Annotated in this window: 58 protein-coding genes and 2 pseudogenes (1 of these 60 running past the window's edge); 41 read left to right on the top strand and 19 right to left on the bottom strand. The window is 63.9% G+C overall.

Features of this window, described 5'->3' with window-relative positions:
- Both QM996_RS18850 and QM996_RS18845 read right to left on the bottom strand, forming a co-directional pair.
- Positions 1–801, bottom strand: partial view of a CmpA/NrtA family ABC transporter substrate-binding protein gene (locus QM996_RS18850; RefSeq protein ID WP_500268729.1) — the 5' portion only. The gene continues 501 nt to the left of window position 1, outside the view; only the first 801 of its 1,302 coding nucleotides appear in the window; it begins with the start codon at positions 799–801; its stop codon lies beyond the left edge, outside the window.
- Between the two features lie 38 nt (positions 802–839).
- The gene (locus tag QM996_RS18845) at positions 840–1,427 is read right to left on the bottom strand and encodes an ANTAR domain-containing response regulator (RefSeq protein ID WP_429810912.1); all 588 of its coding nucleotides are present in this window, start codon (positions 1,425–1,427) and stop codon (positions 840–842) included.
- 174 nt (positions 1,428–1,601) lie between these two features.
- Between QM996_RS18845 and QM996_RS18840 the strand changes: the two genes are divergently transcribed.
- The 3 genes from QM996_RS18840 to QM996_RS18830 all read left to right on the top strand — a co-directional run bounded on the left by QM996_RS18840 (position 1,602) and on the right by QM996_RS18830 (position 4,152).
- On the top strand, positions 1,602–2,408 hold the full coding sequence (locus QM996_RS18840; RefSeq protein WP_500268728.1) for an AraC family transcriptional regulator: 807 nt from the start codon (positions 1,602–1,604) through the stop codon (positions 2,406–2,408).
- Between the two features lie 94 nt (positions 2,409–2,502).
- Complete coding sequence (locus tag QM996_RS18835; protein WP_500268727.1) at positions 2,503–3,420, top strand: DMT family transporter; 918 nt, start codon at positions 2,503–2,505, stop codon at positions 3,418–3,420.
- A 33-nt stretch (positions 3,421–3,453) separates the two neighbouring features.
- Complete coding sequence (locus tag QM996_RS18830) at positions 3,454–4,152, top strand: B3/B4 domain-containing protein (protein WP_500268726.1); 699 nt, start codon at positions 3,454–3,456, stop codon at positions 4,150–4,152.
- A gap of 69 nt (positions 4,153–4,221) precedes the next feature.
- Here QM996_RS18830 and QM996_RS18825 read toward each other — a convergent pair whose 3' ends face one another.
- Positions 4,222–5,805, bottom strand: a complete 1,584-nt coding sequence (locus QM996_RS18825; RefSeq protein ID WP_500268725.1) for a peptide chain release factor 3 — start codon at positions 5,803–5,805, stop codon at positions 4,222–4,224.
- Between the two features lie 91 nt (positions 5,806–5,896).
- Here QM996_RS18825 and dut point away from each other — a divergent pair, with 91 nt between their 5' ends.
- A complete protein-coding gene (dut, locus tag QM996_RS18820; RefSeq protein ID WP_500268724.1) occupies positions 5,897–6,370 on the top strand; it encodes a dUTP diphosphatase in 474 nt (157 codons plus the stop codon).
- A gap of 12 nt (positions 6,371–6,382) precedes the next feature.
- Here dut and QM996_RS18815 read toward each other — a convergent pair whose 3' ends face one another.
- Positions 6,383–6,820 carry an Lrp/AsnC family transcriptional regulator gene (locus QM996_RS18815; RefSeq protein WP_173515286.1) on the bottom strand — a complete coding sequence of 146 codons (438 nt, stop codon included), beginning with the start codon at positions 6,818–6,820 and terminating at the stop codon, positions 6,383–6,385.
- Between the two features lie 131 nt (positions 6,821–6,951).
- On the opposite strand from QM996_RS18815, the gene QM996_RS18810 reads away from it, so the two are divergent.
- Positions 6,952–7,866, top strand: coding sequence for a DMT family transporter (locus tag QM996_RS18810; RefSeq protein WP_500268723.1), 915 nt, complete (start codon positions 6,952–6,954; stop codon positions 7,864–7,866).
- Positions 7,863–8,168, top strand: coding sequence for an NIPSNAP family protein (locus tag QM996_RS18805; protein ID WP_500268722.1), 306 nt, complete (start codon positions 7,863–7,865; stop codon positions 8,166–8,168). The genes QM996_RS18810 and QM996_RS18805 overlap by 4 nt, the downstream gene beginning before the upstream one ends.
- 27 nt (positions 8,169–8,195) lie before the next feature.
- Here QM996_RS18805 and QM996_RS18800 read toward each other — a convergent pair whose 3' ends face one another.
- Positions 8,196–8,828 (bottom strand): LysE family translocator, encoded by a 633-nt coding sequence (locus QM996_RS18800; protein ID WP_500268721.1) that lies wholly within the window; start codon positions 8,826–8,828, stop codon positions 8,196–8,198.
- A 178-nt stretch (positions 8,829–9,006) separates the two neighbouring features.
- On the opposite strand from QM996_RS18800, the gene QM996_RS18795 reads away from it, so the two are divergent.
- On the top strand, positions 9,007–9,624 hold the full coding sequence (locus QM996_RS18795; protein WP_500268720.1) for a LysE family translocator: 618 nt from the start codon (positions 9,007–9,009) through the stop codon (positions 9,622–9,624).
- A gap of 137 nt (positions 9,625–9,761) precedes the next feature.
- Positions 9,762–10,730: a PLP-dependent cysteine synthase family protein gene (gene cysK, locus QM996_RS18790; RefSeq protein ID WP_500268719.1), complete on the top strand. Its 969-nt coding sequence runs from the start codon at positions 9,762–9,764 to the stop codon at positions 10,728–10,730.
- A gap of 167 nt (positions 10,731–10,897) precedes the next feature.
- Here the strand turns inward: cysK and QM996_RS18785 are convergent, their stop codons facing one another.
- The 5 genes and pseudogenes from QM996_RS18785 to rsmI form a co-directional block, all read right to left on the bottom strand.
- Entirely contained in the window at positions 10,898–12,430 is a 1,533-nt protein-coding gene (locus QM996_RS18785; protein ID WP_500268718.1) for a YifB family Mg chelatase-like AAA ATPase, read from the bottom strand.
- A gap of 269 nt (positions 12,431–12,699) precedes the next feature.
- Positions 12,700–13,647 carry a glutathione synthase gene (gene gshB / locus QM996_RS18780; protein WP_429810885.1) on the bottom strand — a complete coding sequence of 316 codons (948 nt, stop codon included), beginning with the start codon at positions 13,645–13,647 and terminating at the stop codon, positions 12,700–12,702.
- 145 nt (positions 13,648–13,792) lie between these two features.
- A pseudogene (locus QM996_RS18775) lies at positions 13,793–14,096 on the bottom strand (endonuclease); the annotation flags it as partial.
- A gap of 90 nt (positions 14,097–14,186) precedes the next feature.
- Positions 14,187–14,555 carry a YraN family protein gene (locus QM996_RS18770; protein ID WP_500268717.1) on the bottom strand — a complete coding sequence of 123 codons (369 nt, stop codon included), beginning with the start codon at positions 14,553–14,555 and terminating at the stop codon, positions 14,187–14,189.
- Complete coding sequence (gene rsmI, locus QM996_RS18765) at positions 14,545–15,474, bottom strand: 16S rRNA (cytidine(1402)-2'-O)-methyltransferase (RefSeq protein WP_500268716.1); 930 nt, start codon at positions 15,472–15,474, stop codon at positions 14,545–14,547. Before rsmI ends, QM996_RS18770 begins: the two co-directional genes overlap by 11 nt.
- 369 nt (positions 15,475–15,843) lie before the next feature.
- On the opposite strand from rsmI, the gene dnaN reads away from it, so the two are divergent.
- From dnaN to QM996_RS18730, 7 genes and pseudogenes are all read left to right on the top strand, one after another.
- A complete protein-coding gene (gene dnaN / locus QM996_RS18760) occupies positions 15,844–16,962 on the top strand; it encodes a DNA polymerase III subunit beta (RefSeq protein ID WP_500268715.1) in 1,119 nt (372 codons plus the stop codon).
- Positions 16,963–17,196: 234 nt separating this feature from the next.
- Positions 17,197–17,799 (top strand): phospholipid N-methyltransferase PmtA, encoded by a 603-nt coding sequence (gene pmtA, locus QM996_RS18755; protein WP_429810876.1) that lies wholly within the window; start codon positions 17,197–17,199, stop codon positions 17,797–17,799.
- A gap of 44 nt (positions 17,800–17,843) precedes the next feature.
- A pseudogene (locus QM996_RS18750) lies at positions 17,844–18,038 on the top strand (histidine phosphatase family protein); the annotation flags it as partial.
- A gap of 3 nt (positions 18,039–18,041) precedes the next feature.
- A complete protein-coding gene (pyrF, locus tag QM996_RS18745; protein ID WP_500268714.1) occupies positions 18,042–18,746 on the top strand; it encodes an orotidine 5'-phosphate decarboxylase in 705 nt (234 codons plus the stop codon).
- 114 nt (positions 18,747–18,860) lie between these two features.
- A complete protein-coding gene (locus QM996_RS18740) occupies positions 18,861–19,148 on the top strand; it encodes a DUF1330 domain-containing protein (protein ID WP_500268713.1) in 288 nt (95 codons plus the stop codon).
- 122 nt (positions 19,149–19,270) lie between these two features.
- Complete coding sequence (locus QM996_RS18735; RefSeq protein WP_500268712.1) at positions 19,271–20,251, top strand: complex I NDUFA9 subunit family protein; 981 nt, start codon at positions 19,271–19,273, stop codon at positions 20,249–20,251.
- A gap of 236 nt (positions 20,252–20,487) precedes the next feature.
- On the top strand, positions 20,488–20,649 hold the full coding sequence (locus tag QM996_RS18730) for a hypothetical protein (RefSeq protein ID WP_173515271.1): 162 nt from the start codon (positions 20,488–20,490) through the stop codon (positions 20,647–20,649).
- A 234-nt stretch (positions 20,650–20,883) separates the two neighbouring features.
- Here QM996_RS18730 and QM996_RS18725 read toward each other — a convergent pair whose 3' ends face one another.
- On the bottom strand, positions 20,884–21,690 hold the full coding sequence (locus QM996_RS18725) for an undecaprenyl-diphosphate phosphatase (protein WP_500268711.1): 807 nt from the start codon (positions 21,688–21,690) through the stop codon (positions 20,884–20,886).
- Positions 21,691–21,872: 182 nt separating this feature from the next.
- Between QM996_RS18725 and QM996_RS18720 the strand changes: the two genes are divergently transcribed.
- The 10 genes from QM996_RS18720 (at position 21,873) to QM996_RS18675 (ending at position 33,396) form a co-directional block, all read left to right on the top strand.
- Positions 21,873–22,565 (top strand): glutathione S-transferase family protein, encoded by a 693-nt coding sequence (locus QM996_RS18720; protein WP_173515269.1) that lies wholly within the window; start codon positions 21,873–21,875, stop codon positions 22,563–22,565.
- Positions 22,546–23,748, top strand: a complete 1,203-nt coding sequence (gene queG / locus QM996_RS18715) for a tRNA epoxyqueuosine(34) reductase QueG (protein WP_500268710.1) — start codon at positions 22,546–22,548, stop codon at positions 23,746–23,748. Before QM996_RS18720 ends, queG begins: the two co-directional genes overlap by 20 nt.
- Positions 23,736–24,611 carry an SDR family oxidoreductase gene (locus QM996_RS18710; protein ID WP_500268709.1) on the top strand — a complete coding sequence of 292 codons (876 nt, stop codon included), beginning with the start codon at positions 23,736–23,738 and terminating at the stop codon, positions 24,609–24,611. The genes queG and QM996_RS18710 overlap by 13 nt, the downstream gene beginning before the upstream one ends.
- 461 nt (positions 24,612–25,072) lie before the next feature.
- On the top strand, positions 25,073–25,447 hold the full coding sequence (locus QM996_RS18705) for a septal ring lytic transglycosylase RlpA family protein (protein ID WP_500268708.1): 375 nt from the start codon (positions 25,073–25,075) through the stop codon (positions 25,445–25,447).
- A 135-nt stretch (positions 25,448–25,582) separates the two neighbouring features.
- Positions 25,583–26,872, top strand: coding sequence for an RsmB/NOP family class I SAM-dependent RNA methyltransferase (locus QM996_RS18700; protein WP_429810859.1), 1,290 nt, complete (start codon positions 25,583–25,585; stop codon positions 26,870–26,872).
- 188 nt (positions 26,873–27,060) lie between these two features.
- Positions 27,061–28,341 (top strand): imelysin family protein, encoded by a 1,281-nt coding sequence (locus QM996_RS18695; RefSeq protein ID WP_500268707.1) that lies wholly within the window; start codon positions 27,061–27,063, stop codon positions 28,339–28,341.
- Between the two features lie 48 nt (positions 28,342–28,389).
- Positions 28,390–29,919: a di-heme oxidoreductase family protein gene (locus QM996_RS18690; RefSeq protein ID WP_500268706.1), complete on the top strand. Its 1,530-nt coding sequence runs from the start codon at positions 28,390–28,392 to the stop codon at positions 29,917–29,919.
- Positions 29,919–31,034, top strand: a complete 1,116-nt coding sequence (locus QM996_RS18685) for an imelysin family protein (protein WP_500268705.1) — start codon at positions 29,919–29,921, stop codon at positions 31,032–31,034. Before QM996_RS18690 ends, QM996_RS18685 begins: the two co-directional genes overlap by 1 nt.
- Positions 31,035–31,242: 208 nt before the next feature.
- A complete protein-coding gene (locus QM996_RS18680; RefSeq protein ID WP_173515261.1) occupies positions 31,243–32,232 on the top strand; it encodes a magnesium transporter CorA family protein in 990 nt (329 codons plus the stop codon).
- Positions 32,233–32,295: 63 nt separating this feature from the next.
- Positions 32,296–33,396, top strand: coding sequence for a DUF1513 domain-containing protein (locus QM996_RS18675; RefSeq protein WP_500268704.1), 1,101 nt, complete (start codon positions 32,296–32,298; stop codon positions 33,394–33,396).
- Between the two features lie 105 nt (positions 33,397–33,501).
- On the opposite strand, the gene QM996_RS18670 is transcribed toward QM996_RS18675, so the two are convergent.
- Positions 33,502–34,056 carry a GNAT family N-acetyltransferase gene (locus QM996_RS18670; RefSeq protein WP_500268703.1) on the bottom strand — a complete coding sequence of 185 codons (555 nt, stop codon included), beginning with the start codon at positions 34,054–34,056 and terminating at the stop codon, positions 33,502–33,504.
- A 198-nt stretch (positions 34,057–34,254) separates the two neighbouring features.
- On the opposite strand from QM996_RS18670, the gene QM996_RS18665 reads away from it, so the two are divergent.
- The 6 genes from QM996_RS18665 to QM996_RS18640 all read left to right on the top strand — a co-directional run bounded on the left by QM996_RS18665 (position 34,255) and on the right by QM996_RS18640 (position 38,604).
- Positions 34,255–34,707 (top strand): PaaI family thioesterase, encoded by a 453-nt coding sequence (locus tag QM996_RS18665; protein ID WP_247960846.1) that lies wholly within the window; start codon positions 34,255–34,257, stop codon positions 34,705–34,707.
- Positions 34,704–35,342 (top strand): 5'-methylthioadenosine/S-adenosylhomocysteine nucleosidase, encoded by a 639-nt coding sequence (locus QM996_RS18660; protein WP_500268702.1) that lies wholly within the window; start codon positions 34,704–34,706, stop codon positions 35,340–35,342. Before QM996_RS18665 ends, QM996_RS18660 begins: the two co-directional genes overlap by 4 nt.
- 112 nt (positions 35,343–35,454) lie before the next feature.
- Positions 35,455–37,017 (top strand): glutamine-hydrolyzing GMP synthase, encoded by a 1,563-nt coding sequence (guaA, locus tag QM996_RS18655; RefSeq protein WP_500268701.1) that lies wholly within the window; start codon positions 35,455–35,457, stop codon positions 37,015–37,017.
- A gap of 253 nt (positions 37,018–37,270) precedes the next feature.
- Complete coding sequence (locus tag QM996_RS18650) at positions 37,271–37,600, top strand: ArsR/SmtB family transcription factor (protein ID WP_247960876.1); 330 nt, start codon at positions 37,271–37,273, stop codon at positions 37,598–37,600.
- Positions 37,597–38,064, top strand: a complete 468-nt coding sequence (locus tag QM996_RS18645; RefSeq protein ID WP_500268700.1) for an SRPBCC family protein — start codon at positions 37,597–37,599, stop codon at positions 38,062–38,064. The genes QM996_RS18650 and QM996_RS18645 overlap by 4 nt, the downstream gene beginning before the upstream one ends.
- Positions 38,065–38,190: 126 nt before the next feature.
- Entirely contained in the window at positions 38,191–38,604 is a 414-nt protein-coding gene (locus QM996_RS18640; RefSeq protein ID WP_500268699.1) for a GFA family protein, read from the top strand.
- Between the two features lie 78 nt (positions 38,605–38,682).
- On the opposite strand, the gene QM996_RS18635 is transcribed toward QM996_RS18640, so the two are convergent.
- Positions 38,683–39,312, bottom strand: a complete 630-nt coding sequence (locus QM996_RS18635) for a glutathione S-transferase family protein (protein WP_500268698.1) — start codon at positions 39,310–39,312, stop codon at positions 38,683–38,685.
- Between the two features lie 170 nt (positions 39,313–39,482).
- On the opposite strand from QM996_RS18635, the gene QM996_RS18630 reads away from it, so the two are divergent.
- Entirely contained in the window at positions 39,483–40,541 is a 1,059-nt protein-coding gene (locus QM996_RS18630) for a M14 family metallopeptidase (protein WP_500268697.1), read from the top strand.
- 43 nt (positions 40,542–40,584) lie between these two features.
- Here QM996_RS18630 and QM996_RS18625 read toward each other — a convergent pair whose 3' ends face one another.
- Entirely contained in the window at positions 40,585–41,049 is a 465-nt protein-coding gene (locus QM996_RS18625; RefSeq protein ID WP_500268696.1) for an Lrp/AsnC family transcriptional regulator, read from the bottom strand.
- 226 nt (positions 41,050–41,275) lie between these two features.
- Here QM996_RS18625 and tatA point away from each other — a divergent pair, with 226 nt between their 5' ends.
- The 5 genes from tatA to QM996_RS18600 all read left to right on the top strand — a co-directional run bounded on the left by tatA (position 41,276) and on the right by QM996_RS18600 (position 44,754).
- The gene (tatA, locus tag QM996_RS18620) at positions 41,276–42,445 is read left to right on the top strand and encodes an amino acid aminotransferase (RefSeq protein WP_500268695.1); all 1,170 of its coding nucleotides are present in this window, start codon (positions 41,276–41,278) and stop codon (positions 42,443–42,445) included.
- 7 nt (positions 42,446–42,452) lie between these two features.
- Entirely contained in the window at positions 42,453–43,085 is a 633-nt protein-coding gene (locus QM996_RS18615; protein ID WP_500268694.1) for a YitT family protein, read from the top strand.
- Between the two features lie 116 nt (positions 43,086–43,201).
- Positions 43,202–43,546: an arsenate reductase gene (locus QM996_RS18610; protein ID WP_500268693.1), complete on the top strand. Its 345-nt coding sequence runs from the start codon at positions 43,202–43,204 to the stop codon at positions 43,544–43,546.
- Between the two features lie 21 nt (positions 43,547–43,567).
- Positions 43,568–44,041: an aminoacyl-tRNA deacylase gene (gene ybaK, locus QM996_RS18605; protein WP_500268692.1), complete on the top strand. Its 474-nt coding sequence runs from the start codon at positions 43,568–43,570 to the stop codon at positions 44,039–44,041.
- 125 nt (positions 44,042–44,166) lie between these two features.
- Positions 44,167–44,754 carry a dual specificity protein phosphatase family protein gene (locus QM996_RS18600; RefSeq protein WP_500268691.1) on the top strand — a complete coding sequence of 196 codons (588 nt, stop codon included), beginning with the start codon at positions 44,167–44,169 and terminating at the stop codon, positions 44,752–44,754.
- Between the two features lie 283 nt (positions 44,755–45,037).
- Here QM996_RS18600 and QM996_RS18595 read toward each other — a convergent pair whose 3' ends face one another.
- Positions 45,038–45,493 carry a MarR family winged helix-turn-helix transcriptional regulator gene (locus QM996_RS18595; protein ID WP_500268690.1) on the bottom strand — a complete coding sequence of 152 codons (456 nt, stop codon included), beginning with the start codon at positions 45,491–45,493 and terminating at the stop codon, positions 45,038–45,040.
- Positions 45,494–45,577: 84 nt separating this feature from the next.
- Here QM996_RS18595 and QM996_RS18590 point away from each other — a divergent pair, with 84 nt between their 5' ends.
- The 3 genes from QM996_RS18590 (at position 45,578) to QM996_RS18580 (ending at position 48,566) form a co-directional block, all read left to right on the top strand.
- Entirely contained in the window at positions 45,578–46,249 is a 672-nt protein-coding gene (locus tag QM996_RS18590) for a glutathione S-transferase family protein (RefSeq protein WP_500268689.1), read from the top strand.
- An 88-nt stretch (positions 46,250–46,337) separates the two neighbouring features.
- Positions 46,338–47,225: an MBL fold metallo-hydrolase gene (locus QM996_RS18585; RefSeq protein WP_500268688.1), complete on the top strand. Its 888-nt coding sequence runs from the start codon at positions 46,338–46,340 to the stop codon at positions 47,223–47,225.
- Positions 47,226–47,312: 87 nt separating this feature from the next.
- Positions 47,313–48,566: an aminopeptidase gene (locus QM996_RS18580; protein ID WP_500268687.1), complete on the top strand. Its 1,254-nt coding sequence runs from the start codon at positions 47,313–47,315 to the stop codon at positions 48,564–48,566.
- Between the two features lie 131 nt (positions 48,567–48,697).
- Here QM996_RS18580 and QM996_RS18575 read toward each other — a convergent pair whose 3' ends face one another.
- Positions 48,698–49,576 carry an EamA/DMT transporter family protein gene (locus tag QM996_RS18575; RefSeq protein WP_500268686.1) on the bottom strand — a complete coding sequence of 293 codons (879 nt, stop codon included), beginning with the start codon at positions 49,574–49,576 and terminating at the stop codon, positions 48,698–48,700.
- Between the two features lie 101 nt (positions 49,577–49,677).
- Here QM996_RS18575 and QM996_RS18570 point away from each other — a divergent pair, with 101 nt between their 5' ends.
- Positions 49,678–50,160 carry a MarR family winged helix-turn-helix transcriptional regulator gene (locus QM996_RS18570; protein WP_500268685.1) on the top strand — a complete coding sequence of 161 codons (483 nt, stop codon included), beginning with the start codon at positions 49,678–49,680 and terminating at the stop codon, positions 50,158–50,160.
- A 108-nt stretch (positions 50,161–50,268) separates the two neighbouring features.
- Here QM996_RS18570 and QM996_RS18565 read toward each other — a convergent pair whose 3' ends face one another.
- The 3 genes from QM996_RS18565 to QM996_RS18555 form a co-directional block, all read right to left on the bottom strand.
- On the bottom strand, positions 50,269–50,859 hold the full coding sequence (locus tag QM996_RS18565; RefSeq protein ID WP_500268684.1) for an NAD(P)H-dependent oxidoreductase: 591 nt from the start codon (positions 50,857–50,859) through the stop codon (positions 50,269–50,271).
- Between the two features lie 70 nt (positions 50,860–50,929).
- Positions 50,930–52,534, bottom strand: a complete 1,605-nt coding sequence (gene xseA, locus QM996_RS18560) for an exodeoxyribonuclease VII large subunit (protein ID WP_500268683.1) — start codon at positions 52,532–52,534, stop codon at positions 50,930–50,932.
- Between the two features lie 74 nt (positions 52,535–52,608).
- On the bottom strand, positions 52,609–54,429 hold the full coding sequence (locus QM996_RS18555; protein WP_500268682.1) for a hypothetical protein: 1,821 nt from the start codon (positions 54,427–54,429) through the stop codon (positions 52,609–52,611).
- Positions 54,430–54,490 lie beyond the last annotated feature (61 nt).

Raw genomic sequence — 54,490 nt, 5'->3', positions numbered from 1 at the left:
CAGGCGCGACACGGTCTCGGCGTTGCTCTCCGCCCACTCCGGCCGCATTCCGATCACCTTTTCCGGGGCCGACGGCCAGATGTCCTGCTTGGCGGCGACGATGCGCCCGAGACCGCGTTCGGATGCCACCATGTTCCAGGGCGCGCCGACGCAGAAACCGTCGATGGCGCCGGCGGCCAGCGCATCGGAGGTCAAGGGTGGCGGCACGACCACGAGCTTGACATCGCGATCCGGATCGATACCGCCTGCCGCCAGCCAGTAACGGACCTCGTAATTGTGCGAGGAGAACGGATAGGTGACGCCGAGCCTCGGCGCCGGCTCGCCGCTCTTGCGCATTCGGCTGAGCACCGCAGCGAGTGCGCGCGCATGGGCGAGCGCATCCTCCACCTCGCCGAGACCACCCTCCTTCTGCATGCGGGCGAAGAGCCGGTTCGAAAGCGTGATCGCATTGCCGCCGCGCCCGAGCGAGAAAGGGGCGATCGTCGGCGAGGGATTGGAACCGAGGCCGAGCATGGCCGCGACCGGCATCGGCGAGAGCATGTGGGCGATATCGAACTGACGAAAGGCGAGCCGGTCGCGCACATTGGCCCAGGAGACATCCTTGACGAGATCGAGCGTCAGCCCCTCCTTGCGGGCGAAGCCGAGCTCTGCCGCCGCGATCAGCACGGCGGCATCGACCAGCGGAATGAAGCCGGCGCGGATCGTTCGTGCCCCCTCGCCGCCCAGTCTCACCGGCGCGGGCAGGCCCTCGCCCATCGCCGCGCCGGATCGCGAATTATCGATGGTGGTCATGACGTTCACTCCGGTGTCTCCTTCCGACAGCATCGGAAACCGCGCCCTCACATCAGCAGGCCTGCGGCCGTCACCACGCTTTGCGCGATCTCCGACATCTTCTTCTTTTCGTTCATCGCCGTCTGGCGCAGCAGTGCGAAGGCCTCATCCTCGGAGAGGCCCCGCATCTTCATCAGGATGCCCTTGGCGCGCTCGATCACCTTGCGCTCTTCCAGCGCCGATTTCGCATCGGCAAGCTCGCGCTGCAGCCGGCTGAAGGCGTTGAAGCGGCTGACGGCCATGTCGAGGATCGGCTTGACGCGTTCCTTCTTCAGCCCGTCAACCACATAGGCGGAGACGCCCGCCTCCACCGCGGCCTCGATCGAGGCCGTATCGGAGCGATCGACGAACATCGCGATCGGCCGCCCGACGGTGCGGGTAAGCTGGAACAGATGCTCCATCATGTCGCGGTTGGGGTTTTCGATATCGATGACGATGACATCGGGCCTCAGCGTCTCGATGGTGCGGACCATGCCCTGGACCTCATGGATCACCGTGACCTTGCGATGGCCGGCCTCATGCAGCCCCTCCTCGATGATCGAGGCGCGGATGGCGTTCTCGTCGATCACGAGAATGGTGAGATCCCGATGCGTCATGAGCTAATCATGATGCAGCGCAGCATTTTTCGCAACAGGATTTGCCTAATATTTTGACATCTATTTCATTGCATAAATATTATGCAAAACGCCGATTGATTGGGCGGCGCCGCGACGATAGCGGGATGCGCCGGGACGATGTAGAAGACTGGGAGCAAAGGGATCGGCGCACGGATGGCAAAGGGTCAGTTCAGGATGCTGCACAGCGCGAGCGCGGGCATAGACGCGGTCGAGGCGCAAACGCGCCAATCCTTCGCTCGCCATACCCATGACCAATTCGGCATCGGCCTCATCTACCAGGGCGCCCAGAAATCGCTCAGCGGCCGCGGCATGGTCGAGGCAGGCGCCGGCGACATGATCACCGTCAATCCCGGCGAGGTGCATGATGGCGCGCCGATCGGCGACGCCGGGCGCTCCTGGCGCATGCTTTATTTCGATCCTGCCGTCATCTCCGCCGCCGCCGAGGATATCGGCCAGGGCCGTTCGGGCTCCGGCGAGTTCGCCTCACCCGCTTTCAGGGACGCGGACACGGCAAACGCGTTCCGGGCGCTGTTCGCCGCGATCACAGACCCCACGGCACCGGACGAAGCGATCCGGCTGGAGGAACGGCTTCTGTTGCTGCTTGCGAGCGTTCTTGCCACCGGCAGGGCACGGCGCGTCGAAAGACCGGCAACCGTCACCGCCGCCAAGATGATGATCGACGATGATCCGACGGCGGCGATCACCCTTGCCGACCTCGCCGCGGAGGCAAGGCTCAGCCGCTTTCAACTGATACGCAACTTCGCCAAATCGGTCGGCCTGACGCCGCACGCCTATATCGTCCAGCGCCGCATCGATCTCGCCCGCCGCCTGATCGGCGAGGGCATGCCGCTGGCAGAGGCCGCATTCGCCGCCGGCTTCGCCGACCAGAGCCACATGACTCGCATCTTCGTCAGCAAATACGGACTCTCGCCGGGCGCTTACGCCGAGGCAAGGAAGTAGCACCCGCAATTCTATTCAAGACCCGAAATCCTCTCCGGCGCATTGCTGCACCCACTGCGCATCGAAAAGCGCGGCACTGCAACGGAGAATGGACATGTCGGAAAAATTTCGGGGCTATTTCTACCTGTCGCTGGCGATGATCCTCGTCGGCAGCACGGTGATCGCCAGCAAGATCATTGCTGCCGGTCTGGCCCCTTTCACTGCGACAGCCCTGCGCTTCGCCGTCGCCTTCCCGCTCTTCCTTTTGTTGATGTGGTTCACGGGGACGTCATGGCCGAAACTGAAAAGTCGCGACTGGCTGATCCTCATCGCCCAGGCCGGTGCCGGCAGCGTCGGCTACACCACCCTGCTGATCGCCGGCCTGAGCCTGACGTCGGCAACCGATGCCGGCGTGGTGATTGGCACCCTGCCGGTCGTTTCCGCCGCCATCGCCATCCTCGTTCTCGGCGAGCGCCCCGACCGACGGCTGCTTGCGGCGATCGCGCTTGCCGCCATCGGTGTGCTGACCATCGTCTTCAAGTCCGGCGAAGGCGGCGCCCATTCGCCACTCGGCATCGCGCTCATCTTCGGCGCCGTCGTCTGCGAGGGCCTGTTCATCCTTCTCAACAAGCGCGTGAAGGCAGAGATCTCGCCGCTTGCGCTTTCGACGATGATGACCGGCCTCGGCTTCGCCGTCGCTCTCATCCCCGCGCTCTTCGAACCACATGCAACTGCGGTGATCGACAAGAATGCGATCGTCGCGGTTCTCTATTATGCGCTCGTTCCGACCGTTGCGGGCTTCGTGCTCTGGTATGCCGGCGCCGCGCGGGTGAGCGGCACCGAGGCTTCCGTCTTTACGGCATTGGCGCCGGTTTCGGCCGTGCTCTTCGCCTTCCTGCTGTTCGGCGAACCGGTCGGTCTCCACCAGCTTCTGGGCATCGGCTGCGTGCTCGGCGCCGTTCTTGGACTGACCGTGCCTCAGATCCGCTCCAGCCGAAGGGCGTTAGGCGCCTTTCCCGCAAAGGAGGCTTGAGCCAGAATGTACCCACAGGCTTCGAGGATCTCCATGCACTTCCAACACGCGGACGATATCTGGCGCGACTTCTCGGAGCTCAGCGCCGGCGCACTCTTCATCGACGGCGTATGCAGCGATATCTCGGTCGAGGACGATGTTCGCCGCTTCCACGCGATCGCAAACGAGCGCCTCGGTACGGGCTCGGAAAGCGACCTGCCGCAAATCCAGGCGTGGCGCCGGACCTTTGCCAAGATGGGGCTGAAACCGACACAGTATCGTTCGGCCTCCGAGGCATTGTTGCGACGGTTCAGGAAGGAAGGCAGCCTGCCGGCGATCCACCCGCTGATCGATCTCTGCAACGCCGCGTCGCTCGCCTTCGCGATCCCGATTGCGGTTTTCGATCTGTCACGCATCACCGATTTTCTGCAGGTCCGCCGGGCGCTCGGTAATGAAACCTACCTGACCTTCTCGGGAGAGGTGGAAAGCCCCGAACCCGGCGAGGTGATCTTTGCGGATGGCGAAGGGCGGGCGCACGCCCGACGCTGGACCAACCGGCAGAGCGGCCATTCGGCGATCCGGCCGCAGACCACACGTACACTGATCGTTGCCGAAGCCCTGCACGAGACGGCGCGCGACGATGTCGAGCGTTTGATGATCGCGCTTTCGGGGGCGATCGCGGCAGCCTGGGATGTTCGCCCGAGCATGGCCGTTCTCGACCGCTCGTCACCGCGTTTCGATTTTTCGATGTAGGGGAGACGTCTCGTCAAGACAGGCGTCGGAAGCCGGCCGATGCTTCAGGCACCGGCCGGTGACATCAGGTCAGGCCGCCTTGGCGACGTGATATTCCTTGATCGCGACCATCTTGATCGCCGGGTAGCGCTCTGCCTCGTAACGCAGCGAGAAGCTGTCCTGCGCGAGGAAGACCGGGTCGCCGTCGAGATCGCGAGCGATGTCGCCGCGCCGCGCCGTGATGAACTTGTCGAGATCGGCGGCCTGGTCGGCCGAAATCCAGCGGCAGACGGAGAAGCGCGACATTTCGAAGGAGACCGGCAGGCCGTATTCGGCGCTGAGGCGTTCCTTCAACACATCGAGCTGCAGCGCGCCGACGACGCCGACGATCGCCGGCGAGCCGTCTTCCGGCGAGAAGAGCTGGACGACGCCCTCTTCCGCCATCTGCTGCAGCGCTTCCTTCAGCTTCTTCGCCTTCATCGCATCCTCCAGCCGCACGCGGCGCAGGATTTCCGGAGAGAAATTCGGCACGCCCTGGAACACCAGGGGCTCACCCTCGGTCAGCGTGTCGCCGATGCGGAGCGTGCCGTGGTTCGGAATGCCGACGACGTCGCCCGCATAAGCGGTGTCGGCAAGCTGGCGCTGCGAAGCGAAGAAGAACTGCGGAGCGCTGAGGCCCAGTTGCTTCCCGGTGCGCGACAGGCGCGCCTTCATGCCGCGCTCGAGTTTGCCGGAGCAGACGCGAGCGAAGGCAATGCGGTCGCGATGGTTCGGATCCATGTTGGCCTGGATCTTGAAGACGAAGGCCGTCATCTTGTCGTCGGTAGCGTGCACCGTGCGGATATCCGCCACCTGGTCACGCGGCGGCGGGGCCATGTCGCCGAGCGCATTGATGAGATCGCGCACACCGAAGTTGCGCAGCGCCGAGCCGAAGAAGACCGGTGTCAGGTGACCTTCGAGGAAGGCCTTCTTGTCGAAGGGCTTGCAGGCCTCGATCGCCAGCGTCAGTTCGTCGGTGAAGGCGTCGCGCTCGTTTTCCGGCAGGCGATGGGAGGCCATTTCCGGACCGTTGACCTTGGTCGGGATCTCCTGCGTATCGGAGCCGCGTACGGTGTTGTCGGCCAGATGATAGGAACCGCAGAAGGTCTTGGACCGGCCGATCGGCCAGGTGACCGGCGCGCAATCGAGCGCCAGCTTTTCCTCGACTTCATCCAGGATCTCGAAGGGATCGCGGCTCTCGCGGTCCATCTTGTTGACGAAGGTGATGATCGGGATATCGCGCATGCGGCAGACTTCGAAGAGCTTCAGCGTGCGCGGCTCGATACCCTTGGCGGCGTCGATGACCATGACTGCGGCGTCCACCGCCGTCAGCGTGCGGTAGGTATCATCGGCGAAGTCTTCGTGGCCGGGCGTATCGAGAATGTTGAAGACATTGCCGTGATATTCGAAGGTCATCACCGAGGTGACGACCGAGATGCCGCGCTCACGCTCGATCTTCATCCAGTCCGAACGGGTCTGGATGCGATCCTTCTTGGCCTTGACCTCGCCGGCGAGCTGGATGGCGCCGCCGAACAGCAGCAGCTTTTCGGTGAGCGTGGTCTTACCGGCGTCCGGGTGCGCAATGATCGCAAATGTGCGGCGGCGGGAGACCGCCTCGGCGAGAGTTTCAGCCATGTCGTAGAATCCTGTGAGTTGCCGCGTCCTTTACAGGCTCGGCCCCGATTATGCAATTGACCGAGGCATCCACGCGCCGGCTTATGCGACCATGAGCACGCACCCCTCCGAATCCCGCCCGACCCTCAACCTCGTTCGCCTGTCGCACGGCGAAGGTCTTGAGCTGCCCGCCTATGAAACGGCAGGTGCCGCCGGCATGGATTTGCGCGCCGCCGTTCCCGCCGATCGCCCGCTGATGCTCACTCCGGGCAAGCGGGCGCTGGTGCCGACAGGCTTCATCTTCGAGATTCCGGTGGGCTATGAGGCGCAGATCCGCCCGCGCTCAGGGCTCGCCTTCAAGCACGGCATCACCTGCCTCAACACGCCCGGCACGATCGACAGCGACTATCGCGGCGAAGTGAAGGTGCTGCTTGTCAATCTCGGCGACGAAGATTTCCTCATCGAGCGCGGCATGCGCATTGCCCAGATGGTGATCGCACCGGTCACGCAGGTCACGGTCCGCGAGGCTGACGGGGCGAGCGAGACGGCCCGCGGCGCCGGCGGCTTCGGCTCGACGGGCGTTTAAACGAGATTTTTCCTAAATCAGAGGCGGCAGGCGGCGCTTTACCGGCGACGACTTGACGATCGAAGTGTTCGTCTGCGCCTTCTCGGCGATCCGGTCGAGGATCGTGTCGAGCTGCGCCATGTCGCGAACGAAGAGCTTGGCGATGAAACAATCGTCGCCGGTGACCTTGTCGCATTCGACGATTTCGGGCGTGTCCTGGATCAGCCGCTCGACGATGTGCAGCATGCCCGGCATTGGCCGCACCCGGATGACCGCCTGCAGCGGATAGCCGACTTTCACCGGGTTGAGGGCAATCGTGAAACCATCGAGAATGCCGCGCTCTTCCAGCTTGCGGAGACGATCCGCAGCGCTCGGAGAGGATAGCCCCGCCTCCTGCGCCAGTTCCTTCAGCGAGACCCGGGCATTGGCTGCCAGAATGTCGAGGATTCGTCGGTCAATCTCGTCCAGCATCACGGCACCATAAGTCATAACAACGAACAGAACTTCGATAATTAGGCAATGTAGCACAATTGCCTTAGTTCATCCATGGGAAAGGCCGCAAGCACCGGCTATTCTCCGATCACCAAAATGGAGCAGTGATCATGAACATCGAACTCAAACGCGGCAGCATCGAGATGACGGCGGCCATGCTGATCTCCGGAACCATCGGCTGGTTCGTGCTGATGTCGGGGCAGCCGGTGACGAGCGTGGTGTTCTGGCGCTGCGTCTTCGGGGCCTTCACTCTCGTGGCCATCGCCTGGGCGCTCGGGCTCCTCGAGCGTCGTCACTTCAGCCGCCGGATGCTGCTGCTTTCGGTTGCCGGCGGCATCGCGATCGTCGTCAACTGGCTGCTGCTCTTCGCCGCCTATTCCCATGCGTCGATCTCGATCGCCACCATGGTCTACAACACGCAACCCTTCATGCTGCTTGGCCTCGGGGCGCTGTTCCTCGGCGAGAAGATCACCACCACCAAGATCTTCTGGCTTACCGTCTCCTTCGCCGGCATGCTGGCGATCGTCGCGGCCAAGCCCGGCCACGGCTTCGCCCCGGAAAGCTATCTGACCGGCATAGCGCTCGCGGTCGGTGCCGCCTTCTTCTATGCGATCGCAGCGATCACAACGAAGCTGCTCAAGGGCACGCCGCCGCATCTGATCGCACTGGTGCAGGTGGTCACCGGGACCGTGATGCTCGCGCCGATGGCGCTCGCCGCCGCCGCACCGTCGGGGGCCGCGCAGTGGTCGATCCTCCTCACTCTCGGTATCATCCACACTGGGCTGATGTATGTGCTGCTCTATGGCGCGATCCAGCGGCTGCCGACGCATATGACCGGCGCGCTCTCCTTTATCTACCCGATCGCCGCCATCGTGGTGGACCGCGTCGCTTTCGGCCACCAATTGCAGCCGGTCCAGATCCTCGGCTCCATCGCGATCCTCGTTGCCGCCGCCGGCATGAATCTCGGCTGGAAACTTCGCCTTCCCTCTTCTATCAAGCGGCAACGCGAAGGGAGAGCCGCATGATTACCTGCTACCTGAAATACGTCATCGATCCCTACAAGGCCGCCGAGTTCGAGCACTACGCCAAGCTCTGGATTCCGCTCGTCAATCGGCTGGGCGGCACGCATCACGGCTATTTCATGCCACACGAGGGCGCAAACAACATCGCGCTCGCGCTCTTCAGCTTCCCGAGCCTTGCTGCCTATGAAAGCTACCGCAAGGAAATGGCCGCGGATGCGGAGTGTCAGGAAGCCTTTGCGTACGCCGAAAAGACCCGCTGCATCCTGAGCTACGAGCGCAGCTTCATGCGGCCGGTTTTCGAGTAGCTCTCCGAGGATAGGGCAGGCGCTGGCTCAACGCCGCGCCTCCGACGCCATGCTAAGCGCAAAGCCGAAGAGCGCCGTGCCCATCGCCCAGCGCTGCGCCGCCATGAACAGCGGCCGCCCCGCGAGGAAAGCGGCAATGCCGCTGGCGGCAAGTGCGATCATCGCGTTGACAGAGACGCTGGTCACAATCTGAATCGAGCCGAAGACCAGCGACTGGCCGAGCACATTGCCGAGCTCCGGCCGGATGAACTGGGGCAGAAGCGAAAGATAGAGCACCGCCACCTTGGGATTGAGCAGGCTCGTCAGAAACCCCATGACGAAAAGCTTCTTCGGACCGTCCTTCGGCAGTTGGTGGACCTGAAAAGGGGACCGACCGCCCGGCTTGACCGCCTGCCAGGCGAGATAGAGAAGGTAGCCGGCGCCGGCGAGACGCAGCGCGTCATAGGCGAAGGGCACGGCGAGCAGCAGCGCGGTGATGCCGAGCGCGGCCGAGACCATGTAGACGACAAAACCGAGCGCGACGCCGCCGAGCGAGATCAATCCGGCACCCGGTCCCTGGCTGATCGAGCGCGAGACCAGGTAGATCATGTTCGGCCCCGGGGTCAGCACCATGCCGAGTGCCAGCAGGGCAAAGCCGATAAGATCCTTCAATTCGGGCATGGAAGCGCGCCTTTCGCTCGGTTTTTCAGCAAGCTCTACTGATCCGGCGACCGCGGGCAATGCCAGACTTGTCACCCGGGCAATTTTGGCGCCAGGCGCGCCCATTGGCGGTCGTTCCGTGATTTCCCTTTTTAGCGGTTTGCGTTAAAAGCCTGCACCACCATTCGAAGGAATGTCCATGACGCTCGCGGCCCTCATCGCCTATAGCGGTGCCCTGTTCATCGCGGCGGCCATCCCCGGTCCCGGCGTGACCGCGCTGGTCGCGCGGGCCCTCGGCTCCGGCTTTCGTGAAACCTTCTTCATGGGCCTCGGCGTGATCCTCGGCGACATGATCTATCTCACGGCTGTCGTGCTCGGGCTGGCGCTGATTGCGCAGACCTTCACTACCATCTTCCTGGTGGTGAAGTTCGCCGGCGTCCTCTATCTCGGCTATATCGCCTGGAAGCTCTGGACCGCAGGGCTGCTGCCTGAGGATATCAAGGCGAAGCCATCGACGAATGCGGCAATGTCGTTCCTCTCCGGCCTGCTCGTCACCCTCGGCAACCCGAAGACGATGCTGTTCTACGTGGCGCTGGTGCCGACGCTGGTCGACATTGCCGCGATCGGCCCGCGCGACTATGGCCTGCTGCTGACGGCAACCTTCCTGGTGCTCTTGACGGTACTGGTTCCCTACATGCTGCTCGCCGCGCGGGCGCGCTTGCTGCTCAAGCAACCCAAGGCGCTGAAGGCGCTGAACCGTGTCGCAGCCAGCGTGCTTGCGGGAACGGCCGCCTATATCGCCGTTCGCGCGGGCTGAAAGAACTTTTCCCGAACAACGACTTCGCCGGTGATTTTTCCTTCGGCAGGTCATCCTGTCGCGTTCGCCGTTCTGGCATTGGACGGCGGTTGTTCCTATTCTCAGAGACGAACAGTCTACGCCCAAGGGAGAGCCTCATGTCCGACACACGCAAGCCCGGCCGCGGCCGCGTCTATTCCTCGATCACGGAGACGATCGGCGATACGCCCATCGTGCGGCTGGACAAGCTTGCCAAGGAGAAGGGCGTGAAGGCGAACCTGCTCGCCAAGCTCGAATTCTTCAATCCGATCGCCTCGGTCAAGGACCGCATCGGCGTGGCGATGGTCGAGAGCCTGGAAGCCCAGGGCAAGATCGTCCCCGGCCGCACGACCCTGATCGAACCGACCTCGGGCAATACCGGTATCGCGCTCGCCTTCGTCGCCGCTGCCAAGGGCTACAAGCTGATCCTCACCATGCCGGAGACCATGTCGGTCGAGCGGCGCAAGATGCTGGCGCTGCTCGGCGCAGAACTGGTGCTGACGGAAGGCGCCAAGGGCATGAAGGGCGCGATCGCCAAGGCACAGGAACTGGTCGAGACCCTGCCCGACGCGATCATTCCGCAGCAGTTCGAAAATCCGGCCAACCCGGAAATCCACCGCAAGACCACGGCAGAGGAGATCTGGAACGATACCGACGGCGCGGTCGACATCTTCGTTTCCGGCATCGGCACCGGCGGCACGATCACCGGCGCCGGCCAGGTGCTGAAGGCACGCAAGCCTTCGATCCAGGTGATCGCGGTCGAGCCGGAGGAATCGCCCGTTCTCTCCGGTGGAGCGCCCGGCCCGCACAAGATCCAGGGCATCGGCGCAGGCTTCGCCCCGGCGATCCTCGACACCTCGATCTATGACGAGATCGTCACGGTCAATAGCGGCGAAGCCATCGAGGCCGCCCGCCTCGTCGCCAGGCTCGAAGGCGTGCCGGTGGGCATCTCCGCCGGCGCGGCACTGACGGCCGCGATCGAGGTCGGCCAGCGTGAGGAAAATGCCGGCAAGACCATCGTCGTCATCATCCCGTCCTTCGCCGAACGCTATCTCTCGACGGCGCTGTTCGAGGGCCTCGGCGGCTGATCGGCCTACTGGTCAACGGGCGCCGCGGGCGCCCTTTCTTTGTTCCCGATCGATCGGCGATGTCGCGTCAGGCTCCTTGCTCCGTAAAGCCTGCAAGGTTGGCGAGTGTCGAGCGCAGGACGGCGTCGTGAAACACATGGATCGGGTATCGCAGAGCTAATCGTCTGCTATGCCGCCGCCTGCAACCTTTCGCCGGCGATGCGATAGGAAATCGCTTCGGCCAGATGAATGCGCCCGACCGTTACGGCACCGTCGAGATCGGCGAGCGTGCGCGCAACCTTCAGCACACGGTGGTAGCCGCGTGCGGAAAACTTCATCTTTTCGGCGGCGTCCCTGAGGAGCTGCAGACCGGCCGCGTCGGGCTCGGCGATTTTCTCGATCATCGATGTCGATGAGCGGGCATTGCTCGTCAATTCCGGATGGCCGAGCGTGGCGAAGCGGTCGATCTGCAAGGCCCGGGCGCGGGCGACGCGACGGGCCACGACCTCGCTGCTTTCGGCGGCCGCCGGCTTCAATAGATCGGCGGCGCTGACGGCCGGGACGTCGATACGGATGTCGATGCGATCCATCAGCGGGCCGGAGATGCGCGCCTGGTAATCGGCCATGCAGCGGGGTCCACGCGCGCAGCTGCGGCCAGGCTCACCGGCCATGCCGCAGCGGCAGGGATTCATGGCAGCGACGAGCTGGATCGCGGCGGGATAGCTGACGCGGTGATTGGCGCGGGCGATGATGCATTCTGCCGTTTCGAGCGGCTGGCGCAATGCATCCAGCACCTGCGGCGAGAACTCCGGAAACTCGTCGAGGAACAGCACGCCATGATGGGCGAGCGACGCCTCGCCCGGTTTGGCGCGGATACCGCCGCCGACCATGGCGGCCATGGTGGCGGAATGGTGCGGCGTGCGGAACGGCCGCCGGTCCGAGAGCTTGCCGCCCGGCAATTGCCCGGCGATCGAATGGATCATCGACACTTCGAGAAGCTCCGCCGGACTGAGCGGCGGCAGGATCGACGGCAGGCGTGCCGCGAGCATCGACTTTCCCGATCCGGGTGGGCCGACCATCAGCAGATTGTGGTTGCCGGCGGCCGCCACCTCGAGCGCCCGCTTGGCGCTCTCCTGGCCCTTGATGTCGGCGAGGTCGGGCAAGTCCGCTGCACCGGAGCGGATCGCCGCTTGTGGCCGCGAAAGCACCTGCGTGCCGCGGAAATGGTTGGCGATGGCGATCAGGCTGCGCGGCGCGAGAATATCGATCTCGGCCCCGGCCCAGGCGGCCTCCGCCCCGCTTTCGGCCGGGCAGATCAGCCCCTTGCCGAGCGCATTGGCGCCGATCGCCGCCGGCAGCGCGCCGGCGACCGCGGCAATGGTGCCATCGAGATTGAGCTCGCCGATCACGACATAAGGTGTCAGCGCGTCGCCGGGAATGGCGCCGAGTGCTGCCATCAGGCCAAGCGCGATCGCCAGATCGAAGTGGCTGCCTTCCTTGGGGAGATCGGCGGGCGCGAGATTGACGGTGACGCGCTTGGCCGGCAACGCCAGACCGGAAGCATGAAGCGCCGCCTGCACCCGCTCGCGGCTTTCGGCCACAGCCTTGTCCGGCAGGCCGACGATCTGCATGCCGACCTTGCCCGGCGCAACCATCACCTGAACGTCGACCGGCAGACCCTCGATACCTTGAAATGCGACCGTGCTGACACGCGCGACCATGATTATCCCCTCGCCCGGGCAGCCCATACTCATGGGCGCCGCAACCGCCTTGAGTTGCAAGACGGAGCCTTGCACGGTTCACGCACAAAAACAAGAACAATTACAGAACATCTGACGACGGGAGGCCGCATGGTGCCATCGACAAGGATGCTCAAGCGAGCGGCCGCGGGCGGAGCCGCGGCGATCTCTATTGCCCGGAAGCCCCTCGACAGCGCCGCGCATCTCAGCAGACGCGCAAAGATCGAGATCGTTTTAAGGAGAGAGTCGGATCAGGCGCGCTTGCGCTCGATTGCGTCCCAGAGCAGGCTGGCGATGTCGGCTCCGCCGAATTTCTTCACTTCGCGGATGCCGGTCGGCGAGGTGACGTTGATCTCGGTCATATAGTCGCCGATGACGTCGATGCCGACGAAGAGGAAGCCGCGGGCCTTCAGCGCCGGGGCGATACGGGCGCAGATTTCCTTTTCGCGGGCCGTCAGTTCAGTCGGCTCGGGGCGGCCGCCGGCATGCATGTTGGAGCGGGCGTCGTGCTCGGCCGGAACGCGGTTGATGGCGCCGACCGGCTCGCCGTCGACGAGCAGGATGCGCTTGTCGCCCTTGCGCACCGCCGGCAGGTATTCCTGGGCAATGAAGGGCTCGCGGAACATCTGGCCGAACATTTCGAGCAGCGACGACAGGTTGCGGTCGTCACGGGTCGAGTGGAAAACGCCAGCGCCGCCATTGCCGTAGAGCGGCTTCAGGATGATGTCGCCCATCTCCTGGCGGAAGCTTGCGATCTCAGCGGGATCGCGGGTGATCAGCGTCTTCGGCATCAGGTCGGCGAATTCGGTGACGAAGATCTTCTCCGGCGAGTTGCGCACCCAGGCCGGATCGTTGACCACCAGCGTCTTCGGATGCAGGCGCTCCAGAAGGTGGGTCGAGGTGATATAGGCCATGTCGAAGGGCGGGTCCTGACGGAGCAGGATGACGTCCATGGTCGAAAGATCGACGCGTTCGGCTTCGCCAAGCGTGAAGTGGTCGCCCTTGACGTCGCGCAACGTCATCTGCTGCACGCTTGCATAGACCTTGCCATCGCGCAGCGACAGTTTTTCGGGCGTGTAGTGGAAGAGGCGATAGCCGCGCGACTGTGCCTCGAGGCTCATCGCGAAGGTGGAATCACCCGCAATGTTGATGCCCGACACATGGTCCATCTGGACCCCGACATTGACGATTTTCGCCATCTTCCCGTCCCCATTGCATCACGGAAACCCGCGATCGATTTCAAACCGCCAGAGCGGAGTGACCGCGGAAATCGCGCGCCATTCTACTCTGGAAAAGCCCGCAACATGTAGAATGTGGGCGGGCCTTAGGCAAGGCGAGGTGAGGCTATTCGAAGCCTTCGACGACGCAGGTGATGAGATCGTGATCCGAGAGCGGCCGGCCGGACTGATCGAGCGAGGGAATGATCCTGGTTTCGCCGATCTTCAGCCCCCGCGAAAGGAACCAATCCCTTCATCGCGCGCTCCGGCCAACGGGTAATCAGGCTCGGTCGGGTGGTCATCACCTCGAGCGGGCCACCGTGGCGGGTGAAGCCACGGGCTGCACTCATGGCAAAGAGCCCTTCCGCCTCGAAGTCGCCGCCGGCATGGTTGCCGGTGTCGCCACCGATCAACACGGGCAGGCCCGGGAAGTTACGCTTTTGTGTTACAAATTCGAGAATATGTTCCAAGACGGGATGCCGCTGGAACGCCACAATCATTTTCCCTGATCCCGCCCCGGTTCAGAAGGCATCCGGCAGATGCCGCGGCCAGCCCCACGGCGTCACCGTGATGATGTCGTAACGCACTGAAAGCCTGTTGTAATCCGGTTGCTTCGCCAGCCAGAGATCGCTCGCGGCGCGAATGCGCCTTTGCGCCGTGGCGGTCACCGCGAAGACGCCGTCTTCGGCCGAGCGGCGCGCCTTGACCTCGACGCAGGCAATGAGATCGCCGCGCCGGGCGATGATGTCGATCTCGCCGAGCTTGGTGCGATGGCGCATGGCGACGATGCGGTAACCCTTGAGCAACAGGCAGAGTGCTGCGCGATACTCGGCGAGGTATCCGCGCCTCAGCGCCTTCAGCTTCCGCCGATCACCCGCATCAGTCGCCATGGCGCTCCTTCAATTGCAGCAGCCGGTCATAGAGTTCCCTGCGCGGCAGGCCCGTCTGACGGGCGGCTTCGGTCGCCGCCTTGCCGGCCGGCATGTCTGCGACGAGGCTTAGCAGCAGCGCGTCGACATCGGCCGCTTCCGGCTCGGGTGCCGTATCCGGCGGACCGATGACGAGAACGATCTCGCCTTTAACGGCACCTGCCTCTTGATAATGGGCGGCGAGCTCGCCGAGCGTACCGCGGCGAAACTCCTCGAAGGTCTTGGTGAGCTCGCGGCAGACGGCAGCCCGTCTCCCTTCGCCCAGCACCTCGGCCGCGGCCGCTACCGTCGTGGCAATCCGGTGCGGCGATTCAAAGAACATGATCGTCGCCGGCACGGTCGCGAATTCCTTGAGGCGATCGCGCTTCGCCTTGTCCTTGGTCGGCAGGAAACCGGCAAAGAGGAAGGCGTCGTTCGGCAGGCCGGAACCGACGAGGGCGGCGAGCGGCGCCGAGGCACCGGGGATCGGCACGACGCGGTGTCCCGCCTCGATCGCAAGCTGGGCCAGGCGGTAGCCGGGATCGGAGACCAACGGCGTACCGGCATCGGAGACGAGTGCGACCGATCTGCCTTCGGCGAGCGCTGCCAGCAACCGTGGCCCCACCTCGTCGGCATTATGTTCGTGGTACGCGTAAGGCCGGTTCACGATACCGTAGCGGTCGAGCAGCACGCGCGTGACCCGCGTGTCTTCGCAGGCGAGCACATCGGCGCCGGCGAGCGTTTCCAGCGCCCGCAGCGTGATGTCGCCGAGATTGCCGATCGGGGTTGCCACCAGGTAGAGCGCGGCATCGAGCGGACGGGCCGGGACGCTGACATTATGCAGGCGATAGCTGCGCTCTCTCTGCGCGCCGGATGGCTCCGATGTCTTCTGTTTTTCCACCTGCAACGTCCTGATCGTGCCCGCCGAAGCGCTTTACCCGCATTTGTGATTTCAGGTCGGGTCGGCCTGAAATCATAAACGTGGTCGTTTCTCGTAAGTTAGAGCGGGATGCGGGCGGAAAGCCGCAAACACCATTCCGCATCTCGCTCTGGTCTCGCCTTTATGAGCGAGCCGGCATGGCGGAGCAAGGGCAAGAGGGCGGGCCAGCGCGTCGCACCTGGGGACAGAAGCCCTCAAACCCCTTGCTTTTCGGGCGCTGTTTCTGCCATTTTGCCGGTCCACATCTTTCCGGTCGGTCGGCCGGGACACTCGCAGTTGACGCTCAGGCGGGCGCCTCGTCCGCCGGGCAATGGTTGAAAGCGGCATCCCATGCGCATTACTCTCGAGCGGTCCAACCTCCTGAAATCGCTGAACCACGTACACCGCGTGGTCGAGCGGCGAAACACGATCCCGATCCTCTCGAACGTGCTCCTGCGTTCCGACGGCGCAAGCCTGGAAATGAAGGCGACCGACCTCGACCTCGAAATCACCGAGGCGACGCCGGCGCAGGTGGAACAGTCGGGCGCGACCACGGTGCCGGCGCATCTGCTCTACGACATCGTGCGCAAGCTGCCCGACGGTTCGGAAGTGCTGCTCGCCACCAATTCCGAGGGCACGGCGATGACCGTTGCCTCGGGCCGTTCGAAATTCTCGCTGCAGTGCCTGCCGCAGTCCGACTTCCCGGATCTCACCGCCGGCAGCTTCTCGCACTCGTTCCGCCTCAAGGCGACCGACCTCAAGATGTTGATCGATCGCACCCAGTTTGCGATCTCGACCGAGGAAACCCGCTACTATCTCAACGGTATCTTCATGCACACCGTCGAGAGCAAGGGTGAACTGAAGCTGCGCGCCGTCGCTACCGACGGTCACCGCCTCGCCCGCGCCGACGTCGAAGCGCCGTCGGGCTCCGAGGGCATGCCGGGTATCATCATCCCGCGCAAGACCGTCAGCGAATTGCAGAAGCTGCTCGACAATCCGGATCTCGTCGTCACCGTCGAAGTGTCCGATGCCAAGATCCGCCTGACCATCGGCTCGATCGTCATGACCTCGAAGCTGATCGACGGCACTTTCCCAGATTACCAGCGCGTGATCCCGGCCAACAACGACAAGGAACTGCGCGTCGATTGCCAGTCCTTCGCCCAGGCTGTCGACCGCGTCTCGACGATCTCGTCCGAGCGCGGCCGCGCCGTCAAGCTGGCGCTGAGCGAGGGCCAGATGACGCTGACGGTCAACAATCCGGATTCCGGCAGTGCTACCGAGGAACTGCCCGTCGGCTACGAGCACGATCCACTCGAAATCGGCTTCAACGCCAAGTACCTGCTCGACATCACCTCGCAGCTCACCGGCACCGATGCGATCTTCATGCTGGCCGATCCGGGCTCGCCGACGCTCGTTCGCGATCTTGCTGCCGAAGACGCGCTTTACGTGCTCATGCCGATGCGCGTGTAACCGGGCGTGACGTGGTGCGAATACCAACCCGTCACGCCTGCGCGTGACGGGTTCTTTATTGGTCGATCCATCCGGCGGCTGTTGATAAGCGGACGCTTTCAGGCGCAGATAGACTTGTTTTTGCCGCAGATGGGGACACATTATGATTGCCACCGCCGCGACCGGCTCGAATCAGCGAGCGAGGATCCATAGCGGGCGGCCTATGAGGAGAGGACGACGGTTTTGAGGGGTTCAATGAATTTGCGCGTGAAGGTGAAGGAACGGCTCGGACGGAAGTTCGACGAGGAAATTCGCTTTTTCAAGGGATGGATGAGCAATGCCAAGGCTGTCGGCGCAATCCTGCCGACCTCTTCCGTTACCGCGCGCCGAATGGCGAGCGTCATCAATCCGGCTTCGGGCCTGCCGGTTCTCGAGTTGGGCCCGGGCACTGGCGTCATTACCAAGGCAATTCTGGAACGCGGCCTGCCCGCGTCGAGCCTGGTCTCGGTCGAATATTCCACCGACTTCTATAACCAGCTCAAGGCTAACTTCGCCGGCGTCAACTTCGTCAATGGCGACGCCTTCGATCTGGAACATACGCTCGGCGAACTGAAGGGGCAGACCTTCGACAGCGTCGTCTCGGCGGTGCCGCTTCTGAACTTTCCGATGCACCGGCGCGTCGAACTGATCGAGGATCTGCTGTCACGCATTCCGGCCGGCCGGCCGGTCGTGCAGATTTCCTATGGGCCGCTGTCGCCCGTCGTCGCCATGCCGGATCGCTACAGCATCCAGCATCTCGACTTCGTCGTGCGCAACATCCCGCCGGCACAGCTTTGGGTCTATCGTCGGGCGCACTGACGCGGATGTTCGCCGTCTACGTCACCCATCCGCAGGTCCAGATCGATCCCAAAATTCCGATCGCCTTCGTCGGCCACGGCGGCGTCGGAACCCTCTTGAAATGCCGGCTGTTCGGCGCACCGATTGCCCGCAGCTCCGACCAGAAGGGTGGTGGTGGCGGCAACGTCTTCGCTTTCCGCCTTGCGGATCGCGCCGTCGCATGCGACTGGACCGCCATGGAAAACAGGCAGGGGATCTAGACGATGACCGAAACCGCGCGCGACAGACTGATCGTAGGCCTCGACCTTCCGACGATCGCCGATGCCGAAAGGATCGTGTCGACGCTCGGGAACGAGGTCTCCTTCTACAAGATCGGCTATCAGCTGGTCTTTGCCGGCGGGCTCGAATTCGCGCGCGACCTTGCCAAGAGCGGCAAGAAGGTCTTCCTCGACATGAAGCTGCTCGACATCGACAACACGGTTGCCAAGGGTGTCGAGAACATCGTCAAGATGGGCATGTCGATGCTGACCCTGCACGCCTATCCGAAGGCGATGAAGGCGGCCGTCGAGGCTGCCAGGGGTTCCGATCTCTGCCTGCTGGGCGTGACCGTGCTTACCTCGATGGACGAGCAGGACGTGATCGATGCCGGCTATGAGTACGATCCGCATACGCTGGTGCTGCGCCGGGCCGAACAGGCGCGCGCGGCCGGCATGGGCGGCATCGTCTGCTCGGCTGAAGAATCCGCCGCAGTCCGCAAGATCATCGGGCCGCACATGGCGCTGGTCACCCCGGGCATCCGCCCGGTCGGCGCCGACAAGGGCGACCAGAAGCGGGTGATGACGCCGGCCGAAGCGCTGAAGGCCGGATCCAGCCATCTCGTCGTCGCGCGCCCAATCGTCGCAGCCACTGAGCCACTTGCCGCCGCCCGCGCCATTCTGGCGGAGATGGACGGGGCTCTCCCGCGCTGACGCGGGCAGCATTCCTGTCACCGAGGCGATCCCATGTTGAGCCGCTTGACCTCGACCGAAATTTGCCGGAAGTAACTGCCGTCGGCCCCGGTGCCGAAAGACGAGGAGCTCAACATGGCCAAGGGATACTGGATCGCACGGGTCGATGTCCGCGACCCCGAGCGCTACAAGGATTATGTGGCGGCAGCAAAGCCGGCCTTCGAGAAATACGGCGCGAATTTTCTCGCGCGCGGCGGCGAACATCATCGCCTTGAGGGCGGCGTTCGTGCGCGCAACGTCGTCATCGAATTTCCGTCGCTGCAGGCAGCGATCGATTGTTACAACTCGCCCGAATATCAGATTGCCGCTGCGATCCGCCAGGAAGTCGCCGACGCGGAGATGGTCGTCGTCGAAGGCGTCTGACGGCCCGGCATCCCCCATCTTTCGACTGGTCCTACAAGCCGCGTGGATTGGCCTTCACCTCTCGCGGCTGTTGGGCTATGTAGCAATCAATTCTTTCCTCTGCGATCAGGAGTGCGTTTCCCATGACCTTGTCCAACCTTCCGCCGCTGGTGACGATTTTCGGCGGATCCGGGTTCGTCGGCCGTCATGTCGTGCGCGCGCTCGCCAAGCGCGGCTACCGCATTCGTGTTGCCGTTCGCCGGCCGGACCTTGCCGGCCACCTGCAGCCGCTCGGCAATGTCGGCCAGATCTCCTTCGTCCAGGCGAACCTGCGTTATCGTAAATCCGTCGACCGCGCCGTCGAAGGCGCCGACCACGTCATCAACTGCGTCGGCGTGCTGTTTGAAAGCGGCCGTAATACTTTTGACGCCGTCCAGGACTTCGGCGCGCGCGCCGTGGCGGAAGCTGCGCGTAGCGTCGGCGCCACTCTGACGCACATTTCGGCAATCGGCGCGGACGCTTCCTCGCCGTCGCAATATGCCCGCAGCAAGGGTCGCGCCGAGGCGGCGATCCTGGAAACGAAGCCTGATGCGATCATCCTGCGTCCTTCGATCATCTTCGGACCCGAGGACGGCTTCTTCAACAAGTTTGCCAGCATGGCCCGTTCTTCGCCGATCCTGCCGCTGATCGGTGGTGGCCACACCAAATTCCAGCCGGTCTACGTGACCGACGTGGCCGAGGCCGTCGCGCGCGCCGTCGACGGCAAGATCGCCAAGGGCAAGATCTATGAGCTCGGCGGCCCGGACGTCTTAAGCTTCCGCGACTGTCTCGAGATCATGCTGAACACGATCGACCGCAAGCGCACGCTGGTATCGCTGCCCTTCGGCGTGGCGTCCCTCATCGGCCGCATCGCGTCGATGGTCCCCTTCATCACGCCGCCGCTCACGGCGGACCAGGTAGTGTTGCTGAAATCCGACAATGTCGTCTCGGCAAAGGCGATTTCGGAAGGACGCACGCTCACCGGCATCGGCATCGAGCCGACCATGCTGGAATCGATCCTGCCGACCTATCTGGTGCGCTATCGCCCGCAGGGCCAGTACACCCGCAGCGGCCGCGCCGCCTGATCGCTGCGAAGCCCATCTTCTTTTGAACGGCCGCCGGCACCCGCCGGCGGCCGTTTGCTGTGGCATCCGGGCAACAGCGTTGCAGTTCTGCCGCAGTTAATAAAGCGAATGGCATTTACCGCAAATTCAACATGTCCTGATATTGATCATGTCATATCCAGCGACTAAACACCGCCTCGCGCCCCGATCGCAAGGCACGGCGGGCGGCAGCAGCAATCTCGAAAGGCATAGCGTCCATGGGCAAGTCGATCGCAATCTTTTTTGCGTCTGCGGCACTGATCATTCTGGCTGGCTCATTTATCGCGCCGAACACGGTCGCGAGCAGCGGCAAGGATTGCGCGCCGGCCTATGGCGTCGATCCGTGCACGACGGCATCGATCGATCTTTCCGGCCACTAAGGCCGGCGCCCTTCAGATCACGCAATGACGGACGGAAGGCCGCTTCGCGCTTTTTCCCGGAATTGCTGCGAGGGCATATTTAGAGTTATTGGCGGGGGCCAGTGGCCGCGTGCGTTTCACCTTGAGACGCACGCGGCTTAGTTTTTGGGGCCCGGTCAGAGACCAAAGAAAACTGAGGCCAAAGAAAAAGGCGCGTCCGAGAACCCGCCTTCGTTTGGGGATAGCAATCCCGGTTCAGCCAAGCAGCCAGAGGCCGATCAGGCCGGCCGTGCCGACGAGGATGCGCCAGATGGCGAACGGCGTGAAGCCGCGCCGCGAGACGAAGTCCAAGAGCGAACGCACGACGAAGATGCCGGCAACGAAAGCCGCGATGAAGCCGACGGCGATCAGCGTGAAATCGTCGAAGGAAAGCGCGTCGCGGTTCTTGTAAAGATCCAGCGTGAAGGCGCCGACCATGGTCGGCATCGCCAGGAAGAACGAGAACTCCGCGGCCGAGCGCTTGTCGGTGCCCATCAGCAGGGCGCCGGCGATCGTGGCGCCGGAGCGTGAGGTACCGGGGATCATCGCCAGGCACTGAAACAGGCCGATCTTCAGCGCCAGCGACGGCGGATAGTCCATCACATTGGTATAGCGCGGCTTCAGCGGCAGATGGTCGATCGCATAGAGGATGACGCCGCCGACGATCAGCACGACGCAGATCAGGCCAGGTGTCTCGAACAGCACCGCCTTGATGAAATCATGGGCGATCGCACCGATGACGGCTGCGGGCAGGAAGGCGATCAGAACGGACAAGACGAAGCGGCGCGCCTTGATGCTGGTCGGCAACGCCAGCGCGATCGACAGAAGCTTGTGGAAATAGACGAGCAGGATCGCGAGAATGGCGCCGAGCTGGATGAGGACGGCGAAGGTGTTGCCCGGCGACTTGAAGCCGAGAAAGTGGCCGGCGAGGAGGACGTGCGCCGTCGACGAGACAGGGATGAACTCCGTCAAGCCCTCGATGAGCCCGAGGACGAGCGCGCTGATGATCGATTGATCCGCCATATATGAGATTTTCCTGACAAGTTTTGGAGTGGGAGGAAAAGGCTGATTCGCTTGTGTTTGCCACCACAAATTTCTATAGCTCTATCACAGGAGCCGTGGCCAGACGCTTGCGCCGCCACGCTGACGCCCCCTGCAAAAAGCTGACGCCCCCTGCAAAAAGACTCTGAGAAGCAAGATCATCGATGCCGACACTGTATCATCACCCCATGTCCGCCGCTTCACGGTTCGTACGCCTTATCCTATCGGAATATGGCTATCAGACGGAATTGTCGGAGGAGCAGCCCTGGGAGAACCGGCGCGACTTCCTGGCCTTGAATCCGGCGGGGACGTTACCGGTGTATGTTGACGACAGTATGAGAGCACTTTGTGGCGCCACGATCATCTCGGAATATCTCGACGAGACGAACGGCATCATGAAGCGGGATCGTCGGCTTCTGGCGGAAGACCCGTTCCAGCGCGCGGAAATCCGCCGCCTGGTCGAGTGGTTCCTGCAGAAGATGGAAGCGGACGTCACCAGGCCGCTGGTGCGCGAGCGGATCTTCAAGCTGCAGATGACGCCGGACCAGGGTGGCGGTGCGCCCGACAGCAAGATCCTGCGCACCTCGCGCGCGAATATCCGCCAGCATATGAAGTATCTCTCCTGGCTCGCGGGTTCGCGCACCTGGCTTGCCGGCGACCGTATCTCCTATGCAGATCTCGCGGCGGCCGCGACGGTATCCGTGCTCGACTATCTCGGCGAGATCGACTGGTCGGATGCCCCGACCGCCAAGGAGTGGTACCAGCGGCTGAAGTCCCGCCCCTCCTTCCGCCCGCTGCTTTCCGAGCGCGTGCGCGGCGTAACCCCGGTTCCGCATTATGCGGACCTCGACTTCTGAGGCTGAAACCGTGCCCGGCATCACTGCCAAGGCTGACAATGGGGATAGACGGCGGCTGAAGCTGACCGAATTCCTGAAGGCCGAGGCGGCGGACAAGGGCTTCGATCTCTGTCGCATCACCCGGCCGGACGCCATTCCCGAGGCACCGGCTCGGCTGCAGGACTTCCTCGACGACGGCTTCCACGGCACGATGGACTGGCTCGCCGAGACTGCCGCGCGACGCTCCGACCCGCGAACTCTCTGGAGCGAAGTGCGCTCGGTCGTGATGTTCGCGATGAATTACGGGCCGGAAGAAGATCCGCGCGGAATTCTCGAAAAGACCGATCGCGGCGCGATCTCGGTCTACGCCCAGAACCGCGACTATCACGACATCATCAAGGGCAAGCTCAAGGAAGTCGCGACGCGGTTTGCCGCGCGCGCCGGCGAGGACGTCAAGGTCTTTGTCGACACCGCCCCGGTGATGGAAAAACCACTCTCGGAAAAGGCCGGCCTCGGCTGGCAGGGCAAGCACACCAATCTCGTCAGCCGCGAATTCGGCTCCTGGCTGTTTCTCGGCAGCCTGTTCACCACGGCGGAACTCGTCATCGACGCGCCGGAGCGCGACCATTGCGGCTCCTGCCGCGCCTGCCTCGATGCCTGCCCGACCGGCGCTTTCCCCGCACCCTATCAGATCGACGCGCGGCGCTGCATTTCCTACCTGACGATCGAGCACAAGGGGCCGATCGACCCGGTACTCAGGCCGCTGATGGGCAACCGCATCTATGGCTGCGACGACTGTCTCGCCGCCTGTCCCTGGAACAAGTTCGCGCAAACGGCTTCCGAAATGAAGCTGAAGGCGCGCGAGGATCTGAAAGCGCCGTCGCTGGAAGCCTTGCTCGACCTCGACGACCCGGCCTTCCGCAGCCTGTTCTCGGGCTCGCCGGTCAAGCGCATCGGCCGCGACCGTTTCGTGCGCAACGTGCTGATCGCGGCCGGCAACTCCGGCGATCCGGCGCTTGCGCCTGCGGTCAAGGCGCGCATCGATGATCCCTCGCCTGTGGTGCGGGCGATGGCGGTCTGGGCGCTGTCACGATTGGTCGCGCCGGCAGCGCTTGCAGAATTTGCCGAACAATGCGAGCCAGAGACGGAAGAAGACGTCCTCAACGAATGGCAGATGGCGGGAGTGAGCCGATGCATGTCCTGATCCTTGGCGCCGGCTATTCCGGTACGGCAATCGCGCGGGCCATGGCTCCGACGGCGGCAAGCGTTGTCGGCACCACCCGCACCGGGGAGAAGGCGGCGAAGCTTGAAAGGGCCGGCATCCGCCCGATCCTATTCGATGGAGAAACGATCTCCGACGAACTCGCAGCCGCGCTTGGCCAGGCGACGCACCTGATCCAGTCGATCGCGCCCGGCCGGGACGGCGATCCGATGTTCCGCGCTTCCAGCCCGGATCTCACGCAGTTGGCTCCGAACCTCAAGTGGATCGGCTATCTGTCGACGGTCGGCGTCTATGGCGACCATGGCGGAGCATGGGTCACCGAGGACATGCTGCGCAAACCGGTTTCGGCGCGCTCGGTCGAGCGAGTGGAAGCGGAGGACGGCTGGATCGCCTTCGGCGTCAGGCAGAACATCCCGGTCGCGGTGCTCAGACTTGCGGGCATCTACGGCCCGGGACGCAACGCCTTCTGCAATCTCGCAAACGGCACGGCCCGACGCCTGATCAAGCCGGGGCAGGTGTTCAACCGCATCCGCGTCGAGGACATCGGTGCGGCCACCCTGTTCCTCGCCAACAATGGTACGAGCGGCGTCTTCAACATTACCGACAACGAGCCGGCGCCGCCGCAGGACGTTGTGGCCGAGGCCGCGCGGCTGATGGGTGTGGAGCCACCGCCGGAGATCCCGTTTGAACAGGCGGAACTCTCGCCGATGGCCCGCTCCTTCTATGGAGAGAACAAGCGGGTATCGAACGCGCGCATGCGCGCCACCGGCTTCGCGTTCGCGTATCCGGATTATCGCGTTTCGCTTGCGCAGCTCTGGCAATCCGGTACGTGGCGCAACGCCTGAAACGCAACGCGGCGTACAATCAATAACATAACCCGAAATGCTTATAGAAAGCCGATAGTCTGTTCATCAGTAACGGCGCCACGAACGCCGCCAGAATTGTGACATTCTCTGGATATTCCTTCGATACTTGATGAAGTGAATACAACCTGTGCGCTAGTGTCGAATTTTCGACCATCCGGATTCCGGAAATTTCGTCCAATTCGAAATTTTTAATGAATTTTTTCGTTTACCACTGAGTTGCGCCTGCGTGCGGAAGGCTATCAGCGTTCAACCACTGATTCCAAAGAACTTCCCGGCTCCTTTTAAACTATTTCAAACAATCTTCGTTTTTAAATTTTTGTCCTTTTTTAATAATTCCTAATAGAACGTAAATGGTTGAAGCACGTTTTCGCCATTTTTCGCCCCAATTAGCAGTTTCCATAAGATTTTTAATCAACCATTTGACCGAGGGGATCGCCAGTTTGACGCCAGCGAAGATCAAGACGGCTGCCGCCGCAGCGCTGTTCACGACCGCTATCGGTCTCGTTTCCGTTTCCGATAGCCATGCAGCCGGCGCCGGCTGCGGCGGCGCATCCTGGTATGCGCTGAGTTCCAGGACCGCCTCCGGCGAGCGCATGAATGCGGCACACCTGACCGCCGCCCACCGCAGCCTGAAATTCGGAACCAAGGTTCAGGTCACCAACAAACGCAACGGCAAGAGCGTGATCGTTCGCATCAACGATCGTGGGCCGTTCATCCGCGGACGCGTCATGGATCTTTCCAAGGCCGCGGCTTCGCAGATCGGCATGGTACGCTCCGGCACCGCCAGCGTCTGTTATCGCGTCATCAATTCCTGATCTTGAAATACTGCCGTCCGACCAATCGTCGGGTGGGTTTACTTGAGAAAGACCGTTCTCGGCGGTTAATCTTCTCCGCCGTCTTGCTCTTCGATGCCATCGCCGCTACCACGGCGAAAAAGGAGTTGATCGAAGATGCGTTTGGGCGGCAGGCTCGCTGGAGCCATTGAGGTTCTTGAGGATATCGAAAAGCGGAAGCGCCCGGTCGCCGACGCGCTCAAGGATTGGGGCCTTTCCCATCGCTTCGCCGGATCCGGCGACCGCTCCGCGATCGGCAACATCGTCTACGACGCCCTTCGCATGAAGCTCTCGCACGCTTACCTGATGGACAGCGACAGCGCCGCAGCACTCGGCCATGCCGTCATGTACCGCCAATGGGGCTTCACCCCGGAAGCGCTCGCCGCCGAACTCGACGGCGACAGGTTCGCGCCGGAAGCCCCTTCCGCCGAGCGCATGCAGGCCTTCACGACGCGACGTCTCGAAGACGCGCCGGCCTATGTCCAGGGCGATATCCCGGAATGGGTTCAGGCGTCCTTCGAGGAAAACTTCTCCGACGACTGGCTTGAGGAGGCCAAGGCGCTCGCCGGCCGGCCGACGCTCGACCTGCGCGCCAATACGCTGAAGGCCTCGCGCGCCAAGGTGCTGAAGGCGCTGGAGCGCAGCGGTGCGGAGCCGGCGACGATCGCCCGCAACGGCATTCGCATTCCCGCCGGCGAAGGCGCCTCGCGCCTGCCGAACGTGACGGCGGAACTTTCCTTTCAGAAGGGTTGGTTCGAAGTCCAGGACGAGGGCTCGCAGATCGTTGCCGATCTCGCCTTTCCCCAGGAAGGCGAACAGGTGCTCGACTATTGCGCCGGCGGCGGCGGCAAGACGCTCGCCATGTCGGCGGCGATGAACAACAAGGGCCAGGTGCACGCTTACGACACCGACCGCAAGCGCCTTGCCCCGATCATCGAGCGGTTGAAGCGCGCCGGCACCCGCAATGTCCAGGTGCATGAATCCACCGAAAGCCTGGCGCCGCTCGCCGGCCGCTTCGACCGCGTGCTGGTCGATGCGCCCTGCACCGGCACCGGCACCTGGCGCCGCCGCCCGGACACCAAGTGGCGGCTCAACCAGAAGAACCTCGAAGAGCGCATCTCCCAGCAGGAGGAAGCGCTGGCAAGTGCCGCGCAGTTCGTCCGGCCGGGCGGCCACCTCATCTATGTCACCTGCTCGGTGCTCCCGGAGGAAAACGAGGCCCAGGTCTACGGCTTCTGCGAAGACAACCCGGAATTCGAGATCCTCTCGGCCGCCGACATCTGGGCGACGCTCTTCGGGACCGACAAGCCACAGCCCTGGTCGGCCGACATGAAGACGGTGACGCTGACGCCCGCTTCCACCGGCACGGACGGCTTCTTCTTCTGCCTGATGCAACGCAAGGGCTGAGCCCTTCGCAGGCCGCCGAATGCCGGCATCAGATTGAAAAAGTTCTAAACTATACACTTTGACACAAGTTTGCTTTTGGTTCATGAGAGGCAGGCCCGGCCGGGGCCTTTTCTCATGGCCCGACGCCTGAACGACACCGCGTCTGCGGGCTCGTTCGGCTGCGCCGAAGGAAGCAACAGGAGAGGGTCATGACCAAGAAATTCATCCGTGGCGCCGCGCTGGCGCTGATGACGGCAACGTCGGCGCTGGCCCTGCAGCCGGCCCACGCCGCCACCGATGCCGCCGCCGTGGTGAAGCATTATACCGCTGTCGCCCATGCCAAATTCGAAGATGCGCTGACGACGGCCGAGGCACTCGAAAAGGCGGTCGACGCGCTGATCGCGACGCCGAGCGAAGAAACGCTGAAGGCGGCGCGCGACGCCTGGCTCAAGGCCCGCAATCCCTATCAGGAAACCGAAGTCTACCGTTTCGGCAACGCGATCGTCGACGAGTGGGAAGGCAAGGTCAACGCCTGGCCGCTCGACGAGGGCCTGATTGACTATGTCGATCCGAGCTACGGCAGCGAGAGCGACGAGAACGCCCTCTTCACCGCCAACGTCATCGCCAACAAGACGATCAAGATCGACGGCAAGGACGTCGACGCCACCAACATCACGCCGGAGTTCCTGGCGGGCACGCTGCAGGAAGCCGGCGGCATCGAGGCGAACGTCGCGACCGGCTACCATGCGATCGAGTTCCTGCTGTGGGGCCAGGACCTGAACGGCACCAAGGCCGGCGCCGGAAACCGCCCCTATACGGACTACGACACCAAGGCCTGCACCGGCGGCAATTGCGATCGCCGTGCCGCCTATCTGAAGGCCGCGACCGAACTGCTCGTTTCCGACCTCAAGGAAATGGTCGCCAACTGGACACCGGACGGAGCTGCGACCAAGGCCGTCGAGGCCGATCCGAAGGCCGGTCTCGTCGCCATCCTCACCGGCATGGGTTCGCTCTCCTATGGCGAACTTGCCGGCGAGCGCATGAAGCTCGGCCTGCTCTTGCATGATCCGGAAGAGGAGCACGATTGCTTCTCCGACAACACGCACAACTCGCATCTGCATGACGCGATCGGCATCCAATCGGCCTATACGGGCGAATATACCCGCGTCGACGGAACGAAGATGACGGGCCCGTCGCTCTCCGAACTCGTCGCCGCCAAGGATGAGGCTCTCGACAAGGAAATGACGGCCAATCTCGCCACCACGGTCGAGAAGATGCAGGCGATGGCGAAGCGCGCGGCAACCACCGAGGCCTACGACCAGATGATCGGCGAGGGCAATGCCGAGGGCAACGCCACCGTTCAGGCGGCGATCGACGGTCTGATCGCCCAGGCGAAGACGGTGCAGCGCGTCATTGCGTCTCTGGATCTCGGCACGATCGAGCTTGAAGGTTCGGACAGCCTGGACAATCCTAACGCCGTCTTCCAATAAGCTGAAAAGGCGGGCCGCCCGGCACCGGTGCGGCCCGATCCTCCTGTCATGAAACCTGGCGTCCCCGGCCTCTTCGCGCTTCTTCTCGTTCAAGCGCTTCCTACGGCCCTGCCCGCCCTTGCCGGCGACGGTCTTCCGACCGAACGCACCGATCTCGACAGCAAGGACCGCGCCCGCGTCAAAGCGGTGACGCGACCGACGACGGATTTCTCCAAGGCGGAGACCTTCGAGGCGATGTCCGGGGGTGCAGCGACCTCGATCACGCCCGTCAATGCCGACAGCTTCTCGCAGTTTTCGGCCAATCTCACGTTCCAGGAGGAAGAAGGCTTCAAGCTCGGCAATGCGCTCTTCCGCAAGCTCTGGGTTTCCTCACCCTCCTCGACCCAAGCGTCCGACGGGCTCGGTCCGCTCTACAATGCCCGCGCCTGCCAGAGCTGTCACCTGAAGGACGGGCGCGGACGCCCGCCCGAAGGCTCCACTGATACGACCTCGATGTTCTTCCGCCTGGCGCGCCCGCCGCGCGACGACGAGGAGCGCCGGCTGGTCGAAGCCTTTAAGGTCGTCAACTTTCCGGATCCGGTTTACGGCGCCCAGCTTCAGGATAGCGCCGTGCCCGGCCTTGCCGCCGAAGGGCGCCTGAAGGTCAGCTACACAGAGGAGCCCTTCACCTTCCCCGACGGTGAGATCGTTTCGCTGCGCCGACCGAGCTATTCCGTAACCGACCTCGCCTATGGGCCGCTGGATCCGGCGACGACGCTCTCGCCACGCGTGGCCCAGCCGATGATCGGGCTTGGCCTGATCGAGGCGATCCACGAGGCCGATATCCTGGCGCTCGCCGATCCTGACGACGCCGATGGCGACGGGATCAGCGGTCGCCCGGCGCTGACGCGCGATGCCAGGACCGGCAAGCCGATGCTCGGGCGTTTCGGCTGGAAGGCGCAGAATGCCACTGTGCGGCAACAGAGCGCCGACGCTTTCGCCACCGATATCGGAATCTCTTCCCCCGATGCCGACCGGCCGCATGGCGACTGCACCAAGGCGCAGGCAAAATGCCTTACCATGCCGACCGGCGAGCAGGCGCGTCTCGGACCGACAGAAGCTCCGGATCCGGTGCTCGACCTCGTTTCCTTCTACTCCAAGAACCTCGCCGTGCCGGCACGGCGCAAGGCGAGTTTCGCCGGGACGCTCCGCGGCAAGAAGGTCTTCTACGATCTCGGCTGCACGAGCTGCCACACGCCGAAATTCGTCACCCGCCGCGATGCCGACAACAAGGCGCAATCGTTCCAGCTCATCTGGCCCTATTCCGATTTCCTGCTGCACGACATGGGCGAGGAGCTTGCGGATAGGCAACAGGTCGGTATCGCCAGCGGCCGCGAGTGGCGTACACCACCGCTTTGGGGTATCGGCTTGACCAAGACCGTCAGTGGGCACACCTTCCTGCTGCACGACGGACGCGCCCGCAATTTCACCGAAGCGATCCTCTGGCATGGCGGCGAAGGGCGGAAGGCCCGCGATGCTTTCGCCGCCCTTGCCGCAAGCGATCGCCGCGATCTCCTTGCCTTCCTGGAGTCACTCTGATGTCCTCTACGCATACGCTCACCCTCGCATTCTCCCTGGCGCTGACGATCGCATTGCCGGCAACGGCCCAGGAAGGGAGCGCGCTCTCGCCGCGCGTCGTCAACGAAGCCGCCGTCCCCACCGTCATGGCCAAGGCCGTCGACGCGTTCATCGTTCCCGGCTATCGCAACCTCACGGAAAAGACCGCCGCCGCAAGGCAAGCGACGGCCAAGCTCTGCGAGGCGCCGTCGCAACCGGCACTCAAGAGCGCGCAGGGTGCTTTCTCCGACCTGGTCGGCGCCTGGTCGGCGATCGAGGTCGTGAGGCTTGGTCCGGCTCTCGAGCAGAACCGGTTCGAACGCTTCCTCTTCTACCCCGATCGCAAGAGCACCGGGCTGAAGCAAGTGCAGGCGATCCTTTCGAAAGAGGATGAAAGCGCAACGGACGAAGCCAAGCTCAAGGGCAAGAGTGTCGCAGCCCAGGGATTGGGCGCGCTCGAATACGTGCTCTACGGCACCGGCGCCGAGGCGCTTTCGAGCAAGGAGGGCGATTTCCGCTGCCGCTACGGCTTGGCGATCACCAGGAATCTCGACACGATCGCCAATGAACTGCTTGCCGCCTGGCAGCAGGCTGAGGGTATCCAGGCCGCGTGGAAACATCCCGGTCCTGATAATCCCGAGTTCCGCGACAACCGCGAGGCGGCGACCGAACTGCTCGGCATCCTCGTCCATGGCGTCGAGACGGTGAAGGACCAGCGGCTGAAGCCGTTCTATGAAGGCAAGGACGACAAGGGCCATCCGAAGCTTGCGATCTACTGGCGCTCCGGCAACACCATGGCCTCGATCGCCGGGAATGTCCGTGGCCTCAAGACTCTGTTCGACGTAGCCGACATGCAAAGCCTGCTGCCGGAAGACAGCCGTTCCGTTGCAGGCTCGGCCGACTTCGTCTTCAAGTCGGTGATCAGTGTGGCCGGCAACATCGACGGGCCGATCGACGCGGCCCTTGCCGATGACGACAAGCGCGCCAAGCTCGCCTTCCTGTCGCTCAACGCCAACGACCTTCTCGACCGCCTGAACAAGGATTTCGGCGGCGCAATCGGGCTTGGCGCCGGCTTCTCCTTTGCCGACGGCGACTGAGCGAAACCCCGCTCGGACAGGCTGTTGACAATTCCGGCTTTTAGGCGCAAAGCGCTTTTTGTGTCCGCTTTCGCGGGCACGTTTCACCACAAGGACCAACTCACAATGAACCCCGACAGTCGAAGTCGAGCCTTCACGCTCACGACCGTCCGGTCCTGATTGATCAGGGCTTCATGGCGGTCGGATGACTCGCCCTATGGAGCCCCAAATGCTGCGCATCTACAAAAGCCAGAACAGCCACCTCGTGCTCGTCGACATGCTCGACGGCATCGCCTCCCCGACGCCGGCGATCTGGTTCGATCTCTTCAATCCGTCCGTCGAGGAAACACGCCTCGTCGAGGGTCAACTCGGCATCGCGATCCCGACCCGCGACGAGATGCAGGAGATCGAGCTTTCCGACCGGCTCTACCAGGAGGATGGCGCCGAATTCATGACGATGACGGCAACCGCGAAGCTCGACAGCGACTACCCGGTCAAGGTGCCGGTGACCTTCATTCTCAAGGGCACGACGCTGGTCACGGTCCGCCATGCCGACCCGAAGCCGTTTCAGACCTTTTCCAACCGCATCCAGAAGGCGAACGGTCAGATCTGTGAAAGCGGCGAACTGGTGATGCTCGGACTTCTCGAAGCGATCATCGACCGCACGGCGGATGCGCTCGAGCGCGCCGGCAGCGAGGTCGACGCGATTTCGCGCGAGGTGTTCCGCAAGACCAATGCCAGTGCCACCAAGAAGACGCGCGACCTGCAGTCGCTGATCGAGCAGATCGGCCAGAAGGGCGACCTCTTGACGGTGATCCGGGAAAGCCTCGTCAGCATCGGGCGGCTCGTCGCCTATCATGTGGCGCTCGAAGGCATGGGGCCGCGCAAGGCTGGAAAGGAAAGCCGACAGCGGATCAAGCTGATCCAGCGCGACGCGACCTCGCTTGGCGATCACGCGCTGTTCCTGTCGAACAAGATCAACTTCCTGCTCGACGCGACGCTCGGCCTCATCAATCTCGAGCAGAACCAGATCATCAAGATCTTCTCGGTTGCCGCCGTCGTCTTCCTGCCGCCGACGCTGGTCGCCTCGATCTATGGCATGAACTTCGGCGTGATGCCGGAATTGCAATGGGAGTTCGGCTATCCTGCGGCACTTATGCTGATGGTGATCTCGGCAATCGTGCCCTATTTCTACTTCAAGCGCCGGGGCTGGCTCTGAGCGCGCAACCCGCTATATCGCAGCCCTGAGCGGCGCCTCCGTTCAAGGCTGCGGAATTCCACGATGAGCGAGGATGGCATGAGAGCCGCCACGGGCCTGATCGACCGGCGCAGTTTCCTGAAAATGGCGGGTGCGGCCTGGGTAGCAAGCCTTGCGCCCGAGCGAGCGTTCGCGCTCGGGAAGGCTGATGCCGTCTTCGCCTCCGCCTTCATGGCGCCGGATGGAAGCTACGGCGTCGCGACGCTGACGGAAACGGGCGAAATCATCGAGCGCACCGCGCTGCCGACCCGTGCCCATGGCATGGCCTATTCGCCCGTCAGCCACCGGGCAGTCGCCTTTGCCCGCCGGCCCGGCACCTATGCCATGATCCTTGCGACCGACGGTACGGCGGAACCAGTGGTTATCGCCGCGGCGGAGGGCCGGCACTTCTACGGCCACGGCTGCTTCTCGGCGGATGGCAGGCTGCTCTATGCCACCGAGAACGACTTTGCCGCCAACCGCGGCATGGTCGGAATCTATGACGGCACAGACAACTTTGCCCGCATCGGCGAGGTCCCGACCTATGGCGTCGGCCCGCATGACATGACGCTTGCTGCCGACGGACGCCTGCTGGCGATCGCCAATGGCGGCATCGAAACACACCCGGATTTCGGCCGCACCAAGCTCAATCTCGACCATATGGAGCCGAGCCTGACGCTGGTCGACACGCGCACCGGAGCGCTGGTGCAGAAACACGGTCTACCTGATGACCTCAGCCGGCTATCAACCCGCCATGTCGATATCGGCCCGAAGGGCGAGATCTGGTTTGCCTGCCAGTACGAAGGCGCGCGCAACGACCTGCCGCCGCTCGTCGGGCATTTTGCCAAGGGGGAGGATATCCAGTTCCTGTCGCTGCCCGAGCGTACGACGGAAGCGCTGGCAAATTATGTGGGCGCGATCGCGGTCAACCGGCACGAGGGGTTGATCGGCCTGACCTCGCCCAAGGGCAACGTGGCAGTGACGCTCGATGCCCGGACCGGAGCGGTGCTGAAGGAGGAGCGCGTCGTCGATGCAGCGGGGGTTGCCGCCGCCGATCACGGCTTTGCCGTCTCCTCCTATGATGGCCACTTCAAGCGACAGCAAAGCCGCGTCGCCTGGGACCAGCATATCGTGCGATTGACGTAGACCGAAAGAGACGACAGCGCCGCGCGTTTAGATGCGCAAAGGTCGGTGTGGGCCTTGCTTCTCGGCCATCTTTCCCTTCCGGTGATCCACCGGAAAGCGGGTTTTCTAGGCGGCGAGATCCGCGGCACCCGAGAGCCGCGCCAGATCATTCCAGCGATAGGCGACCTGCTCATGCGTCTCGGCGCCGAGCGCGACCTGTCCCTGGGCGACCGGCACTGCGCCCAGGCGCTCGTAGAAGGATCGGTTCGGATTGGTCGACAGCACCCAGGCGAACAGCGAAGAGCCCCCCATCTCGCGGCTGTGCGCCGCGACGCTTCGCACCAGCGCCGAACCGATGCCGGCGCGCTGGAACTCTTCGAGAATGTAGAGGGCGTAGAGCTCCCGGTCGAAGCGCGGCGGCATGGAGCGCGCCTTGCCGTAGTTCGCAAAGCCGATCACCTTGTCCGCGTTCAGATCGACCGCCACCAGATGAAAGACCCCGGCAACGCGCATTCGCCTGGCGTGGCGCAGCGCCTGCTGCTCGATCGTCATGGCGTCGAGAAACTGATCGGCGATCAGGCCGCGAAACGTCGCTCGCCAGGTTTCGACGATGACGGAGGCGATCATCATGATGTCGTCCGGAACGGCCGGGCGAATTTCGATGCGGCGGAAGCTGTTCATGAAGGAGATATAGGTGCGACAAGCGGGCTTAAAAACGGCACGAACGGGACTGGCGAGGATTTTTCACGGGCGAGCGCAAACACCGTCCAAGGCCGGGGCTCTTCCGTCTTTCTGACTTGTCGTCCTCTGAAGGCCGTGCGACTGTCCGCCGACCGGGACCGGTAGGCCCGTAGACATTATGCAGGGCCTTTCTCATTGATGGACGACCGCGATCCCCCCGATTTCCGAAAGCGCATCCGCGAGAGTTTCGCGCGGCAGGCGGCGATGCGCACGATCGGCGCAGAACTGACGCTCGTTGAACAGGGCACCGTCGAGATCGAACTGCCGTTCGACGAGAAGCTGACGCAGCAGCATGGTTTCCTGCATGCGGGCGTGATCTCGGCGGCGCTGGATTCGGCCGGCACCTATGCGGCCTATTCGGTGATCGACCCCGATGCCTCGATCCTGACGATCGAGTTCAAGGTCAATCTGCTCTCGCCGGGGCGCGGCGAGCGCTTTCTGTTCCGCGGCGAAGTGACCAAGCCCGGATCGACGATCATTGTTTCCGACGGGCGCGGCTATGCGATCCGCGCCGACGGGCCGGCAAAGCTGATCGCGTCGATGACGGGAACGATGATGGTGGTGCGGGGACGCGAAGGGATCGAAGGATGAGTTTTGCCGTCAAGGACGTCGCCGGGCGCAGGATCCTCTACGTCATGGCCGTGGATGCCGAATACGGGCCACATCTCAAGGAGCGGATCAAGCCGCTGATGACCGGCGTCGGCCCGGTCGAAGCGGCCGTCATGCTGACGCGGACGCTTGCCGAACTCGCCGCGGAGCGTGCATTGCCCGACCTCGTCGTTTCGCTCGGCTCGGCCGGTGCCGCCAAGCTTGAACAGACCGAAGTCTACCAGGCGGTCTCGGTCGGCTACCGCGACATGGATGCCTCGCCGCTCGGTTTCGAGAAGGGCAGGACGCCGTTTCTCGACCTGCCGGTGATAGTGCCGCTGCCGCTCAGGATCCCCGGCGTGCCGGAGGCCCGGCTTTCGACCGGCGCCAACATCGTCTCCGGTGCTGCCTATGAGGCGATCGATGCCGACATGGTCGAGATGGAGACCTTTGCGGTCCTGCGCGCCTGTCAGTCCTTCGGGGTTCCGCTGATTGCGCTTCGCGGTATTTCCGACGGCAAGGCCGAGCTCAAGCACGTCAGCGACTGGACCGAATATCTTCACGTTATCGACGAGAAGCTTGCTGATGTGATCGACCGGCTGGAGAATGCGGTTTCGAGCGGCGAGATCCGGCTCTAGACGCTCATCCCGCTCTGAAACCCCGGAATTGTCGGGGTGCAATTGAATCGTTGCGCTGATGGCGGGCTTTCATTAAAGGCTCGCCATGATCAAGCTTGTTTGAAGGCCCCAAATGACCCAGACAGCCCATCCCGACACCGTCCTCATCGTCGACTTCGGCAGCCAGGTGACGCAGCTCATCGCCCGGCGCGTGCGCGAATCCGGTGTCTATTGCGAAATCGTGCCGTTCCAGTCGGCGGAAGAAGGCTTCCGCCAGCTGAAGCCGAAGGCCGTCATCCTCTCCGGCAGCCCGGCCTCGACGCTCGATATCGGCTCGCCGCGCGCCCCCCAGGCGATCTTCGATTCCGGCCTGCCGGTCTTTGGCATCTGCTATGGCCAGCAGACCATGTGCGCCCAACTCGGCGGCAAGGTCGAGAGCGGCCATCACCGCGAATTCGGCCGCGCCTTCCTGGAAGTCGAAAAGGACTGCCCGCTGTTCGAAGGCCTCTGGTCGGTCGGCTCACGCCACCAGGTCTGGATGTCGCATGGCGACCGCGTCACCGCGATCCCCGAGGGATTCGAGGTCGTGGCGACCTCGGCCAACGCGCCCTTCGCCTTCATCGCCGACGAGAAGCGCAGGTATTACGCCGTGCAGTTCCACCCGGAAGTGGTGCACACGCCCGACGGCGCCAAGTTGATTTCCAACTTCGTGCACAAGATCGCCGGCATCAAGGGCGACTGGTCGATGTCGGCCTACCGCGCCAAGGCGGTCGAGGCGATCCGCAAGCAGGTCGGCGACAAGAAGGTCATCTGCGCGCTTTCCGGCGGCGTCGACAGCTCGGTCGCGGCCCTGCTCATTCATGAGGCCGTCGGCGACCAGCTCACCTGCATCCTCGTCGACCACGGCCTGATGCGCAAGGACGAGGCGAAGAACGTCGTTGCGATGTTCCAGGAGCACTACAACCTCCACCTCCTGCACATCGACGCGTCCGACCGCTTCATCGGCGAGCTCGAAGGCGTCAGCGATCCGGAAACCAAGCGCAAGATCATCGGCCGCCTGTTCATCGAAGTATTCGAGGAAGAAGCGAAGAAGCTCGGCGGCGCCGACTTCCTCGCCCAGGGCACGCTCTATCCGGATGTGATCGAGAGCGTCTCCTTCACCGGCGGTCCGTCGGTGACGATCAAGTCGCACCACAATGTCGGCGGCCTGCCGGAGCGCATGAACATGCAGCTCGTCGAGCCGCTGCGCGAACTCTTCAAGGACGAAGTGCGCGTGCTCGGCCGCGAGCTCGGCCTGCCCGACAGCTTCATCGGCCGCCACCCCTTCCCGGGGCCGGGCCTTGCCATCCGCTGCCCGGGCGGCATCACCCGCGAGAAGCTCGAGATCCTGCGCGAAGCGGACGCGATCTATCTCGACGAGATCCGCAAGGCCGGCCTCTACGACGCCATCTGGCAGGCCTTCGCCGTGCTGTTGCCGGTCCAGACCGTCGGTGTCATGGGCGACGGACGCACCTACGAGTTCGTCTGTGCCCTTCGCGCCGTCACTTCGGTCGACGGCATGACGGCGGACTTCTACCACTACGACATGGAATTCCTCGGCCGCGCGGCAACGCGCATCATCAACGAGGTCCGCGGCATCAACCGTGTCGTCTACGACGTGACCTCGAAGCCGCCGGGCACGATCGAGTGGGAGTGAGGGACGTCCACAGTCGACGTTCTTAGTCTAGCGTCAGCACCAATATTTCGAAGGGCGCGCCTCAAAGGCACGCCCTTTTTGCATTCTCTGACCTGCGAAGGCGCGCAGCCCAACGCCGTTGCAGCCGCGGTCAAGCGGCCGGCCGAAGCGAGCGAATAAACGAAGACCTTACCAAACATCGCGTCAACGCGCCCTATGGGCAAATTAAATAGTATTGACTAATCAATCAGTACACACTAATGATTTAGGCATAATGATCGAAACCGCCCCCATCACCGCCGTCATGCGCGCCCTAGCCGACCCCACCCGCAGGGCCGTCTTCGAACGCATCGCCAGTGCCGACGAGATCACCGTGGTCGAGCTCACCCGCGGCAGCGGCGTGACGCAGGGCGCAATCTCGCAGCATCTCAAGTCGCTGAAACAGGCGGGTCTGGTCGCCGAGCGTCCCGAGGGTCGCAATGTCTATTATCGCGCCGAGCCCGAGGGGCTGGCGCCGCTCGTCGACTGGATGAGCCATTACGGCAGCTTCTGGCGCGACCGCTTTGCCAATCTGCGCACCCTTCTCAAGGAGATCGATCCATGACCGACGCAGCCGTTCTGAAATACGAGACGCAAGACATTGTCCTCGACGAGGTGTTTCCGCATACGCCCGAGACAATCTGGAAGACGTTGACTAATGGCGAGCTGATGGGCCGCTGGATCATGCCGCCTTCAGGTTTTGAAGCCGTGGAGGGCACGCACTTCACCTTCCAGACGACGCCGGCCGGCGCCTGGGACGGGACGATCCGTTGCCAGGTGCTGGAGGTGCGCCCGCATGAGCGCTTCGCCTATTCCTGGAAAGGTGGCGACGAGGGCAATATCGGCTACGGCTCCCGCCTCGATACGGTCGTCACCTGGACACTCAAGAAGGTCGATAACGGCACGCGCCTTCGCCTCGTGCATTCCGGCTTCGTGACGCCGAAGAACGACACGGCGTTCAGCAACATGAGCAACGGCTGGCCGAAGGTCCTGTCGCGCCTCGGCTCCGTCACCGATGAGCAGAAGTAGCACCGACGCCGGATCGAGCGTCGCGACGATCCGGCCACCTCACAAGCCCGAAACAAGCAAAGAGAACAGTCGGCGCCGCCCTCGCGGTCGCGCACCGGCTTTGCCGTGCCATAACAGGAGGAACGGATGAGCAAGTCCTATATCGGCGGATGCGCCTGCGGTGCGATCCGCTATCACATTTCCGGAGAGCCGGTTTTCTCGAACGATTGCCAGTGCCGCGACTGCCAACACGAGAGCGGGACCGGGCATGGATCGCATATGACGTTCCGGCGCGACGGGTTGAAGCTCGAAGGCGAAGCCAGGCACTGGGACATGGTCGCCGACAGCGGCAATGTGAAGACGCGCGGCTTCTGTCCCACCTGCGGCTCGCCCGTCTACATGACCTTTGCGGCCATGCCGGAGTTCTTTACCATCCGCGCGGCAAGCCTCGACGACCCCAGCCGCTACAAGCCTCAGGCGGTGACCTACGGTATACGCGGCCATGCCTGGGACCATCTCGATCCGGCCCTGCCGAAATTCGAGACGATGCCGCCGAGGTGAGCGGCGCAGCAGCACCTCGGCGGCGCCGGCCTGCATCCCCATTCCCAATCGAGGAGCGTCTGCCGCGACCGACAATCCTCATCGGGCCGGCGGAATGAAGGGCTGACTGATCGTCTGGAACACGGGGAGCGCTTCCAGCTTCTCCGCATGGGCGTGCAAGTGGGGATAGCGCGAGATCGCCACCAAATCGGAATGCACGTCCTTAAGGAACCGCAAGACCGCCGCGACTGCGATGTCCGCATGACCGATCCGCTGCGAGAACCAGTATTCGCTCTGGCTTTGCGCGCGGCTCGCCTCGAGGACGCCAAGTGTCTCCTCGATCTGACGGCGGCAGCGATCGACCCAAACGGCCGAGACCTCGCCGTGCAGCCGTTTCTCGTAGAACAGGCTGACGGCCTTGTCGCCCAACCCGGTGGCGAGCGCAGCGATCCTCAGCGCCCGGTGTCGCTCCGGCTCGTATCGGGGGAACAGGGCCTCCTCGTCGGAAACGAGGCTATCGAGATAGTCGAGGATGATGTGGCTGTCGGTCAGCGCGAGGCCATCGTCCAACACGAGCGTCGGCACGCGCGTCAATGGATTATAGGCCCGAAGCTCGTCGGCATCGCCGAAAGACGACCAGGGGCGGTGTTCGAACGCAATGCCGTAGAGACTGAGGGCGATGCCCACGCGACGTACGAACGGGGAGTCATATTGGCCGATCAAGATCATTTTGCCGCCTCCTGCCTGCTGACGTTTTCCAAGAACAATAGGCCTTCCCCGGATATCAAGGCCAGAGCGACTGCGGCGCAATCCGTTGCCGCACCCCAGTTCTTAGCGACTTGCGGAGCGCTGTTGGAATGCCGATAAGCGCCACCAGCAGAATGATCCGGGAGGAGCCCATGGACATTTCCGAAATCATCATCGCCGGCGATACGCCCGGCATCGAATGGCGCCTGCCCGTCTTCCGCTTCAGGGGCCGGAGCGCCGCGGCACCCAAGACCTATATCCAGGCGGCATTGCACGCCAACGAGCTGCCGGGCACGGCGCTGGCGCATTTCCTTCTGCAAAGGCTGCAGCAGGCGGACAAGGACGGCGCCATCCTCGGCGACATCACCGTCGTCCCGCAGGCGAACCCGATCGGCACGGCGCAGTCGCATTTCGGTGAGCTGCAGGGCCGCTTCGATCTGGGATCGCGCACCAATTTCAACCGCGATTTTCCGCTGATCTCGCTCGCCGACCGCGACAGCCTCATCGATGATCTCGACCGCCATTCAGCCACCGATCGGCTGAAGCGCCAGTTGCTGCACATGGCGCTTGGCGTCGACTTGATGCTCGACCTTCACTGCGACGACGAGGCCCTGCAATACGTCTATATCGACGATGCCTTCTGGCCGGAGGCGGGAGACCTCGCCTCCGCGCTCGATATGGAGGCGGTCTTCCTCTCGGATGGCGAAAGCACCGCCTTCGAGGAGGCTGTCGCCTATGCCTGGAAATATGAGACCGGGCAGAAGAAGGCGCGGCTTCCCGGACGCCTCTCGGTCACCGTCGAGCTTCGCGGCACGCGCGACGTCTATCCGGAACTTGCCCGCAAGGATGCCGAGGGTGTCTTCCGTTTCCTCGTCGCCCGTGGCGTCGTGACCGGTGACGAAGAGGCGATCGCACCCTTCGCCGGCATCGTCGCGCCGCTCGACAATATCGAGATGATCCGCGCACCGGAGGCAGGCGCCATCCTGTTCCATCGCGACATCGGCGAAACCGTGAAGGCCGGGGACCTGCTCGCGACCATTCTCACCCGTCCGGGCCGAGCCGACGGCGCGCTCGACGTGCGCGCGCCGCAGGACGGGCTGATCGTCACCCGCGTCTCGACCCGCCTCGCACGCCGACGTTCGGACCTGATGAAGATCGCCTGCGCCGCGCCCTCCGGCGCCGTGCGCAAGCCGGGCCCGCTCGAGGCCTAAGAGGACATCCCGGGAAAGCGTGGGCCGTCCCGGGTCGCCTGATTCAGCGGCCGTCACCCAAGGTGGCGGCCGTCATCTTCGGGCTGTCGAGCAAGATGGTCGAGCGCAGCGTCTTGATCTCGGCAATCTGCTCGAACTCGCTCCAGAGCAGACGCTTGTAGTCCGCGACGTCGCGCACGGCGATCTTCAGGAGAAAGTCGAAATCGCCGGCGACCGTGTGGCACTCCACCACCTCCGGCATGCGTGAGATCAACTCGATGAAGCGGTGGCCGACCTTGCTTGCGGTTCGCTCCAGCGTCACCTCGACAAAGGCCTGGAAACCGATGCCTGCGGCCTTCGGATCGACCACGACCGTCTGGCGGATGACGCCGGCCGCATAGAGCCTGGCGAGGCGGCGCGACAGCGGCGCCGGCGAGAGCCCGACCCTTGCCGCGAGCTCGTTGTTGGTCAACGACGCATCCTCGACCAGCAGGCGGATGATCCGCCGGTCGACCTGATCCAGCTCCATCGATACCTTCTCAACCACGTATGAACCCCGCATGCGCAAATCAGCAAATGATATGCAGGATTTTGCGCAAATCCTACGATGTCAACATTGTCTCCATGGCAAAAATCGCATCGATTTTGCGCTGATCCTGACCTAAGAAGGAAGCCGCAGGTCAGCCGGAGGAACGGCGGCCGGCTGGCCTTTCGACAGAAATGCAATCGCTGCCACGCCAAGGGGGAATTCCGGCATGTTCGACGCACTGACCCGCCAACCCGATGATCCGTTGCTCGCCCTGATCGGGCTCTATCGCAAGGACGAACGCCCCGGAAAGGTCGATCTCGGCGTCGGCGTCTACCGCGACGAAACCGGTCACACGCCGATCTTCCGCGCCGTCAAGGCCGCGGAAAAGCGGCTCCTCGAAACCCAGGACAGCAAGGCCTATGTCGGCCCCGAGGGCGACCTCGTCTTCATCGATCATCTGTGGACGCTGGTTGGCGGCGACACCGTCGATCGCAGCCACATTGCCGGCGTGCAGACACCGGGTGGTTCCGGCGCGCTGAGGCTCGCGGCCGACCTCATCCATCAGATGGGCGGCAGGCGCATCTGGATCGGCCTGCCGAGCTGGCCTAATCATGCGAGCATTTTCAAGACGGCCGGCCTTGAGCCAGCCGGTTACCCGTTCTTCGACGTGCCGTCGCAGACGGTGCTCTTCGACAACATGATGACGGCGCTGCAGGGCGCTGCCGCCGGCGATGCCGTTCTCCTGCATGCGAGCTGCCACAACCCGACGGGCGGCGTCATCACCGAGGCACAGTGGATGGAGCTTGCCGCCATCATTGCCGAGCGCGGGCTGCTGCCGCTCGTCGACCTCGCCTATCAGGGCTTCGGCCGCGGTCTCGACGAGGATGTCGCCGGTCTTCGCCACCTGATCGGCGTCGTGCCCGAAGCGCTGGTCGCCGTTTCCTGCTCCAAGTCGTTCGGCCTCTATCGCGAACGCGCCGGCGCGATCTTCGCGGTGACGACCTCGTCCTCCTCCGCCGATACGGTCCGCTCCAACCTCGCCGGCCTCGCCCGCACCAGCTACTCGATGCCGCCGGATCATGGCGCGGCGATCGTGCGCATGATCCTTTCCGACGCCGACCTCGCGCGCGACTGGAAGGAAGAACTTGAAACCATGCGGCTGCGCATCACCAATATCCGCCGGGCGCTCGCCGAGGGCCTGCGCGACCGCTGGCAGGCGCTCGGCGCCGTCGCCGGCCAGGAAGGCATGTTCTCGCTGCTGCCGCTCACCGAAGCCGACGTCATGCGGCTCCGAAACGAGCACGGCATCTACATGCCCGGCTCCGGCCGCATCAACATCGCCGGCCTGAAGACGGCGGAAGTCGAAGGCGTCATCGCCAAGTTCAGGAATCTCTGAGGATCAGATGACCGAGCGCAGCATCGACGTGTCTGAACCCCCGGTAGAACGCCACCGTCTCTACGAGGATGCGCTGGCGATCTTGACGGGCACGCTGATCATGTCGCTCGGTGTCATCATCTACAGCAAGGCGATGCTCTTGACGGGCAGCACATCGGGCCTGGCTCTGCTCCTGCAATATGCGACCGGGGCCGAGTTCTCGCTGGTCTTCTCCCTCGTCAACCTGCCCTTCTACGTGCTGGCGGTCAAACGGCTCGGCTGGATGTTTGCGCTGCGCACCTTCCTCGCCGTCAGCCTGGTGTCGCTGTTTTCGCGGCTGACGGCCGGATGGGTGGAGATCGCGCAGCTCGACCCGATCTACGCGGCGGTTGTCGGCGGTGGACTGATGGGCACGGGTCTACTGATCCTCTTCCGCCATCGCACCGGGCTTGGCGGCATCAACATCGTGGCGATCTATCTCCAGGAAAAATTCGGCGTCCGCGCCGGCTACTTTCAGCTCGCAGTCGATCTCGCCATCCTCGCCGCCGCCTACTTCGTGCTGCCGCCGGCAAACCTCGTGCTTTCGGTCGTGGGTGCTGCCGTCGTCAACATGACGCTGGCGATCAACCACAGGCCCGGCCGCTACGCCGGCGTGACCTGAAACAAGGTCAACGCCTTCCCTCGGGCTCGCCGGGACGCTATCACTCCAGCCACGCTTTGAAGTTGCGCGATTCCGGATGGTTGCCGGAGTTGCGCACGACGATATTGGGGCATGGAATGACGGCTACGATCTACGGCATCAAGAACTGCGACACGATGAAGAAGGCGCGCACCTGGCTCGACGGCCGTGGCATCGCCTACCGCTTCCACGACTACAAGGCCGAGGCCATCGACCGCGCGCACCTCGAACGCTGGTGCAAGGAAGCCGGGTGGGAAACGGTGCTGAACCGTGCCGGCACCACCTTCCGCAAGCTCGACGAGGCTGACAAGCAGGGTCTCGATGAGGAAAAGGCGATCGCGCTGATGCTGGCGCAGCCCTCAATGATCAAGCGGCCCGTGCTCGAAGCCGACGGCAACCTGCTGATCGGGTTCAAGCCCGACCTCTACGAGGCGACGCTGTAACGCCTGATCCGGAGCTAGACGATGTCGAAGACCACGCGCGCCACCCAGACGCTTTCGAAGGCTGGCGTTACCTTCACGGTGCACAGCTATGACTACGATCCCAGTGCCGAGCGCGTCGGCCTGCAGGCGGCGGAAGCGCTCGGCGAGGATCCGAGCCGGGTGCTGAAGACGCTGATGGCCGAGGTCGACGGCAAGCCGGTCTGCTGCGTCGTGCCCTCCGACCGCGAAGTCAGCATGAAGAAGCTCGCCGCCGCTTTCGGCGGCAAATCGGCGGCCATGATGAAGCCGGCGGATGCCGAGCGGCTGACCGGCTACCACGTCGGCGGCATCAGCCCGTTCGGCCAGAAGAAGCTGGTGCCGACCGCAATCGAGGAGGCAGCCCTTGCCGAAGCCGCGGTCTACATCAATGGCGGCCAGCGCGGGCTGCAGGTCCGGCTTGCGCCGCGCGACGCCCAGGCCGCGCTGAAGGCGATCGCCGCACCGCTGATCGCCTGATCTCTGCCATCAAAATTTCATGGATGGCCTATAGGAGCAGCCAGACGGGATGCGGAAATCCCCGATGGTTTTCCGCCCGCAGCGCGCTCACGACCGGGAGCGTGGGGTCGCTTCGGAGTCGTTTCATGGCATCTGCAAGGTTTCTGCGCGCGAAGCGTCTTCTCAAACGCCTCGTCGTCGGCACGGTTGCGCTCGTTGCAGCCCTGGTCCTCTATCTCGTTGGTCTGCAATGGACCGGCAACTTCCACACGCTCGTCGCCGGTGAGGTCTACCGTTCGGCGCAGCCGACCGCCGAAGCGATCGCCGCCTATTCCAAGGCCTACGGCATCCGCACCATACTCAATCTGCGCGGCGAGAAACCGCACGAACGCTGGTATCGCGACGAGGTCGCCGCCACCGAGCGCAACGGTATCCGGCTCATCAACTTCCCCATGTCCGCCTCGGCGGAGATTGACCGCAAGGAAACCGATGCCCTGATGGCGATCCTCCGCGACGCGCCGAAGCCGCTGCTGATCCATTGCAAGGCCGGCGCCGACCGCACCGGCCTCGTCTCGACGATCTACCTGCAGCAGATCGCCGGCGTCGACGAGGAAACCGCCGAGTGGCAGCTTTCGCCGCTCTACGGCCATGTGGCACTGCCCTATCTGTCCGGCACCTTCGCCATGGACGAGACCTGGGAAGCGCTGGAGAAGTCGTTCGGCCTCAGCAGCTGAGGGCGGCCACGCGCTGATCAGACGCGAGCCACCTGCCCGACCTTGCCCCTCATCCGCCTGCCGGCACCTTCTCCCCGCAGGCGGGGCGAAGGAAGCGTGTGGCACCCGGCTCGCCTCAACAACGGCCACCTCTGCTTCCCGTGATGGCGGCTCCGTTCGACAGCGTTGCGAGGGGGCAGGTCCCCTCTCCCCGCCTGCGGGGAGAGGGTGAGGGTGAGGGGCAATGTGCGTGGCAGTCACCGTCCGATTGTCCGCCGTTGCACTCTTCTTGAGCCCAAATGCCTTACCGCAGCTTCGCCAGCAGCGCCGCCAGCTGCCTCGCCTCGGCCGCGGTCAATCTGGCGCCGACATGGGCTTTGATCGACGGGCCATAGGTCAGCCACATGCGTTCACGCATCGTCCGGCCGGCCTCGGTGATCACCACCCACTGGCCGCGACCATCGGCGTCGAAAGCTTCGCGGCGGACCAGACCTTCCTTCACCAGCCGATCGATCAGGCGGGAGAGGTTGTATTGCGCCAGCAAGGTGCGCGCCTCAATCTCGAAGGGGCGCAGACGGCCGCCCTCCGCCTGCACCAGCTCCCACAACACGTCGTACCACCCAAGCGGCGGCAAGCCTGCAGCCTTGAAGTCGGCCTCGATCCGAGCAAGCACGCGCTCACGGGCGCGCATCAGCCCAATCCAGGCTTCGGTCGTTTCCGCGCTCGGGCGCTTTGCTTCGTTTTTTGTCTCGCTGGCCATAGATGCAATTACATCCATCTTGAAAGTCAAAGCAAGCCTACATACATGCAAATGCATCTACCTTGCCTCAACCGGGAGACTGCCATGCTTACCCTCGTCAGCCACCATCTCTGCCCCTATGTGCAACGCGCCTCGATCGCGCTCGACGAAAAAGGCGTTCGTTTCGAGCGGACCTATATCGACCTCAAGTCCAAGCCCGACTGGTTCCTGAAGATCTCGCCTCTCGGCAAGGTGCCGCTGCTCCAGGTGCCGCAGCAGGGCGGCGAAGCCGTGCTGTTCGAAAGCTCGGTCATCGCCGAATATGTCGAGGAGACTCAAGCCGGCCCGAGGCTTCACCCCGAAAATGCGCTGGAGCGCGCCCGGCATCGCGGCTGGATGGAATTCGGCTCGTCGATCCTTTCGGAGCTCTGGGGCTTCGAGACCGCCAAGGACCAGGCAACCTATGAGCAGAAGCGCAACGCGATCGCCGGCAAGCTCGCGACCATGGAAGCGGCACTCGGCGACGGTCCCTATTTTGCCGGCGCCGGTTTTTCCCTCGTCGATGCGGTTTTCGCACCGATCTTCCGCTACTTCGACCTCTTCGACACGCTCGCCGATCACGGCATCTTCGATCGCCTCGATCGAGTTCGCGCCTGGCGAAGGGCGCTCTCTGAGCGGCCGAGCGTCAAGGCGGCAGTGACCGCCGATTACGGCGAGCGGCTAATGGCCTTCCTCAGGGATCACGACGCCTACCTGCTGCGTGCGCGAGAGGCATAGGCAGATAGGATCGCAGCCAGCATCCCGTCCTTCAGTTTCGTTTCGCACTGGCCTATGACAGCACCAAGCCATGCGGGAGGAGCTGCACATGACGGACCTGACCTCGACCTTGACGATCCTGGAGCCCTACCCCGGCCTCTATGCCTATTATGACGGGCGTATCGCCGGGGTGCGGCTCCACTCGCAGGCGCCGAACTGGCTCGATGATGGCGCCTATGAACTCGGCATCGCCTCCTATGCCATCGTCGATGGCCGCGAGGCGCTGGTCTATGACACGCATATTTCGCTCGCCCATGCCCGCGCGATCCGCGATCACCTTGAAAGCCTCGGCGTCACCTCGATCCGCGTCGTGCTCAGCCATTGGCACAAGGATCACGTGGCCGGGAACGCCGTCTTTGCCGATTGCGAGATCATCGCACTCAGGCTGACGGCGGAAAAGCTTGAGGAAAATCGCGAACGGATCGAGACGGCGACGCCGCCGATCCATCCCCTCGTCATGCCGAACCGGCTGTTTACTGAGACGCTCACGCTCACAATCGGCGAACGTCGGGTCGAGTTGCATCACTTCGCCATCCACAGCGCCGACGGCAATGTCATCTGGCTGCCCGAGGAGAAGCTGCTGCTCGCCGGCGATACACTCGAGGATACGACGACCTTCATTAGCGAGGCCGATCAAACGGAGACGCACATCGCGGAACTCAGGCGTCTACGGCAATGGCCGATTGCTCGGATCCTGCCCGCCCACGGCGAGAGCGAGCGCATCGCCGCCGGCGGCTACGGGCCGGAGCTGATCGACACCAACCGCCGCTACATCGAGCGGCTGACGCATGCGATCGAGACAGGTGCTGCCATCGGCACGCTCGCGGAATTCGCCGCCGAGGAGATCGGCTCCGGCGCGATCGTCTATTTCGCGCCTTACGAGGCAGTGCACCGGAGCAATGTCGAACGGATGAGGGCTGCCCTCGCGGCACGCTAACCGCGGAACGATGCCGGGCAATCAGCCTTCATTTTCGCCGCAAAGCGCTCTAAGTCTTCTTCTTCCGATTCAAAAGACAGGCAGATCATGACCTATCCCGCCAATACGCCCAATCCCATCGATCCTGTAAAACTCGATAAGCTTGCAGAAGTCGCGATCCAGGTCGGCCTGCAGCTCCAGCGCGGCCAGGACCTGGTGATGACCGCGCCGGTCGCGGCAATGCCGCTGGTGCGCCTGATCACCAAGCACGCCTACAAGGCGGGTGCAGGTCTGGTGACGACGCTCTACTCCGACGAAGACACGACACTGGCACGCTACGCCTACGCTCCGGACGAGAGCTTCGACCGCGCGAGCGACTGGCTGTTCGAAGGCATGGCCAAGGCCTTTGCCGGCGGCGCTGCGCGCCTGGCGATCTCCGGCGACAACCCGATGATGCTCTCGGCGCAGGACCCGGCGAAGGTCGCGCGCGCCAACAAGGCGAATTCGATCGCCTACAAGCCGGCGCTTGAAAAGATCTCCAACTTCGACATCAACTGGAACATCGTCTCCTACCCGAACCCGTCCTGGGCAAAGCTGGTCTTCCCTGATGATCCGGACGCGGTTGCCGTCGAAAAGCTCGCCAACGCCATCTTTGCGGCCTCGCGCGTCGATGTCGCCGATCCGGTGGCGGCCTGGAAGGAGCACAATACCAACCTCGCCCGCCGCTCGGCCTGGCTGAATGGCGAGCGCTTCGCAGCCCTGCACTTCACCGGCCCCGGCACCGACCTGACGGTGGGATTGGCCGATGGTCATCTGTGGTGCGGCGGTGCGTCGGAAGCCAAGAACGGCATTATCTGCAATCCGAACATCCCGACCGAAGAAGTCTTCACGACGCCGCACGCGCTGCGCGTCGAAGGCCATGTCTCCTCGACCAAGCCGCTGTCGCACCAGGGCACGCTGATCGACAACATTCAGGTGCGCTTCGAAGGCGGCCGGATCGTCGAGGCGAGGGCATCGCGCGGCGAGGAAGTGCTCAACAAGGTGCTGGACACCGACGAGGGCGCGCGCCGGCTCGGCGAAGTGGCGCTGGTGCCGCATTCCTCGCCGATCTCGGCCAGCGGCATCCTGTTCTACAACACGCTGTTCGACGAAAACGCCTCCTGCCACATCGCGCTCGGTCAGTGCTATTCGGGCTGCTTCGTCGACGATGCCAAGCTGACGCCGGAACAGATTCGCGCCCAGGGTGGCAATTCGAGCCTGATCCATATCGACTGGATGATCGGCTCCGGCCAGGTCGACATCGACGGCGTGCGTGCCGACGGCAGCCGCGTGCCGGTCATGCGCCAGGGCGAGTGGGCCTGATCTCGCGATCAGGAGCCGGTTCCCCTTTTGTGAAAGCCATCGGGGCCGCCGCAGGAATGCCGCGGCCTCTTCGTTAACAAACCGGCCGGCCGGCACTGCGAGACGCTTGCCCTGTGGTTGCAAGCCCGCGCTCAGGCGCGGGCAGGTCGCACCCTGGGCAGCAAGTGTGCGCGCTGGCTGAGCCAGACACTGGCGAAGACGACGAGGATACCGAGGGCCTGGACCGGCGTCAGTTGCTCGCCAAGCACGCCCCAGCCGAGCAGGATGGCAACGACCGGGCTCAGGAAGCCGAGCGGCGAGACGGCCGACGGCTCGAGGCGTGAGAGGCCGCGGAACCAGAGCAGATAGGTGAAGGCGGCGCCGATCAGGCCGAGATAGGCCAGGCCGAGAACGTTTGCCGCCGTCAATGAAGGCAGGGACGGTTCGAAGAACAGCGCTACCGGCACGAGAAGCAGGCCGCCGGCCGCCAGTTGCCAGGCGGTGAAGGTGAGCGGCGGCACCGGCGGCGCCCAATGGCGGCTGAGGACCGTACCGAAAGCCATGGAGACAGCGCCGGCGAGACCGGCGAGCACTCCGAGCGGATCGAGCGTGGCGCCCGGCGTCAGAACCAGAAGGCCGACCCCGACGATACCTGCAAGGCCGGCCGCGACGCTGAGAGTCCGGATCGGCGAGCCGAGGAAGACGCGCGACAGCAGGATGACGATCAGCGGCTGGACGGCGCCGACCGTGGCGGCAACGCCGCCCGGCAGCCGGTAAGCCGAGACGAGCAGCATGGCCCAGAAGAAGGAGAAGTTGAGCGCGCCGAGGATGAAGCTTCGCGGCCACCAGATACCCTCAGGGAGACGCCGTACGATGAGCAGCAGCAGGAGCCCTGCCGGCAGGGCCCGCAGCATCGCGACCGTCAGCGGATAGCCTGACGGCAGGAACTCCGTTGTGACGAGGTAAGTGCTGCCCCAGATGGCGGGCGCCAGCGCAGTCAAGGCAAGGTCGGCAGTGCGGTTCGCGCTCATATCTCTACCTAAAGAATCTCTACATCAAGATAAATTCAGACTATCACAGTTTATCTCTACGTCAAGATATCCTATAGCTGTTGGAACAATGGAGGCTTCGGATGGACCGCGTCGACAGGATACTGGCTCAATGGCACCGGGAACGTCCGGATCTCGACGTGTCGGCCATGGGCCTGCTCGGCCGGCTCTCGCGGCTTTCGACCCATATCGACCGGGAGATCGAAAAGACCTTTGCCGAACGCGGCCTCTCCGCTTCGAGCTTCGACGTGCTGGCGACGCTGCGCCGCTCCGGGCCGCCTTATCGGCTTTCGCCCGGCGAGCTGCTGGATACCACCATGGTCAGTTCCGGCACCATGACCAACCGCATCGACCAGTTGGAGAAAGCCGGTCTCGTCGAGCGGATCGCCAATCCCGAGGACCGGCGCAGCGTCATCATCACCCTGACGGAGGAAGGGCTGCGCCGGGTCGACGAGGCGGCGACCGCGCATGTGGCAAACCAGCATCGGGTCGTTTCCGAGCTCTCGCCGGAGGAGCGTGCGACGCTCGACCGGCTGCTGCGAAAGTATCTGGCGGCGTTCGAGTAGACGCGGCTGGAGCATCCCGCTTTCAAGTGAAATCGCTGGAAGCGGAAAGATGCTCCAGAAACAAAGTGCTGGAGCGACCTTAGTGCGTGCATCTGAACGCACGGCGCCCTAGATTCTGGCGACCAGCCGACGGACACGGGCGAGATGCGCCTTGCGCTTGGCGTCGGTCGCCCGGTCCATGTCGTGCAGCGCGAGCATGCGGAAATTCAGGCCCTTGGCGCAGAAGGCGGCGATGCCGCGCTTCAAAAGCCGCTTCACCGGATTGCCCATATAGAGGTGCACCACCCACCACGGCGAGCCGGTCGTCGTCAGCGCCCAGAAGAGCTTGATGTTGTGAAGGCGCGGGATGATGCGGCCGCCGGCCGGATCGTTGTCGAAGGCGATGCCCGGCGCGAAGACGCGATCGAAGAAACCCTTGAGGATCGCCGGAAAATTGAACCACCATTGCGGAAAGACCAGCACAAGGCCATCGGCCGCCTGCAGTCGCGCAATCCAATCGGTGGCGGCCGTTCGATCATAGGCCTCGGTAAAGTAGCTGGCGCGCTCGGCAACGCTCAGGCGCGGATCGAAATCCTCGCGATAGAGATCGAGCAGGTCGACGATGTGGCCGTTCGCTTCCAGCGCCGCTCGCGCCTCACGCGCAACGCTTGCGGCAAAACTGTCTTCGAGCGGATGCGCAAGCACGAGCAGAATACGCATGGTTCTCCCATCCCGCCCAACCGGGGACCTAAACGCTTTGCCGGATTCCGACCGGAGATCGTGCGGCTGCCTAGAACAGGCTGCCCTGCTTCGGCGGGTCGCCCGTCGGCTCCGAGGGCTTCATCTGCTTCTTGCGCGGCGCCGGCGTCTGCGGGGCGGGTTCGTCGCCGCCGTCGCCGGCAATTGCCGAAACTCGACCATCGGCGAATTCCAGACTGAGCGCCATGCCGGCCGTCACGGCCGCAGCCTGGCGCACCGGACCGCCTTCGGCATCGCGGACCAGCGCGAAGCCGCGCTGCAGGACGTTGCGATAGGAAAGGGATTGCAGGATGCGGTCCTGGGCGACGATGACGCTGCACAGGCGGCGAATATCCGCGCGCACGGCTGCATCGGATCGGGCGGCGAGCCCGGCGACACGATCCGTCGCGCGATGGATCTGACCAAGCAGCCGCGACGGCAACGTCCGCAACGAGGCGTCTGCCGCCGAAACCCGCGCCTCCCCGCGATGCACCTGCCGCTCTACGATGCGCTCGGCCCGGTTCATGGCATCGACGATGCGCTGGCGGCGCTCGGAGAGCTTGCCCTTGAGAAGATCGGCGCGAAGTTCGGTCGAGACGCGCTCGAACTGGCGCCGCTTGTTGGCCGTGTTCATCGTGAGGCCGCGCCCGAGCCCAAGGGCGGCCTCGTCGAAGCGGCGGCGCGGTAGCGCCAGCAACTGATCGAGCGACGGCAGCGCGCGCGCCAATGAGCGCACCGCCTGGCGGCGATTGTCCATCTGCCGCCCGACGGCGGCCTTGAGACGGGCCGAGAGGCCGGAAACCGCGGCTTCGAGATCGGCCTTGACCGGCACCGCCATTTCGGCAGCACCGGTCGGCGTTGGCGCCCGCTGGTCGGCGGCATAGTCGATCAATGTCCAGTCGGTCTCATGCCCGACAGCGGAAATCAGCGGGATCTCGGAAGCGGCCGCGGCGCGGACGACGGCTTCGTCGTTGAAACCCCAGAGGTCCTCGAGGCTGCCGCCGCCGCGGGCAACGATCAGCACGTCTGGCCGGGCCATCGCGCCGCCGGGCTCGATCGCGTTGAAGCCGCGGATCGCTGCCGCCACCTCGTCGCCCGAACCATCGCCCTGCACCCGGACCGGCCAGACGACGACGTGCACGGGAAAGCGGTCGGCGATGCGGTGCAGGATATCCCTGATGACCGCACCCGTGGGCGACGTCACGACGCCGATCACCTTGGGCATGTAGGGTAGCGGCCGCTTGCGGCCGGCATCAAAGAGGCCTTCGGCGGCGAGCTTGCGCTTGCGCTCTTCCAGCAGCGCCATCAGCGCGCCGGCGCCGGCCGGTTCCATTGATTCGATGACGATCTGGTACTTCGACGAGCCCGGGAAGGTCGTGACCTTGCCGGTCGCGATCACTTCCATGCCTTCCTCGGGCCGGAAGCGCAGGCGCGAGAACGTGCCTTTCCAGATCACCGCATCGATGCGCGCCCGATCGTCCTTCAGCGCGAAATAGGCGTGGCCGGACGAATGCGGGCCGCGATAGCCGGAGATCTCGCCGCGCACGCGCACCTGGTCGAAAGCCTGCTCGACCGTGCGCTTGATCGAGCCGGAAAGCTCGGACACCGAATATTCGGTGAGGTTGCTCGGAGAATCGCTGTCGAAGAAAGAAGCCATGGCTTCTTTTACCGCACCCTTGGCCGAAGGCCAGCACATCCGTTGCGCTTTCCACCCACCGACCGCAGGCGCGCTCAAGGTTTCAGGGCATAGAGCCGAATGGGCGCGCCTGCCGAAACCGGCAGGGGCGACAGGAACGCCGGCACGCGCCCGGCGGCAAGCTCGGCATAGAAGCCTTGCGGCGCCCTCGCGGCGATCATTTGCGCCTGAGCGTCCGCGGCGCAGAAGGCCAGCACCGGATGCCCCAGTTGGCGCAGCATGACCTCCGCTTCTTCCGGCCGCGCCAGGCCGATCTTCAATTCCGCGAGCATGCCGACGGCATTGCGGTGATAGGGCGCGCTCAGCACGCGGTGCTGCGTGTAGCGAAGGAGGGCCGCACCAATATCCGATGGGCCGACAACGAACGACGGCGGCAAGCCTTCCAGATCTGTCAATGACGCCGCCGTCAGGCACGCCTCACCGTTCGAGGCTACGGTTTCGCTTGCCACGAGTCCCCCGATGCCCTTGTCGACGAACGTTCCGGCCATGGCCCATACCGCCGGAACCGAAATGAGCAGCGTGCCGACGTAAAGGAGAGAGGCGCCCATCCCTGCCGTTCCGCCGCTTGAGCGGGCGCGAAGGTCGGTGAGCAGCGACGCGATCGGCACAATCGCCAGGAGATTGGAAAAGGCCATCCCGCGCACCTGGACGAGCGCGATCATCAGGCTCGAAAACACAAGCGCGAAGAGGATGAGGTTGAGATCGATCCTGTCGCGACGCCAGATGCGCCAGGCGCAAAGAAGCGCGGCAAATGCACCGGCGAAATAGTAGGCCCCGATGCTGGCGGGTTCCGTCGCTGCAACGGCTGCGAAGGAACGTGCCTCGGTGACGTTGTCGAGCCACAGCTCACGGAGCAGCGGATCGAGCCCTGCCAAAGGATTGCCCAGGCATTGCGGCGCCACCAGCAGTGCCACGACAATGACGCCGAGGCCGCAGGCGCCAAGGGCGAAGAACCGCGCGACGGTCGGTCGAGTGCTGACCATTGCCGCGGCAAGGGCCAGCAATCCGCCTCCGGCCAGCGCCAGCGAATAGAAGGCGATCGAGAGATTGTCGCAGGTCGCAGCCAGATAGAGGCGCGGCGGCACGGTCACGAAGAAGAAGAGGCTCAAGCTTGCAGCGAGCGAAAGGCCAAAGGCAACGGTAGCCCGCGCAGCCTGCCGGCCGACGGGGGCCCACTGGCAGGCGACGACGGCGCAGACCATGGCCACAAACGGCGTCGTTTCCGCACCAATGGCGATCGCCAGCGCCGCCGCCAATCCTGCCATTGCGTAGCTGGACGCCCGATACTGCCGATCGACGAGCATCGCCAGCATGACCGCGACCAGGACCAACTGCACGTTATGATGATCGATCGCCCCCCCGAGAAACCGGTTCGAGGTGGCGATGAACAGCGCCGTCAACCCCAGACAGAAATGCATGGCCGGCGTGCCGCCGACACGGCGCCCGGCCAGGCCCATTGCCGCGAGCAACGGAATCGTCAGGCAGATCGGCCATATCGCCAGGGCCAGGACTTCCGCCTGCAATGCACCGACAAAGGGTCGGAGGAGAGCCATGAGCCCGGCGATGGGCAGATCAATCAGCCGCGACCAGTGCATCAACGTTCCGCCCTCGAGGCCGAGGCGGACCTGCGTCAGATCGAACCAGCTTTGGCCGGCCAGCAGATCGCGCACTTCAACCAATCGCATGACATCGTCATTGTCGCGGCCGACATAGTCAGTCGCCCTCAGGAACTGGACGACGACGAAGAGGATGATGGGCGCACCGTAAACGAGCACCGCCGAGGGCAATCTCGACCAGAACCGCCTCGGTGCAGGCGCCGTCGCCATGTCTGATAGTGCCGCAGTGCCGCTCGGCATGGTTTCCCGTCCCTCTTGCTCTCGCGGCATCATAAGGAGACGCGATCAAGAAAGCGTAAAA

The sequence above is a fragment of the Sinorhizobium chiapasense genome (genome assembly GCF_045277575.1).
In the GTDB taxonomy this organism is placed as follows: domain Bacteria; phylum Pseudomonadota; class Alphaproteobacteria; order Rhizobiales; family Rhizobiaceae; genus Ensifer; species Ensifer chiapasense_A.
The sequence above is the reverse complement of the archived record's forward strand: the minus strand, read 5'-3'. Positions and strand labels throughout refer to the sequence as shown.

What these genes read in the sequence shown, in the direction of transcription:
- QM996_RS18600 (WP_500268691.1), top strand. Translation starts at nt 44,167, where the DNA reads ATGGCATCTGCAAGGTTTCTGCGCGCGAAGCGTCTTCTCAAACGCCTC.
- QM996_RS18675 (WP_500268704.1), top strand. Translation starts at nt 32,296, where the DNA reads ATGAGCGAGGATGGCATGAGAGCCGCCACGGGCCTGATCGACCGGCGC.
- QM996_RS18670 (WP_500268703.1), bottom strand. Translation starts at nt 34,056, where the DNA reads ATGAACAGCTTCCGCCGCATCGAAATTCGCCCGGCCGTTCCGGACGAC.
- QM996_RS18585 (WP_500268688.1), top strand. Translation starts at nt 46,338, where the DNA reads ATGACGGACCTGACCTCGACCTTGACGATCCTGGAGCCCTACCCCGGC.
- queG (WP_500268710.1), top strand. Translation starts at nt 22,546, where the DNA reads ATGCGGACCTCGACTTCTGAGGCTGAAACCGTGCCCGGCATCACTGCC.
- QM996_RS18660 (WP_500268702.1), top strand. Translation starts at nt 34,704, where the DNA reads ATGAGTTTTGCCGTCAAGGACGTCGCCGGGCGCAGGATCCTCTACGTC.
- QM996_RS18785 (WP_500268718.1), bottom strand. Translation starts at nt 12,430, where the DNA reads ATGGTCGCGCGTGTCAGCACGGTCGCATTTCAAGGTATCGAGGGTCTG.
- dut (WP_500268724.1), top strand. Translation starts at nt 5,897, where the DNA reads ATGAGCACGCACCCCTCCGAATCCCGCCCGACCCTCAACCTCGTTCGC.
- QM996_RS18595 (WP_500268690.1), bottom strand. Translation starts at nt 45,493, where the DNA reads ATGGCCAGCGAGACAAAAAACGAAGCAAAGCGCCCGAGCGCGGAAACG.
- dnaN (WP_500268715.1), top strand. Translation starts at nt 15,844, where the DNA reads ATGCGCATTACTCTCGAGCGGTCCAACCTCCTGAAATCGCTGAACCAC.
- tatA (WP_500268695.1), top strand. Translation starts at nt 41,276, where the DNA reads ATGTTCGACGCACTGACCCGCCAACCCGATGATCCGTTGCTCGCCCTG.
- QM996_RS18845 (WP_429810912.1), bottom strand. Translation starts at nt 1,427, where the DNA reads ATGACGCATCGGGATCTCACCATTCTCGTGATCGACGAGAACGCCATC.
- QM996_RS18825 (WP_500268725.1), bottom strand. Translation starts at nt 5,805, where the DNA reads ATGGCTGAAACTCTCGCCGAGGCGGTCTCCCGCCGCCGCACATTTGCG.
- QM996_RS18720 (WP_173515269.1), top strand. Translation starts at nt 21,873, where the DNA reads ATGCCGACACTGTATCATCACCCCATGTCCGCCGCTTCACGGTTCGTA.
- QM996_RS18800 (WP_500268721.1), bottom strand. Translation starts at nt 8,828, where the DNA reads ATGCCCGAATTGAAGGATCTTATCGGCTTTGCCCTGCTGGCACTCGGC.
- QM996_RS18725 (WP_500268711.1), bottom strand. Translation starts at nt 21,690, where the DNA reads ATGGCGGATCAATCGATCATCAGCGCGCTCGTCCTCGGGCTCATCGAG.
- QM996_RS18615 (WP_500268694.1), top strand. Translation starts at nt 42,453, where the DNA reads ATGACCGAGCGCAGCATCGACGTGTCTGAACCCCCGGTAGAACGCCAC.
- QM996_RS18635 (WP_500268698.1), bottom strand. Translation starts at nt 39,312, where the DNA reads ATGATCTTGATCGGCCAATATGACTCCCCGTTCGTACGTCGCGTGGGC.
- QM996_RS18710 (WP_500268709.1), top strand. Translation starts at nt 23,736, where the DNA reads ATGCATGTCCTGATCCTTGGCGCCGGCTATTCCGGTACGGCAATCGCG.
- QM996_RS18795 (WP_500268720.1), top strand. Translation starts at nt 9,007, where the DNA reads ATGACGCTCGCGGCCCTCATCGCCTATAGCGGTGCCCTGTTCATCGCG.
- QM996_RS18575 (WP_500268686.1), bottom strand. Translation starts at nt 49,576, where the DNA reads ATGAGCGCGAACCGCACTGCCGACCTTGCCTTGACTGCGCTGGCGCCC.
- QM996_RS18815 (WP_173515286.1), bottom strand. Translation starts at nt 6,820, where the DNA reads ATGCTGGACGAGATTGACCGACGAATCCTCGACATTCTGGCAGCCAAT.
- xseA (WP_500268683.1), bottom strand. Translation starts at nt 52,534, where the DNA reads ATGGCTTCTTTCTTCGACAGCGATTCTCCGAGCAACCTCACCGAATAT.
- gshB (WP_429810885.1), bottom strand. Translation starts at nt 13,647, where the DNA reads ATGGCGAAAATCGTCAATGTCGGGGTCCAGATGGACCATGTGTCGGGC.
- QM996_RS18700 (WP_429810859.1), top strand. Translation starts at nt 25,583, where the DNA reads ATGCGTTTGGGCGGCAGGCTCGCTGGAGCCATTGAGGTTCTTGAGGAT.
- QM996_RS18590 (WP_500268689.1), top strand. Translation starts at nt 45,578, where the DNA reads ATGCTTACCCTCGTCAGCCACCATCTCTGCCCCTATGTGCAACGCGCC.
- QM996_RS18680 (WP_173515261.1), top strand. Translation starts at nt 31,243, where the DNA reads ATGCTGCGCATCTACAAAAGCCAGAACAGCCACCTCGTGCTCGTCGAC.
- cysK (WP_500268719.1), top strand. Translation starts at nt 9,762, where the DNA reads ATGTCCGACACACGCAAGCCCGGCCGCGGCCGCGTCTATTCCTCGATC.
- ybaK (WP_500268692.1), top strand. Translation starts at nt 43,568, where the DNA reads ATGTCGAAGACCACGCGCGCCACCCAGACGCTTTCGAAGGCTGGCGTT.
- QM996_RS18840 (WP_500268728.1), top strand. Translation starts at nt 1,602, where the DNA reads ATGGCAAAGGGTCAGTTCAGGATGCTGCACAGCGCGAGCGCGGGCATA.
- QM996_RS18625 (WP_500268696.1), bottom strand. Translation starts at nt 41,049, where the DNA reads ATGGAGCTGGATCAGGTCGACCGGCGGATCATCCGCCTGCTGGTCGAG.
- QM996_RS18835 (WP_500268727.1), top strand. Translation starts at nt 2,503, where the DNA reads ATGTCGGAAAAATTTCGGGGCTATTTCTACCTGTCGCTGGCGATGATC.
- QM996_RS18735 (WP_500268712.1), top strand. Translation starts at nt 19,271, where the DNA reads ATGACCTTGTCCAACCTTCCGCCGCTGGTGACGATTTTCGGCGGATCC.
- QM996_RS18685 (WP_500268705.1), top strand. Translation starts at nt 29,919, where the DNA reads ATGTCCTCTACGCATACGCTCACCCTCGCATTCTCCCTGGCGCTGACG.
- QM996_RS18740 (WP_500268713.1), top strand. Translation starts at nt 18,861, where the DNA reads ATGGCCAAGGGATACTGGATCGCACGGGTCGATGTCCGCGACCCCGAG.
- QM996_RS18650 (WP_247960876.1), top strand. Translation starts at nt 37,271, where the DNA reads ATGATCGAAACCGCCCCCATCACCGCCGTCATGCGCGCCCTAGCCGAC.
- QM996_RS18810 (WP_500268723.1), top strand. Translation starts at nt 6,952, where the DNA reads ATGAACATCGAACTCAAACGCGGCAGCATCGAGATGACGGCGGCCATG.
- pmtA (WP_429810876.1), top strand. Translation starts at nt 17,197, where the DNA reads ATGAATTTGCGCGTGAAGGTGAAGGAACGGCTCGGACGGAAGTTCGAC.
- QM996_RS18695 (WP_500268707.1), top strand. Translation starts at nt 27,061, where the DNA reads ATGACCAAGAAATTCATCCGTGGCGCCGCGCTGGCGCTGATGACGGCA.
- QM996_RS18580 (WP_500268687.1), top strand. Translation starts at nt 47,313, where the DNA reads ATGACCTATCCCGCCAATACGCCCAATCCCATCGATCCTGTAAAACTC.
- QM996_RS18555 (WP_500268682.1), bottom strand. Translation starts at nt 54,429, where the DNA reads ATGCCGAGCGGCACTGCGGCACTATCAGACATGGCGACGGCGCCTGCA.
- QM996_RS18640 (WP_500268699.1), top strand. Translation starts at nt 38,191, where the DNA reads ATGAGCAAGTCCTATATCGGCGGATGCGCCTGCGGTGCGATCCGCTAT.
- QM996_RS18770 (WP_500268717.1), bottom strand. Translation starts at nt 14,555, where the DNA reads ATGGCGACTGATGCGGGTGATCGGCGGAAGCTGAAGGCGCTGAGGCGC.
- QM996_RS18730 (WP_173515271.1), top strand. Translation starts at nt 20,488, where the DNA reads ATGGGCAAGTCGATCGCAATCTTTTTTGCGTCTGCGGCACTGATCATT.
- QM996_RS18570 (WP_500268685.1), top strand. Translation starts at nt 49,678, where the DNA reads ATGGACCGCGTCGACAGGATACTGGCTCAATGGCACCGGGAACGTCCG.
- QM996_RS18690 (WP_500268706.1), top strand. Translation starts at nt 28,390, where the DNA reads ATGAAACCTGGCGTCCCCGGCCTCTTCGCGCTTCTTCTCGTTCAAGCG.
- QM996_RS18645 (WP_500268700.1), top strand. Translation starts at nt 37,597, where the DNA reads ATGACCGACGCAGCCGTTCTGAAATACGAGACGCAAGACATTGTCCTC.
- QM996_RS18665 (WP_247960846.1), top strand. Translation starts at nt 34,255, where the DNA reads ATGGACGACCGCGATCCCCCCGATTTCCGAAAGCGCATCCGCGAGAGT.
- guaA (WP_500268701.1), top strand. Translation starts at nt 35,455, where the DNA reads ATGACCCAGACAGCCCATCCCGACACCGTCCTCATCGTCGACTTCGGC.
- QM996_RS18805 (WP_500268722.1), top strand. Translation starts at nt 7,863, where the DNA reads ATGATTACCTGCTACCTGAAATACGTCATCGATCCCTACAAGGCCGCC.
- QM996_RS18610 (WP_500268693.1), top strand. Translation starts at nt 43,202, where the DNA reads ATGACGGCTACGATCTACGGCATCAAGAACTGCGACACGATGAAGAAG.
- QM996_RS18630 (WP_500268697.1), top strand. Translation starts at nt 39,483, where the DNA reads ATGGACATTTCCGAAATCATCATCGCCGGCGATACGCCCGGCATCGAA.
- QM996_RS18830 (WP_500268726.1), top strand. Translation starts at nt 3,454, where the DNA reads ATGCACTTCCAACACGCGGACGATATCTGGCGCGACTTCTCGGAGCTC.
- QM996_RS18565 (WP_500268684.1), bottom strand. Translation starts at nt 50,859, where the DNA reads ATGCGTATTCTGCTCGTGCTTGCGCATCCGCTCGAAGACAGTTTTGCC.
- pyrF (WP_500268714.1), top strand. Translation starts at nt 18,042, where the DNA reads ATGACCGAAACCGCGCGCGACAGACTGATCGTAGGCCTCGACCTTCCG.